Below are 52,682 nucleotides of genomic sequence, written 5' to 3' on the forward strand. Positions count from 1 at the left end.
GTTGTTTCAACCTTATATCAAAAGTCATTTTCTTTACATCGACGACTTTTATTCTTTTTGCATCAATATGCATAGGGTTAATTAAATAATTATATTCAAACGGAACGATACTACTTGGTACCTTTAATACTGCTGAATCCCCATAGAAAACAAAGTCATCCCCTATTACTTGCGTCGTTATAATAGGAGGTTTAGCATCCCAATCTTCAGGAAGATCAGTCACTGCTACCTCTTGTATAACTATATCGTTAGGTATATCAATTTCTACATAGTAGCGATCGGAAGGCAAATCTTCACTTAAATCTAAATGTACAGAAATCTCTAATGTTGCTAAAGCTCTTGTTTCCGCAGTATAGACCAATCTAGTGTTATAACTATTCCATCGAAAGCCTTTTGATAATGCAGCACCTATCCCTTGTAGTGTACTCTCTAAATAACGCTCCCTCTCAATTCTAAATACCCTCATTATGCTAAGTTTCCGTATTCTAATCTATTGAGAGCAAACTTCACTTCATTAATCCCAGTAAGCGTATCTAGCATACTCTCTGGAGTATTTCCACCTAGTGATAAATTAGGTTTCTTTAACCATCTTTGAAACTTATCTTCTTCTAGATTAAAGACTTCCAATCCAAAATCTACTAATTCAATGATTAATAACACTAATTCACTATCTCTTCTATCTAACAAGGATTTTTCATTCTTCTTCTTATTATAAGTTGTCTGTGGCATCCCTACTAAAGATAAAACAGTTTTAATTGGACGATTAAGTTTTTTGCTAATTATTTCCAATGAACTATAAGGAATTCCTTCACGTATAATAGCTACACGCTCCATCTTACTTGTCCATATGTATTGCTTACCTTCTGATTCAATCATCCATTCTCTTCTCAATAATTCTTTTTGAGAAGCTCTTTGCACACTTTTCTTAGTATTAAAAGGTTTTGTCTTATTTACTATCGTCTTCATAATTACAACATATATATTACAAATATACAACAAATATACTGTTATTTAAAAAACCATGGTCTTATTTGATAAGGATATATTTCATAACTAGCATTATCCTCATTAATAGTAAATCCCTCATTATAATACTCTTGAGCATTATCAAAAAGTAACGCGATATCCTCAGTATATGTATTTTCTAATTTATAAGTGCAAAATGCTTTATAAAACAACGCATCAGAAAATTTAGGATATACTGCAAGGGCTTGATCGTAAGCACTAATCGCCTTATCATACGCACGTAGTTCTTGATACACAATACCTTTATAAAACCAAAGTAAGTGATGTACTTCTCCAAAATCTACTAAATACTTCTTCTCTGCTATTTCAAAGTATTCTTTTGCCTTATCAAATTGATTTAATTGTAAGTATGATAATCCAATATAGAATGAATAAGTATGATCCATTTCATAGCTATCACCAAACTCCTCTATACAAGCCTTAAAATCCTCTATTGCCTCTTTATACTGTTTAGAAAAGATACATTCCATAAAGGCTTTATAAGGCAAATATCTTTTTCTATTGTACTCTACAGCTTTTTCTAGAAAAGGCATTCCTACCTCATATTTACGCATTTTAAAGTAAGGCATTGCCTTTTGTTGCCATAAATAAGCTATTGTACTATCTTTCTTTAATCCTTTATCCAGACAAGATTGATAGTCATTCATGTTTACGTAATAATTAATGTTTTTAGCACATTGATATACGTACTGGTTTATAATGTCCTCTTGTTGGCTTGTATATACAATATCTTTAGAATCATTTTCTAAAACTTTTTTATTATTACAACTACCCAAAAAAGAAATACTTAAGACTATTAAAATCAAACTTCTTGTCATATTGCATTTTTTTATATATAAAAATAACAAAAAAGACCAATATTATTATGAATCCAATTATTGAAGCTTTTTAGCAAGTTGCCCTATGCGTTTTAATTTTTGCTCTACTCGATCGGACCATTTTAACCCTAGACACAAACGCATACAGTTAGTAAACTGATTCTGTAAGGAAAACATACGACCAGGGGCAATACTAATATTTTCTTGTATTGCTAGATCATATAGTTTTATTGTATCTATATGACTTTCAAACTCTACCCATAAGGCTAAACCTCCTTGCGGGCGACTAGTCTTTGTCCCCTTAGGAAAACTATTTACTATTGTACGAACATAGTTTAAATGGTTCTCTTGCAATACCTTTCGCAATTTCTGTAAATGTAAGTCATAGCGACCTTCTCTTAGAAAATTAGCTACTGCTTCTTCCACAATTGATGCCGTAGATATACAATGGATATATTTAAGTTTTATTATCTTATCTTTATATTTACCAGGTGCCACCCAGCCTACTCTATATCCTGGTGCTAAAGTTTTCGATACAGAACTACACCATAATACATTACCTGTTTTGTCAAAAGATTTACAACATTTAGGTCGATGTTCATCAATATACAGGTCACCATATACATCATCTTCAATAAGTGGAATATTGTGTTTAGCCAATAATTCTACTACTTCCTCTTTATGCTCATCAGGCATACAGCTACCGGTAGGAGTATTAAAGTTTGAAACTAATAAACAAATATCAATTTTAGGCAACGCTTCAATAAGTGATTCTACAATAATTCCTGTAGTAGGATGCGTCGGTAATTCTAATACTTTTAAACCCAAACTTATCGCTAATTGTAAAATACCTGGATAACATGGACTCTCTATAGCTAGCGTATCACCAGGCTTACTGACTGCCATAAGGCTTAGCGATAAAGCATTAATCCCTCCAGTAGTAGTAATCAAATCTTCTTCTTGCAAATTACCAGCCCAACTTAATGACCGAACAGCAATCATTCTTCTTAAATTTAGATTTCCTTGAATCGATTCATATTCTAAGCCACCCTCTTTTAAATTCCTTGTTGCTTGTACAATTTGCTTGTTCATTTTAGCTAGTGGTAGTAAATCAGCAGAGGGAATATTAACAGAAAACAAAGTAAGTTTCTCATTACCTAAATTAGCATAAACCTTTTCTGCTAAATGATCAGGTTCTACCTCATTTGCGATTAAAATAGGATTACTTGTATTTGCCAATGGAAGTTCTACTATTTTTTTACTTACAAAATATCCCGATTGAGGTTTTGATTCTATTAAAAATTGACCTTCTAATTCTAAATAAACTCGCTTAGCAGTATTCATACTTATCCCATATTCTTGACAAAGCATTCTTACTGAGGGCAAACGCTCTCCTTCTTGTAGAATGTTATTCTTTATTTGTAGTGCTAAATCTTCTGCGATCTCTTGGTATAAATATTTTTTTTGCATATCTCAATTCTCAACTGTGTCTATGCAAATTTACAAAAGTGAGACTGTACTTATTGCTATGAGACCCTAATTTTGCTACAAATTTTAAATATAACAATGAAACAAGTAGAAACAGTTGACTTAGCTCGTCAAAAATCTGGTGGATGGATTAATGGAGCCATCGGGGTATTATTATTTAGCGGTTCATTACCTGCTACAAGAATTGCTGTACTAGAAATGGATCCCTTCTTCTTAACGGCTGCAAGAGCTGCAATAGCGGGGATATTATCAATATGTATTTTAATAGCTTATAAAGAAAGGAGGCCAACTAAAACCGAAATGCAATCATTGTTAATTGTGGCAATGGGTGTAGTTGTAGGTTTTCCATTACTTACAGGATTAGCCTTACAATATATTACTTCTGCCCATTCTCTGGTTTTTATGGGGTTATTGCCAATGTCTACTGCAATCTTTGGGGTTATTAGAGGAAAAGAAAAGCCAGCTCTTATATTCTGGTTATTTTCCTTTTTGGGTAGTGCTTTAGTAGTTGGTTATGCCATCTCACAAGGCATTGGAGGTTCGCCTATTGGTGATATTTTAATGTTAGCTGCTATTATTCTTTGTGGATTAGGATATGCTGAAGGCGCCAAATTATCAAAAACTTTAGGTGGTGTACAAGTGATTTCATGGGCATTAGTAATTTCACTTCCATTAAGCATCCCTACGCTACTTTTACTATTTCCTCCATCATTGAGTACAATTAGTGTAGATGCTTGGATTAGTTTAATGTATGTGGCTTTTATATGCATGTATATTGCCTTTATCTTCTGGTATAGAGGACTGGCAATGGGAGGAATAGCTACAGTGGGGCAATTACAACTTTTACAACCTTTCTTAGGTTTAGGATTAGCAGCTTTTTTATTACATGAACATGTTAGTATTGGAATGCTTGGTATCACTTGTGGTGTGATATTATGTGTTGCTGCGACAAAAAGATTTGCAAAATAACAGTGCTTATAAAAGCAACGCCAAAAAAATTGAGATACTCCATCTCTAAATATTTTAATATCATCCTAGTTAAATAGGCGATGTAAGCATATTAATTAAATAATAAATCCATAGTGACTCTATTAAAACCTATTGTTTTAATAGAGTCACTATGGACTCACCATGGACTCACTATGGAGTCATCCCGTCTAATACTTGTCTCGTCCTACTATAACTGTACAGCTATAGTTAATAATCCTACCATTTACTGTACAGTTTTTCACTAGTTGTCTCGTCCTAGTATAAATGTACGATTAATCAGGACTATTTATTCTTCTTAGTAATCTTATTTACTTATTTTATCCTTTGAAAATCACTAACAATTAAAGTAATTTTTGAAAAACTGATTAAAGCTTTTAGCTTCTTGAGTCTTATTGGTATTATTATAGAAACAAAAGATACATTTTTTACCCCAGCCTAAAACCATACTAGAAGTCAACTTACATTATTTTATTTATAAAATATTACAAATAAAAAAACCTGTTTGGTAGCCCAAACAGGTTTTTAACACAAGTACAGCTATTCAGTACAAGATTTAATTATAGCTTTATTTTAGACACAACATCTCCATTTGTATCTACTTGATCAGGTTGTCCTTCTACTTTAGGCATTCTCTTTGTCTTATTAGTTACATAAGCAACACCTGTTTTGTTATTTACAACTACAGTATTTGGGTGACTTCCTGTTTCTAATTCTTTTACTACTTCAAAAGTTTTTCCATCAACTACAACAGTTTTTCCACTTTCTCTGTTAGCTAAGATTACTTTGTTCGTTTTATCATCATAGGTTACACCTAAAGATCCACCTTTAAACTTAACAACATTTAATAATTCTCCAGAATCTGCATTTAATACAGTTAATCCAGTTGATGAATTCGCTACAAATAATCTACGACCAGCTTCATCAATTGCAATATTAATTGGGCTTTCACCTCCTGATGCAAATTTCTTTACAATTTTCTTGCTTGAAGGATCAATAATTGCAACTTCATTTGTACCCATATTTGCAGTGTACAATTTTTTAGTTTTATTATCGAAAGCTAGACCTGCTGTAAATATTCCTGTATTATCGATGTAACCTTTTAATTCATCTTTACTACCGTCAATTACCCAAATTTTACCATTTTCTTGAGTATCTGAAACATAAATAGTATTAGTTTTCTCATCAATAGCTACTTCTCTATTATGTCCATTTTCATTTGTTCCGTTAATTACTTTAACATCCCCTGTTTTTAAATCAACAACAGTTACAGCGTTAGTAATGGTATTAGAACCATATAATTTTTGTGTTTTTTCGTTTACAGCAACTCCAAATACTGGATTTCCTTGTACACTTATTTCTTTTTCAATGCTTAAGTCATTTCCATTAAGCTTGTAAATAATTCCCTCTTTATTTTTAAAGTCAACAACTGATGCTACGTACACCCCATTGTCTTGACTATTATAAGCTAATTGATAAAGTCCTTTACCAACTTGTGCATTTTTATCGATTGACTGTGCGTTTACAGTTGATAGAGCTGCTAAACATGCTCCTGCTAGTGATAATTGTTTTAGGTATTTCATGGTTTTTTATTATTTAAGTTAACAATTTCATTTTCGATCATCCAAGAAAAAGCTTGTTGCCAGTACCACGCACCGTGCTTTCCTCTTGGGTTTATTTTTAATGTATAGTTCAAGTCTAAATCTTTGCTAATCACTTTTAAAAGATTAATAATATCCTTATCCATCTGAACTACTTCTCCATTTCCTTTATTTCTATTTTCGCGACCACCCCCGTAGAAATAATACTGTTGATGATGTATTAAAGACTTTTGCTTTGTAGTAAACGTATTGATATAGTTTACAATATTATCCTCGTCTTGCCATATAGATGGTGAGAAAACACCTACCACACCGAATACTTCAGGATAGGTTAAACCTGCGTATAATGATATAAGTCCTCCTAGCGATCCTCCAGCAATACCAGTACTTTTTGTATCACTCTTAGTACGATAGTGACTATCGATATAGGGCTTTAAAGTTTCTACTATAAACTCTAAGTAGTAATTACCTTCTGGCTGATTATTCTTTACTGTAGGGAAGAAAAAATACTCTTTCTCTCTTAAGTTTTTCTCATATTCATGATCTATACCTACTACTATATATTGATCATTCCACTTTCTGATGGTTTCATCTACTTCCCATTCCACTGGTCCTATCCTACCTTCCGAAATTGCTTCATCAAACAAATCTTGTCCATCCTGCATATACCAAACGGGATAATTCTTATCTGAAGTTTGATAATCTTCTGGCAAATAGATTCGAATAGTACGTGAACGTCCTAACTGTGGCATATAGAAATCAGGAATGATAACTAAATCTTCTGGAGCTGTAGAGGCAGGAAAAGCATCTCTCCACCCTTCTATCTCATTTGTCAATTTAGTATTCTCAACAATGGTTATATCGTGAAGATTTTTCAGTCTTCCCTTAGGCGAGCACTCCAATGTCTGCCAACTACCACGACTAAATTTATATTCTAATACTCCTTTTGGTATATTAGTTAGACGAATATGATACTTCCCTTTAGTAGTCGTATCAGGAGTCATCAAATACTTTTCTTCTTTAGGATTCCACTTATTAAAATTCCCTGTAATATATATATTATCGTTAGGATTAATAGTTGTATTTACCTGTAGTTCAATATCTACATGAAAAAGCTCTTGTGCATGTATTACCATTGTCATCATTCCAATTAAGATACTTAATACATATTTACTCATATGTTGCTACTATTATTTTTTAGTCACTTTGAATAGACCTTGAGGTTTTCCACCTTTTGTAATCTCAATAGAAGGTTTTGCTTTCGTAAAATCTTGTGATAATTCATAAAAACCGTTCTTGTCTTGTGTTACAACTCTTATGAATTTCTTATCATCAACTTTGCTAACTCCTAATGCAGCAGCAGGCGTCTCTACTAGTGTTACTCCTTCTATTTCAATAGCCTGTATAGCTTTTGTATTAATATCTATAGTTATATATTTCCATATAGGAGTTAGATTAATTGTACTAGGGTCTAGTAAAGGAACGTCATTGACTAAAGTAACAATCTTCCCTTTTTCTACATAAATAGTAGAGAATTTCCCAGAGGTAGTACTAAACAAAGTATTAAAGTCTAATTCCCATGATGTATCTATTGTTGTTGCATTATTCTTTATCCTTGCAATCTTAGATTTATCTCCAAGACCACCCGTTTTTACACCTTGGCAAACAAAATACAAGTCTTTGTTCTCGTCAAAGTAATAAAGTGGATTCTCATCTATAAAAGCAATATTACCAGTGTTTTTTACAGCAGTACTTCCTAGCCATTTACCACTTGACAAATCAATTACAGCGATATGAACATCTGGTGCTACACCATCAAACATTCCAGCTTGACCACCTTCGTTTTTACCAAAAGTAATATCTGCATAAAGTTTGTTACCATTAATAGCAATCATATGTTGTCCAATCGCTCTAAACTTTACACCTTCCAATTTCAGACTTGCTTCTAATGCTTTAACTTCATTTTCATAGTTTGCAAACTTACCTTTGCTCGCCATAGTTTCTGGATCAAACATTTGAATCTCTAAAGGATTTGTACCATCAAAGTAATATCCTGTAGTATTGTTATTATCAATAGTGAAGTTTCCAGAACCTGCAATTTTAGGTTCTACACTTATAGATTTTGTAATATAAGAACCGTTTTCTGCAAAAATAAATTGCCCTAATATTCTACTATTTTCATCATTAAACATTCGATAAACGCGATTACCATATTGACGGTATCCTCCCATTCCACCAGAGGCTGTTGAATTACCACTAGTATTATCTATTTGACCAGAAGGTAAAGCATCATAGCTCTTTAGAAAACCATTTTTAATAGGACCTTTACCCTCAGATAAAGACATTACATAATACATTGCTGTTCCTTCTTCTGGCTTAGGATCTACTGGATCTGGAGTAACTGAATTATCATCAGACGAACAAGAAGCTAAAGCTAATGTCAAACACATCGATATAGATGCCAAAGGTTTTATTATTCTCATAGTTTAATTTAGTTTATAATTTAGTTTTATATAAAAGCTTCTGCCAGCCTTTTGTATCTTAAAATAATCGTATAGTTCTTGATTAAATAAATTTCTTACTTCCATTCCTAAAGACAACCCTTTGCTTTTCAGCTCATATAATGCGCCTAGGTTAACAGTTGTTTGATCTGGTACAATGTTCTTTATATCACCTTTTGAACGTCCAAATAGACCAAGAAATCCACTTGGTTCCATCGATTTATCAATCGCTTGGATATAAAATTCTCTTACGAAGTTTAGGTTAGAGTAAGCGGTAATAGCATCATCCTTTAGAAACAACTGCTCAAACTTCGCCTCAACACCAATATTTGCAAAAAAGAAAGGAAGGTTTGGTACTCTACTGCCTTTCATCCATTTGTCAGAGGCTTGGCTAAATTTTCCATAACGGATACTCTGCCAAGTAAAGTTGGTAAATGCGCTAAAGTTCTTATTCATTTGTACTTTAAAATCTCCTTCAAAACCGTATCCATTTGCTCTTTCTTTATTTACATAAACTGAAAGAGGCGGGTTACCTGATACAAGGACGATAATATCTTTAGTTTGTCTATAAAAACCGCTTAGGCTATACTTAAATATCCCTTCTTCTTTATCGATTCCTAAATTAAGGTTGATACTTTTTTCAGGTTTCAAATCAAAATTAGAAGCTATGAAAATATAATCTCCAAACAATTCTGTATAACCAGGTAAACGTCTAGCGTCCTCTATCGAAAATCTAAGATTATACTTATCAGACAATCTATATTTAGCCCCAACTGCCCAACCAAAAGCATCGCCATTTGTCTTATAAATATCCGTAGATTTTAAATCAACATTATGTGCAGTATTAAGACCTTCGCTACTGTAATTATAAAGTTTAGCAAGAACATTTGTTTCCAATTTGTTATTTAGCCATTGAGTAGTTAAGCCTAAAGCAATTGTATTCTTTTTATATTTAGTAGGTAATTCAACTATCGTTTGTTGTGTATCCTCTATTTTCTTACCATAGGGATCTGTACCTTTTCTTTTTGTATAGTTATAGGTATTATTTAACCATAGTTGGTTATTCGCATTAATAGTGTATCCTAATAATGTTCTAGAGGTGAAAAATGTCATATCTATATCAGCATCCATAGGGTGATCTCCTTCACCGCGATAACCTCTTGGTGTAAACTCCCCTAGCCAATTATATCTACCTCTTAGCGTATCTATTGCTTGCATTTTTACAACATTATACGATACAAATTGGTCAATATTAACTCGCTCGTCAAATAATGATTTCTTATAACGAAGACTAGGAATAAAACTATGTTGCTTATCTTCAATAGCCCCATAAGGTGTTAACATAGTAGTAGGGCTATTTTGTAATTCTTTTTCAAGATTGTAATAACTTAAATCAAGTTGTATTAAATCAGCCCATTTCAGATTATTAAAACCTGCATATACATTCGTGTAAAGATGTTTGTAACGATTGTGGAACAACTTAACCTTTGATTTGGTTTTTGCTATTTCTGCATCTGGTGTTTTGATTTTATAATCATTATCAGAATAGTTATAGAAGGCTTCTACACCAACAAAGGCGTGATCATTTAAATTGTGATGAAGTCGCAATGCTCCCCTAAATGTATTAAATGAACCGTACTCCACAGAGGCTCTTAACGTATTAGCCTTATTGGCAGGAGATATTAAGTTAACTGCTCCCCCTAAAGCATCTGTCGCTAGATTAACAGGTACAATACCTTTATAAACTTCTACGCGCTCTAATAAATCAAGTGGTACATTTGAAATACTATAACCTTCTCCTAAATAATTAATTGGAATACCATCTTTGAATATGCGTATTGCATTTCCTGAAAAGCCATTAAGATTAATATTAGCTTGGGACCCCAAACCTCCTGATTGTCTAACACGGATACCAGTGGTTTTATTCATTAAATCTACTAATGAAACTGGTTTTGCGATTTCGCTTTTAGTATCAACTACAATAGAACGTATGATAGCTCTATTTGTTTGTTGTGACTCACTTTTACTTTCTATTAAAATATCAGATAATAAGACATTGTCATCCTCTAAAATAAGTTCGAAAGTACTACCATTCTTCACCTCTATTTGTTTAGAAACTGGTTTAAATGAATTTGCAAAAACTTGAAGCTGATAGGTACCTTCTTTGTTTAAGTCAAATACGGCTGCTCCATTGTGATCTGTGTCTTTTTGTATAGAATCAATTATAACTACTCCATTAACCACAGATTGGTTGCCTTGATTTTTTAAGGTAACTGTTGTTATAACTTGTGCAATGGAATCAAAACTACAAAGTGATCCAACAAAAATTGCTATAAGGTATTTGGCCTTCACAAATAAAACTATTTAGATTTATTTTAAATAAAGACAAATGTAGAGTAAAAAATAAAAATTACAAGTATATCATCATTGATAAAATTAAAAAGGGAATATCTTCAATTAATAAATACACGCATATTAACCTTTAAATAAAACAAATAATCAACTTTACTAGATTAATTATAATTAAATAATCAAAAAAATAAAGTTACTTTATAAAAGTTAAAGTTTACAATCATTCTAAATTAGAAACAAGAACAGAATTAATAGAGCATAATTCTTCACATTATTGAAAGATTACACCATTAAAGGATATTATTATAATTCCTTATCTAGTTATTATATTTTCATACTACTCTTGGTAGTAATTAATCCTATCAATGATCAAATACAGGTATTTTTTTCTATTCTTTACGTAGAAGGATAAATTAAAGTCACTCTTATATTAATCTAGATCTGCTAAATACCTCAGCTAGTTGCTTAATCCCTATTTCTAATTGTTCATCAGATAGAAAACCATAGCTTAGTCTAAACCCTACTGATGAAGTATTTTCAGTATAGTGGCTTGGAGGAAAAAGAGAAATACTAGATTGATTTAATCGCTCTTCCAATAACTTCCAGTTAAATAACACTTTAGGTTCTAACCAAAATGCCATTCCCCCATCTGGTAATGAATAATTCACGTACTCTTTTAGATACTTATCTATTAAGAGATTAGCAACATTTCTTCTTTCTTTATAAAAATTAGTAGCCTTTTTTATATGGCGTTTTAAAGTTCCATCTTGAATTAATTGCAATACTGCTTGTTCCATTATTGAGTCACCTTGTACATCAATAATTTTCCTTAAGTCCCCCACTTTCTTAAGAAACTCTGAATTATTACTTACTAAATAACCTATTCTCAATGCTGGAGCCACAACCTTGCTTAAGGTTCCAATATAAATATAATGTTCTAACTCAACAAAACTAGATAATGGTAAAACAGGTCGGTATCCAAAGTGAAACTCATTATCGTAATCATCTTCAATAATTGTTATATTATACTTATTTGCCAATTGTATCAGTTCCAACCTTCTTGATAAGGCAAGTGTCACAGTGGTAGGGTATTGATGATGAGGCGTTATATATATAGCTTTTATTCTTTTATTTTTTTTCAATAGTTCTGCTACCATACCCACATCAATACCATCCTTATCAACAGGAACATATATCAGTTCTGCTCCTGCATGTTCAAATGCTTGCCAAGCAGGTTTATAGCCGGGATCCTCCACTATTACACAATCTCCTTTTTCAAATAAGCATTGACCTGTAAGAAACATAGCCATCTGGCTTCCTCTAGTGATACACAATGAATTAACATCTATATGCATCCCCCTTTGATTATTAAGCATACTTACAATTGCTTCTCTAAAATTTAAATCGCCATAAGCACTAGAATATCCCATCAATTGCCACTTGGCTTTTTGATTAAATATTTGTCGATAAGCTCTAGCTAATTCTTTAATTGGTGCAATTTTAGTATTGGGATGTCCATCATCAAAACGAATTATTGCTTGCTGGGAAGAAACCTCATCAATTTCTATAGCTGTTTTATTTGCAATATTTCTAGGTGAAATTGGCAGAACATCTGCTACAAAAGTTCCTTTTCTTTCTTTTGAAATTAAATACCCCTCTTGTATTAAGACATTAATTGCTTCTACAACGGTATTTCTATTTACCTCTAAATCTAGAGCCAACTTCCGAGTACCAGGAAGAACCATGCCTTTTTTTAATCTTCCTTCTTTAATATTTGTAATTATGGCGTCAGCAATCTGAAGATACATAGCCTTATCGCTATTGTACTCTATTTTAATTTCAAACTCCCAAGGTCTTAACATCTGGACTAGCTATTTTTTATAATTCTGTATCATATACTCAGACCAAATATACTATAGTTTCGCAGCATTATAAAATATAAATTTATGAATTTCACAATTAAAAAAGCAAGCTTAGAAGACTTAGAACAAGCTTCTGAATTATTTAATCTTTATCGTATTTTTTATCGTCAGCCTTCAAATCTAGAAGCTGGAAAGGCATTCCTAAAAGAGCGCCTTTTAAACGGAGAATCAGATATATTTCTAGCTTGGATGGATGGTAAAGCTGTGGGCTTTGTACAACTTTACAAATTATTCCATTACATTAAACTAGAAAAACAATGGTTATTATCAGATTTATTCGTTTGCCCAGAATATAGAGGAAAAGGAATATCTATTGGACTAATTGACCGAAGTAAAAAATGGTGTGAAGAAACTAATGCTTGTGGATTAATGCTTGAAACTGAAAAGACCAATGATATAGGAAACCAGTTATATCCTAAATGTGGTTTTGAATACGATGCATTGCACAACTACTATTTTTGGTGGAAATAAAAATAAAGAAAGAGTTAAGAAGGGATCTTCCTAACTCTTTTTTATATCTATAAAATAGCATATTCAATATTGCTATTATATTATTATCACTTATAAAGTATCAATACAAATAACACATCATAACAATATGTAATACAATATATTAAACAATTAATATAATTACTAAAATAACGTTTAATCTTAATGTAAACCAACTATTCTTCTAAATTGAAAGAGCCTTCTCTTTCGCTACATTTACCTCTAATAACGATTGTGCTTGTAGTATAGAAATAGCATCCATTTCTGGTAAATGTGCTTCCTTAGCATATTCTAATACGCTACATAAGAAATGCATCCCTACCTCAATAGCTTTTGCTATACTTCTACCTAATGCAAGTTGTGATGTTAATATAGAGGCAAATAAATCACCAGTCCCTACTAATTCTATATTAATTTTTTGAGAAACAAATCTGTGTACTTTGCCATCAGCAATTAATATCACTTCAATTAGATTAGCTGGCGTATCTTCTAAAATAGCACTTGTCAATACTACTTTCTTTGTAGATAGTTGTGGGTGATTATTTACTAAATTTAATAATTGTTCTTCCCCTTTTATTTCTTCTTTAAGAATATACTCTAATTCAAATTGATTAGGTGTAATAACATCAGCTAAAGGAAGTAATTGTTCTAGCGAATAGTCAGCTACTTCTTTAGGAATATACAATCCTCCTGCTCTACTATCACCAAAAACTGGATCATAGACATAGTTATTCTTTTTATCTAATTCTTTCCAATTACTTATAAAACTTCTAGATAAAGTAATTAAATCATTATCTCTAATATAGCCAGTAAGTAAATATTTTGTATTTTGATATATCTCTATTTCTGATATACCTCTTGTGAGCTTCTCAAATAGTTCAGGTTTTATAACCTCTCCATAATATACCTTTTGATCAGTATGACTTGATAACATTACTGTTGGCAAAACCACTATGTTTAACCCATGTAATTGTATAGCAAAACCAGCAACATTATTACCAACATACCCGGTAGATACTAAACTTTGAATAGAAATAATACTTCTTTCGCTTTCTTTCATCTTATATTTTTTCAATGACTATTATTATTAGAACAGTCAATTGTACTTCAGTTAATTTTAAACTTATATAAAAGCTTGACAAAGGTACTCGATAATAAGAAAAAATGGTCTAGTCCAGTATATAAATATAACTCTATACCAATACTATTACTCTTTTAATTTACTTGGTACAACGCCATATTTTCTTTTAAAAGCAATAGAAAAATTTTAAACTATTCCACTATCTGACAATGAAGTTGGCTAACAAAATCAAGAGTATCCTCACCACAAACATTAATTATTTACCTGATTTACAAATATTTGATCACTTTACTTGTTTTTGACTTTCTACTCTAAATTGTTTTAAAGTCATATTATTATGTTTCCTAAAAAATTTATTGATGTGGCTTTCATCAGTAAATCCAAATTCATCTGCAATCTCAACAATACGTTTATCACTAAACTGCAGGCGATGCTCAATTAATCTAATTTTATATCTAGAAATATAATCTTGAATACTTTCGCCACATTGTTTCCTAAAATAGGCACCTAGATACGTTTCTGATAATCCAAAAGCTTCAGATATTGATTTAATACGCAATAAATCTGGCTGTAAGATATTACTGTGAATATAATTAATAATCTCTAAGATTCGTTGATCTGTGTTAGTGTCAATAAGAGAAGGTCTTATCATCGCAATATTACGTGCTGCAACAACAATAGTCACATTAATCAAATTCGTTAATATATCTTCCACATATAATGAATCTTGATTTAGCAACATAAGGACATTAGTCATAACGCTATCAACCAACTTAATGTCCTCTTTATTTTGTAATAAAGAATTAGACAATAAAGGTGCATTATATAACAAGCACTCAATATGGTCCATTGTGTTCCATTGATAATTTCTAATATATTCTTGATTGAAACGCGCTACAATAAATTCACAATTACCCTCGAGATTAAATTCATGACAGTCATTTGGTGTGGTTATAAATAAATTCCCTTTTCTAAATCGAAGTGTATTGCCGTTAATAATGTACTCCCCTTCTCCATTAAGTACATAAACTAATTCAAAGAAATTAAACGTCCTATTACTCAAAGGACAACAGTCTAAATTCTCATAAAACACCTCAAAAGACTTATATATATTTTCTCTAGCCATACAGCAAATATACCTATCTATACTTTATTTATACCTAAAAACACCTATAAAACAGGTCTATTTTTGCTTTACTAAATATTGAAAAGAATGACAACAAGTGAAATATTAAATAAAATAGACAGAGAACTTGCTACTGCCATTACACAAAGTAATTGGGATGATATAGATTACGATTATTCATTACAGAACAATCCCACATTAATTAGAACTAAAGAACAACAGCTTGCACAAGATCATCAAGAGTCTTCTCTGCCAAGCGAAATGGAGATAAAGAATATTTTCATTCCCTCAAGAGATTCTGACAGAAAAATTAGATTGAGGTCATATAGACCAAATAATCAAGAAGATTTACCCATTTTCCTCTACTTTCATGGGGGTGCATTTATATTCGGTACTCCAGAACAATATGATACTATACTTGCGAATTTGGCATTAGATGCTAATATATTAATTGTTTCTGTAGATTATAGATTGGCTCCAGAACATCCTTTTCCTGCCGCTGTTTATGATGGTTACGACTCATTAGAATGGCTTTCTTTATATGCTAATAAAATAGGTGGTCAAAATAATAAAATCATTATAGGAGGCAGTAGTGCTGGGGGAACAATAGCTGCCTCAATAACGCAATACAACAAAAAAATAAATATAGTACACCAATTTTTACTCTATCCTGCTATGAATAGTTTACTTACAAGTGACTCTATGCAACTATTTGCTAATGCTCCAATGCAAACTAAGACATCAGCTTATTGGATGTGGCATCATTATTTACAAGGTAATCTAACCACACCTCCTCCTTTTGCAGTACCCTCAACTACAAAGGACTTAACTAACCTACCTTCAGCCACAATAATAACCGCAGAATATGATCCACTAAGAGATGAAGCTCATGAATATAGTATTTTACTTAAGAATAGTCATGTAGATGTAAACTATCTATGTATAAAAGGAGCTGTTCACGCATTTGATTTTTTCACCTCATCTCTTTCTACCCAATTTCATTACCTACAAGTCAATCTATTAAAAAACATTATTCAAGAATAAAATGACAAACATTACGCTTATCAATGGTCATCCAAATAGCAATAGCTTAAACACTACAATTGCAGAGAAGTATATCCAACATGCCAAACAATTAAATGTAGAAGTGCGTTATATTGCTATTGGACAATTAGATTTCAATCCCAATCTAATGTATGGGTATCAACAAAGAATGGAATTAGAACCTGATTTACTAAGAGCTCTAGAGGATATAAAATGGGCTGATCATCTTGTATGGATTCACCCACTTTGGTGGACAGGAATGCCTGCTATTATGAAAGGATTCTTTGATAGAGCTTTTCTACCTAATATAACATTTACGCACAAAAATGGCATTCTTTCAAAAGGTTTATTAGAACATAAAACTGCTCGCATCATTACAACCGCTGGGGACTTATCATTAGATGTTTATAAAAATGAGTATGCTGATGCTGGATTAGTACAATTAGAGAAAAGCATATTAAATTATTGCGGGGTAAGCCCCATTCTTAATACTTTTTTAGGTCCTCTAAATCATATGACTGAGCAAGAAATAAGAGCATTTATTAATACTATACCCTCTATTGTTGAAAAAGATTTAACTCTATTAGTCAATTAGATCAAACCTCTTACTAATGCTTGTATAAGTACTTCTTCTTATACAAGCATTATAAATTATATAGAAAAATTATACTAATCAACCCTCCTAGCTATACAAGACTTATTAAACCTAGTTATTACTATTCTCATTCCAATAATAACTGTCTGGATAAATTCGTTGTCCAAAAATAGCAGTTCCTACCCTAATAATAGTTGCTCCCTCATCAATTGCTATTTCTAAGTCTTGACTCATCCCCATAGACAACTCTTGCATTACTACATTTGGCAATCCCAATTCTTCTATTTGTGATTGTGCTGTTCGAAGCCTTTTAAAACAAGGACGTACTAAAGATTCGTCAGCACTAAAGAGTCCTATTGTCATTAATCCTTTTATATTTAAACGATCAAATTGTGCAATTTCCCTAGCAAAATTTCTAGCCTCTGATGGTGCTATTCCAAACTTACTATTCTCATCTGATGTATTAACTTGTAAGAAAACATCTATAGTACGATCATTTCGCTCTAAATATTGTTGTAGCTTTTCTGCTAATGAAACGCGATCTAATGACTGAATGCAACTGATACCATACTTCATTATATCTTTTACCTTATTAGTCTGCAGATGTCCAATAAAATGCTGTTCAATTGGTAATTCGCTCAGAACTTGATGTTTTTCTTTTACTTCTTGAACTTTGTTCTCTGCTATTAAATGATAGCCTTGTTCTACAGCTATTTTAATTCTATCTGCAGATACTGTCTTAGTAGCTAATAACAATTTTACTTCTTCCCTATCACGATTAGCTTTATTACAAGCATCTTGAATACGCTTTTCTATAATCGCTAAATTATGTATAATATCTTCTTGCATAAGATTCATATTTGTAGTTAAACAACTTGACTATTAATAACAAACTAATCCCCTACGAATAGGGGATTGGACTAAAACTAAACAACTAATAGTAAGTATCTCGCACTCTACTTAAAATAGTTATGCTGGCAAATGTATAAGATATATATAGGCAAGATATAGTACAGTTTATAATTTTTATGCTAGTCCACCAATTGTAAAGTTAATAAATAACATATTGCTAAAGATTGATTAACTTGCAGTCCAATCTTTTAAAACTTAGTAGCCTCTTGAAGTTGACGGAATATACTTTAAATACTAGTTCAAATTATCCCGCTGTTTATGATGAACGAAAATTTTTAGAATTAGCACCATTAGGGCATCCACATCGTCCTATGCGCTCTTCTATGCTATTTTTAAAAAGAGGAAGAATACTGCTAAAAGAACAAATTAATGATATAGAAGTAGTTGAAAACTCTATCTTTTTAATCGATACTAAATATGTTTATCAAACCTTAGAGATTAGTGATGATCTTGAGATTTACTTATTAGCCTATGATTATGCATATATTGAGAGAGTATCTATAAAACTAAATAAATTAAAGGTCTATGCAAACCTTAGAAAACAATTAGTTAGAAAATTTCAAGTTACAGAATCTGAGATAAACATTTTCTTAGAGAATCTAAAGTTAATGAGTTACTACTTAGCTAATACTGAAAAGATTGAATTTGCAGATAAAATAATAGAGAACATTTTTAATGTTATTCTTTATCATTTAATCAGTATTGCCTCTCCTATTCACAATAAGAACCAGAGTAACATGACTAGTCAGCAGAAAATATCTTATAATTTTATATTATTAGTTTCTGAAAACTACTTAAAAACTAAGTCTGTTAAGTTTTATGCTGACCGGTTAAATATCTCAACACGACATTTAAGTACAGTAGTTAAAAGTATTACTGGAAAAACACCTAATGATATCATTAGTGAGTTTATTATCAATGAAGCTAAAGCACAACTTTCAAGTTCTTCTAATTCTATAGGTGAAATCGCAAATAGTCTTAAGTTTAGTGATCAATATGCTTTTACTCACTTCTTTAAAAGACATACAAATAGTAGCCCAACTAATTATAGAAAGCAATTCGAACAATAAAATATTACTTTCAAACATCTATATACGATTTTCAATCATTTCAAGAGTAATATACCCACAGTAATTTTACACCCTTAAAATATTTGTGTAAATGAAAAATAAAATCGGTAAGTGTCTTATTGGGATTAGCATATTATTACTATTCTCAAATAATGCAGTTGCTCAAAAAAAAAGAGAAACAACTCACAATCGATGAAGCTATTCAATTAGCTATTGAAAATCACCAGCAGTTGAAGGTCACTGCAAAAGATAAAGATATCGCTCTAAAACAAACTGAAGTTACCAAACAGCAGCAATTACCCAATATAGTAGCCTCTGCTACTGCTGGATATCTTGGAAACACCTTAATATTAGACAAAGATTTTAGTAAAGTGATGACCAAAGATATGCCTCACTTTTCAAATACTTACAGTGTTCAAGCTAGTGAACTTTTGTTTAAAGGAGGTTTAATTAGCAAGTCCATAAAAATGTCAAGTATCAGAGAACAATTAGTTGCTCTTGATTTTGAAAAAGATTTACAAGCTGTAAAATTATTAGTAGTTTCAAATTACCTGGATATTTATAAACTACATCATCAAGAAAAAGTATATCAAAACAATAAACAACTAGCGGAAATTCGTCTTGAGAACGTAAAGAAATTTTACAATCAAGGGATGATGACACGAAATGAAGTTATACGTGGTGAGTTAGTCTTACAGAATATAGAACAAGGATTACTTGTTATTAAAAACAATTTAAGTATCCTAAATTATAATTTAGACTTATCCCTGGGGCTTGATGAAGATACAGAGATTATTCCCATCGAGAATACAGAGATAAAATTATTGGAAGGAGATCTAAGCTATTATATTGATTTAGCAGATAAATTCCACCCTATGTTAGCAATGGCAGATAAAAGTATAGACATTGCTGAACAAAAAATAGGAATTGCTAATTCTGATAAGTATCCTACACTTGCTGCAGTAGCAGGCTACAATATGCAACGTCCTATAACTACGACTAATCCTGTTACTGATATGTACGCTAATACATGGAATGTAGGAGCTTCTTTAAGCTATAGTCTTGATAATTTATTTAAAACAAAAAATAAAGTTAGTCTTGAAAAATTAAATAAAAACAAGGCAGAAGAATCTAAAACTTTAGTATCCCAAAATATCCAGATGGGTGTAAATGCTGCATTTACTAAATATAATGAGGCGATACAAAATGCTGGTTTACTGAAGAAATCACAAAGCCTTGCACAAGAAAACTATCGAATTATAGAAGCAAAATATTTAAATCAATTAGCCATTCAAGCTGAAATGATAGATGCAACAAATGCAAAACTTGAAGCAGAATTACAATATGCTAATGCTGAAATTAATGTTCTATTTCAATACTATAATTTATTAAAATCAACGGGAACTCTATAAGTTAAGCGACAATAATGGAAAATAAAGATATAAACGAAGAGCAAGTAAGTATCAGCGATACTACTCAGACAGAAAATACAACTCAAAATACAGAAAGAGAGAAGAAAAGTAAAAAGTTAAGCAATAAAAGTAAAATTATCCTTATCAATGTTATCACATTCATTATTATTGCTTGTGCTTTTTATTGGTTATTAACTCAGTATTTTCACATTGGCGATAAAGATTACACTGAATCTGCTCAGGTAGAAGAATTTATCAATCCAATAAATACTAGAGTTTCAGGTTATATAAAACAAATTAACTTTATCGAACATCAACAAGTACACAAAGGAGATACTCTGGTTATAATTGATGATAGAGAAATTAAAACGCAAGTAGAACAGGCAGAAGCAGCTTATTTAAGTGCATTAGCTGCAAAAGAGGTCACTTCTTCTGCTATTCTTACGGCAACTAATAACATTTCTGTTTTTGACTCAAATATAGAAGGGGCTAAAGCTCGTTTTTGGAATGCTGAACAAAATCTTAATAGATATAAAAACTTACTAGAGTCAGAAGCTGTAACAAGACAACAATATGATCAAGTAAAAACAGAGTTTGACGCAGCAAAAGCAGCTTATGAAAGTCTGTCAAAACAAAAGAATACTACTAAACTTTCGGTATCAGAAATACAAACTAGAATTGCCCTAAATGAAGCAGATATAAAAAGATCTAAGGCGGCATTAGACATGGCAAAACTAAACCTTTCCTATACTGTAATTACAGCACCTTATGACGGTGTGATGGGAAGACGTTTATTAAACGAGGGGCAACTATTACAACCTAGTCAGCAAATCACAACTATAGTTAGAAATCAAGAAAAATGGGTAACTGCAAATTTCTTAGAATACCAAATGCCTAAGGTTGCTATAGGAACAAAAATGACTATGGAAGCGGATGCATTAGGAGGACAAGAGTTTGAAGGAATAGTAACAGCTATATCGGCAGCTACTGGATCTAGATACTCTAGTGTACCTACAGATAATTCAACTGGAAACTTTGTGAAAGTTCAACAAAGAATACCAGTTAGAATTGAGTTTACAGAAAACAATAAAATTGAAGATATTAATCGTTTAAAAGCTGGAATGAACATGAACGTTTATATTAAAAACTAAATGTTTATTCTATAATTTATGGAAAATCAAAAACCAAAATATAATCAAGGTTTATTTCACGATTGGGTACCAAAACCCGTTATGCTCTTATTGCTAATTCTAATAGGATTAGTATTTTTCTGCATCTCGGGGATATATACCACAGATATAACTTATTTAGTAGGTAGTACTGGTGCAATGACTGAATATTTTATGTGGGCGAATTATGCCACAGTAGTTGGTATGGGGGTAGTGATGCCTCTAGTAATTCGATTGAAAGCAAGATTTAGAGTAAAAGAAATTTTAATATTTGCCTTATTAGGGATAGCAATTTCTTTTATGATAATGGGAACTACTAAACAACCACAAGTAATAGTGGCTATGTCTTTCTTAATTGGCTTTTTCAAGATGCTAGGAATGATGGAAATTATTTTACCACTAATGTTTTTACTAAGTAAAGATGGAAACAGAGGGAGATTCTACAGTTTCTTCTACACAGCCATTTTAATAACTACACAGATTGCCACATATTATATGACACAAATGTCATATTATTATAATTGGCAATACGGATACTTCTTTTTTGCTGCTTTATCTTTAATTACAGCAGGTGTTTGTGTTATCTTTCAACACAATCTGCGCTTTATGAAGAAAGTGCCTTTATATTACGTAGATTGGTTTAGTATACTTCTTTATGTAAGTTCTTTCTTAGTATTGGGATATATACTTTCTTTTGGAAAACAGCAAGATTGGTATAGATCTCCATCTATTACTAATGCTACTATCCTATTTGTACTATTATCATTTATGTTCTTTTTAAGACAGCAATTATTAAAAAGACCTTTTATCTCATTAAAAGCTTTTAAAAAGAATAATGTAAGACATGCTATTGTGATGTTATTTTTCTTGGGAATGTATCTTGGAACTACAAGTATGCAAAACTCTTTTGCCATTGGTATATTACATTATACTCCATTGCGAAATGCATCACTAAATTTAATGATTATCCCTGGTCTATTACTTGCAGCTGTGGTCTCGTATAAGTGGTTTAACAACGAAATACCAATTAGAATGTTAGCCTTTACAGGTTTTTCTGCCTATTTAATGTACACAATATTCATGTATTTTTATATGGTTCCTGAACTAAATTATACGTCATGGTTATTGCCTATGTTATTTAAAGGATATGGCATGGGAGTATTATTTAATGTTATTTGGTACTATATGTTAGACAAACTTGATATACCGAGTTTACTATCGTTAATAGGGTTTGCAATCGCTTGGCGTACTTTTATATCAGTGGGAATATTTACCTCTTTCTTCTCTTGGTTACAATATAAATTACAGTTTCAAAGTATAGCTAATCTAGCAGTTAATTTAGACGACTTAATACTGTATCAGCCTGGTAATCAAATAAGTTTACAGTCTGTCCAGATTAATGCCATTTTAGCGTCCTATAAGACAGTATATGGCTATATTAATTTAGCAGGAATTGGAATTTTAGCTTATGTATTAACTCACCATTTTGGAAGAAGTAGAGATAGAATGCTGATGGGATTAAATAAAATGGGGCAACTACTAATGAGCAGTAAAACCAAAAAGAGTATTGAAAATCAACTTCCAATAAAGTAAAACTTTATTGGCAATTTCAAAATTATAGATAAATATAACAACTGGACTAGCTCTATCTACTTCTAAAATGGTATTTTTACCTATATAAAATTTCGATAAATGAATGTACATTTTGTAATACATGAAGAATATGAAGGTCCTGGTGCTTATTTAAATTGGGTAGAAAAAGGAGGTCACACGCATTCTATGACTCGATTATATTTAGGTGAATCTTTGCCCAATTCTATCGAAAACATAGATATGCTTGTTATTTTAGGTGGACCACAAAATCCAGCTACTACTATACAAGAGTGTTCCTATTTTGACGCCCAAGCTGAAAAAGCACTTCTCTTTGACGCTATCTATAAGAACAAAATTGTCATTGGTGTTTGTTTAGGAGCTCAGTTAATTGGTGAAGCTTTAGGAGCTAACTATAAGATAAGCCCAGAAAAAGAAATAGGAGTATTTCCTATCACTCTTACTAATGATGGGATAATGAACAGTAAATTTAGTCACTTTGGTTTTTCTTTAGATGTAGGGCATTGGCATCAAGATATGCCTGGTCTTACAGAAGAAAGTAAAGTACTCGCTACAAGTGCAGGTTGTCCAAGACAAATAGTCAAATACAAAAATTACGTCTATGGTTTTCAATGTCATATGGAATTTACACCTGAGGCAGTTGAACAATTACTTTCAAATTGCAAAGATCAGTTAAATGATGCTACAAGCAGTCCATTTGTACAATCACCTGCAGAAATACGAGAATATGATTTTACAAAAATGAATAATGCATTATATGAGTTTTTAGATAAACTAGTTGAAATCTATAAGAAAAATAATTAAGCAAAAGGCTTGTCAATAAAGACAAGCCTTTTGTTTTTTACCAAGGTCGTTTATCAGTTTGAACTTCTTTTGTTAAATCAAACACAACACTAAAAAAACTTCCTGTATCTACTCTTCTTAAATTATAAGTATACTCTGTATCTGTAATAGTTACCCACCAGACATTCCCAGCTGCTGCAGGTAGCATTGCTACAGTTTCTTGATCTGCAGGAAAGAACTGTATATCATTTCTACCCACATTCGTAGAAGTTCCACCATACATAGTTATCTCATCTGGAGTCCCATTTCTATGTCTATGATCATGCTTTAATTGAATAAAGTCTTCCTTTAAATTAAAAACCCATGTACGTGATAAGTCATCTCCTACAAAAAAAGGAATCTTAACTTCATTTTCATTGCATGACATTACATACATAATTAACTCTTTGTCTTTAAAATCATCAGGCACCGGACTACTAACTATTTTTCCTACATAAGCCTTATGACAATGATTTGACAACTTACTTAGGAACTGTTTAGCATTATTAGTTACTTGAGCATTTACCGACAACGAACAAATACAAAATAGCATTAAAAATAGAGTTTTCTTCATATTAAAAAGAATTAAGAGTTAACTTATCATTACTAATCTTAGTTGTGATAAATAAAATTATTTTTTGGAAGATACTCATTTTTTAATTATCGAAAGTCATCCTGACTTTTTAGTTTTCTGAGACTTCTTTTAAACGATAAAAACCGTGAAATTCCATACCCCCCAACTATATAATGCAGTGTCGAATCTATTACGTAAAGAAGAAACACTATCTCATCAAGCCTTTGTTCTTCCAATAGCATATCTTTCTTTGTATAGTTTCTTATCAGAATAGATTTATATATCAATAGGCTATGAAGTTTTCTATAATCACTTTAATTATCTATGCAAAAAAAACACCTTACTTTTTTTTAACCCTAAAAAACATATCTAGCTTATTAACAGCACATTATCCCAAAAAATAATTTATTGGGGTAAATTTAGAGTACTTGCTAAAGCCAGTATTCATAAGCATTAGAGCGCAATCCTTCAACAGTTCTTCAACAATTCCCCATGATTGCTCTATACAGAAGGCTGGTTGTTGAAGGAATCTTGAAGAACTGTTGAAGCGTTGTTGAAAAAATCTTACCCTCTATAGTAATAAAGGCAAATCTTGACGATCAGTAAAATCTAAAGAATGTTGTCATACTCTTTTTTCTATCTTGATAAGCAACTTGCTCTTCTCCTTTTAAAACTATAGGATGACTTCCATCTAAATCTCCACTTAATAAATCAATAAGAAACTTATTCTTTTTATGAATTCAGCCCAACAAGATGTACAAAAGAGATATATTCCCAATCTAAATTATTACTAGCTCATTAAACATTGTTGTGCATACTGTTTGAGTACAGCTTTGCGCTCTTGTTTACATTTTAACTCTCTTAGTCTAACGATGCTATCTAGTAATAATCCCCCTTTTTCAAATGCTCTTTGAAAAGAGAGTGTAGTTGAAAAATTAGTTAATCTAGCTATTTCTTCAATGGATAAAGTAGTAAATAACAATAGATTTAATGCTCCTAATAATCGCTGACATCTATGAAATTCGCCAAAAGTAGTTTTAAAATAAGCTTTATACCGCTTTTGTAAGTGATAGACTGAAACATCTAGCTCATTGGCTAAATCTTTAATTGAATATTTAGGAAAGAGCACTAAATAACGTTGGTATAAATCATAAGCGCTTAGGCAAAACTGTCGATCATGAACGAGATCTAATTTATGCTTATAATTAAATGCGATACGATCATCACAATTACAGTCTGTAACAAAAAACACAATTCGATCATACTCATCTATATAAGAAACTCCAAGTATATAAGTTGTAAATCCTCGATGATGTAAAGAGAAACAAATATTAGTAAAACTTTCTTTATTGTAAGCAACCTTGCTCTCTTTTATCCATCCCGCTAACTTCTCTTTAATCTGATAAGTAACTTGTGTACTACTTAGCAACTCATCAGAGAAAGATCTTACATCCCAGTATCCAGCATCATAGACTAATGTGTAAGCAAATGTATTAATAACATTATGTTCTCCTATGACAGTTCCTAAAAGTTCTTGGTTAGCAATAAATCGAAGTAAACTAGCATAAGGACGATAAATGAAACTCTCTATCTTATCGTCTAATTCTTCATCTCTAAAATCTAATGGACTAAAGGTCTTTCCTAATTGTCCCATAAATGATATAGATGCGTGAACAATATCAAAATATAACTGTGACTTCATTTCTTTTTTTTAATAGATATACCCAAATTAGCCTATACATTAATCTTATTTAAAAAGATATATCACTGTGCTCATTAACATGATTTACATGTTTACAATCGAAATAATAATTAAAACAATTACTATTGTAATTTAGGTCAAAGTACTATTGATAAATAGTTCTTTTAATTAATCTTATAGAAAGATTATAAACTTTTTTTCTACATACAAAATAAAGAAAAACTATTAACAAAACATCACTATTTGCGATAAAAATGCCAACATAGGATGTTAAATAAAATACAAATATCTGATTTACAACAATTTGTTATTTATAATAAATATAAATAACAGACTATTACTTCTACTATTAGCCTACTATTGTTACTATTTGTAACTAAAAAACAACTCGTTTTCTTCTCCCTTAATTACTTTACAGTTAACGCCAAAAATCTCTTTAATATTGTGCTCTGTTAATACCTCAGCAGGACTTCCTTGCCTGTAAACGCTTTTATCCTTAAGTGCATAGATATAATTGCAGTAGTTAGCAATAAGTGATAAATCGTGCATGGTACTTAATACCCCTATTTTTAATTGTTTAACAATGGATAATATTTCTAATTGAAAACGAATATCAAGGTGGTTAGTGGGTTCGTCTAAAATAATAAACTCTGGTTGCTGTGTTAAAGCTCTAGCTAGTATAATACGTTGTTTTTCCCCTCCAGATAGACTAGAGAAAAAACGGTCTTGATAATTTACCATATCTACCTGTTCTAAAGCTTCTAAAGCTATAGCATGGTCTTTTTCATTAAAAGATTGCCAGGGAGATTTAAATGGAATACGCCCTGTAAGAACAACATCTAAAACAGAAGAATCAAATGTATGCTCGTTAAATTGACTTACAACGGCTATTTTTCTAGCCATTTCTTTAATAGTATAATTCTTAATGTTCTCTCCTTTATAAATAATCTCACCTTGTTTAGTATGTAAAATACGATAGACATTCTTTAGCAATGTTGATTTTCCGCATCCATTACTTCCTACAACACCAACAAATTGACCTTTTTCTACTCTTATCGAAACATTATCTAATATCTGTGCATCAGGATAACTAAAACTTAAATTCTTAACTTCTAACAACAATTCACTCATTATAACTTTCGCTTATTCGTTAATAAAATTCCTGCAAACAATGGACATCCAATAATAGCTGTCACTATACCTATTGCCATTTCACTTTGTGGAATTATCACTCTTGATATCCAGTCTGCTCCTACTAGAAATAAGGCTCCCACAACTGCACTAAACAATAATGTCCAATGGTGTTTACTTCCTACAAAACTTCTAACAATATGCGGCACTGTCAATCCTACAAAACCTATCACCCCACAAAAGGACACCACTACACTTGTTAAAAAAGCAACTAACGAAATCATTATAACTCGCTTTATCACAGGGTTAACACCTAATGTAACTGCTGTTTCATTTCCCATCATCATAACATCTAATTCTTTTGAATGCAGTAGGAAATAACCTAAAACTATTATCAATACACCATATACTATGGCTACTTGTTGCCATGATACATCTGATAAACTTCCCATTGTCCAGAATGCAACTGAGCGAATTTTCTCACTGTCGTCCGCTACATATATCAATCCATTGGATAAAGCCGCACAAAATGCATTAATTACTGTCCCTGCTAATATTAAACGCAAGGTAGAAACACCATTTTGCTTCATACTTAAAAAGAAAATAAATAATGTAGCTAAACATGCTCCAATAAATGCCATCAAAGAAAGAGACATCTCACCGATAAATCCACTTATTTGTATTCCTAATACTATTGCTAAGGTCGCACCTAAAGAAGCTCCTGATGATATTCCTAAAATAAAAGGATCTGCCAATGGATTTTGAACACTTGATTGCATAACAACACCACATATTGCCAAGGCTATTCCTATCCCTATAGCCATAATTACGCGAGGAACACGCATTGTCCAAAATACTTCTTTAAGAATTTCTAATGGTAATTCAGAGGATGTAATATAAGAGGCATCTTCTGAATTAGAAAAGATAGCTTGCACATCTTGCAAAGAGATTGATATAGTTCCTGATAATATGGCTATTACTGCAATCAGCAATACTAATACTACTAACAGTAGTAAATAAAAATATTTTATTTTATTGTTTTTCATTACTTGAATCTGGATATAAAAATTCTTGAACTTTTTGATATAATGAGACAAACTCTAGACCTCCACTAACTGCATTGGAATAATCAACCGTCAGTATTTGTTTTTCCTTTACAGCTTTCATCTTACTTAGCACAGGATGATTGTAAAAATATTCTAATAAGCCATCAGCTGTGTTTATTTGAAAATTTGAAATAATAATATAATCGGGATTAAATAATACAATATGTTCTATTGAAATTGGTACGCTCATACTTCCACTAGTAAGAAACTCCATACCTAATTCCTCTACTATCTCTCCCATTAAACACTTATTAGGTGTATAGTTATAAAAAATACTTTGCGATCTTACATTTGCCAAAAAAAGCACACGTCCTCTTTTACTACGATTATCTATATTGATGTTATCTTTAATTACTTTTAGTTTTGCTAGTTCCTCTTGAATAAAATCTTCCACTGCTGCTTCTTTGTCAAAGACTTTTCCAAATGCTCTTAAATCTTCCAAAAACACATCTAAAGTGCGAGCTTTATTAAAGTCAAAAACTGGAACCACTTCTGTATTATTCTTTTTCCAAAAATCAGGTGAACCACTTCTTTTAGCTTTAAATGCGGACTCCATACCAAACAGATAAGTTGGTCTTAATTTTAAAACCGCCTCTTTACTTGGCCAAGAGTGTGTTAGAATAGGCCAATCGGGATAATCTCCCTCCTTTACTTTTTGGTCTAAGTAACCTACTCCTACTACCTTTTCTTTACCTCCAAATTTTTGAACCATTTCTAAAGCTTGTTGACCAAACAATACAATGCGTTCTTCTGTTTGCGCAAATAGGGTATTGTGTACAAAGCACAATACCCCTATTATAAAAAATTTACGATATTCTAATAACGTCATTCTTAGAAATTATAAGTTAGGCTAAGTTTAAAATTAGAGGCATCTTCTGGTCTCCAGTAGTAAAAACCCCCTCTCGAGTTATAATAAGCCCCATTGTATAAATAACGGTCAAAAACGTTATTAACTAATAATGAGACTTTAAACTCATCATATTTCCAACTTGCTCCTAAATCCACTCTTGTATAATCAGGTAATGGATGACTAGTATCTCCTCCAAAAGCCCATGTTGCTCTATCTCCCATAAAAGTGATTCCTCCCATAAAAGATAAATTTTCTAATGGACCACTTTGAAATGTATAATTTAACCACGCATTTGCCACATGTTTAGCAAAACCACTAAGTCGAGTACCTTTAGCTGCTTGCTTTGTCTCTTTAGTAACTTCTGATTCTGTGTAAGCATAATTAGCATTAATTGATAATCCTGGAAGGATTGAACCATTAATATCTAACTCCAAGCCTTGAGTACGCGTCTCTCCTAATTGCAACACATAATTTTCACCAGGCGCATTTAATGGATCTCCCGATAAGTGGTTTTCTTTAATAATGCGATATAGTGAAACTGTAGAATTCCATTTTCTATTAAACCACTGATTTTTAAAACCAACTTCCATATTATTACCTGTTAGTGGTTTAATCTCACCTCCATCTCTACGCATTCCCGTCTGAGGAACAAAAGTTTGATCATATAATGCATAAACATTCATTTCAGAGAACAATTTATAATTTACTCCAAAACGCGGTGTAAACTTTCTATCCTCTTTACTATCGCGATTAGCGTTCTCGCGAACTGTAGTATATCTTCCCGCAATTGTCACTAATAGCTTATCATCAAATAATCCAATCTCATCTTGTAGATAAAGTCCAGTATAACTTTGTCCCACATCTGCTTGTCCAATACCGTATTGAGCTACTCTTTGTGCTAAAGGTTGTGATCTATCAAAATCAGGATAACCATTAACAGGCACTTGGTACTGATCATTATAAATATTAAAAGAACCTATTGTATCATAGTCAAACTTTTGACTCCAATCCACTAAATATCGTTTATGTCCTATATCTAGTCCTCCTAAAATATTGTGGGTGATATTACCAGTCTTAAAATCACCATTTACAAATATTTGTCCCATAACAGATTCATTTTCTGCATCCCATAGATTACTTGTTCTTACAAAATCACCTTTTTCATCGATATGAGTTACCCACATATACTGCCCTTCTTGTTCAAACTTCATATAAGCGGCTTGGGCAGTTAGCTTCCAATGATCATTAAATACATGCTGAAGATTTGCTAAAAAACTTTGATCATTAATTACTGTTGGCTCAAACCCCGGATCACCAAAAGTTCTTTTTCTAGGTAAAGAAGCAAAGCCATCTTTAGAGAAGAGGTAATTAGCACCAAAGTCAGACATCTTTAAATATTGATAGGTGTACTCTGTGGTCAAAGTTGTTCTATCACTTAACAAAAAAGTCATAGAAGGAGCAAAACTAAAACGCTTATTAAATTCAAATTCTCTCATCCCATTTTTGTACTGACCTGCCATATTAAGGCGATACCATACTTTATTGCTCTTGGGAGTTAGTATTCCATCTACATCAGCAGTAGCACGTACAAAATCATAACTACCAAATTCTAAACCTGCTTTTTGTCTATTCTATCCTGTTGGTTTTTTAGTCACAACATTATATATTCCAGAAGGTTCACCATTAGACATCATAAAACCAGCTGGACCTTTTACAAACTCTATACTCTCTACAAAACTCATATCCTCTGATAAGGGACCATAAACAGAAGAAATATTCATACCATTTCGAAAAGCAGAAGCTCTAGAGCCTCGCATATTTATCCTAGCATAAACATCTCCCCATTCTTCTAGCCTTACAGCTCCACTTACATTTCGTACTACACCTTGGTCGATAGTAGTAATATGTCTACCTTCAATTAAGTCAGCTGTTAAAACTTGAATATTTTGAGGAAGGTTATTAACTGTTTGGCTCAATCTCAGCGAATTAGAACTCTTCTTTTTTGTAAATGAATTTCCGACAGCTTTAATAGTTACCTCTTGTAATTCTTGTGTTTTTATAGCCAGACTATCATTAGTTTGAGCCTTGACAAAGCAGACTCCTTGAAAGAAAAGAATGCTGAGTAATAAAGTATTTTTATTCATAATTGCGTAGATTTATTTTTATTTAAATTTGTTTTAAATAAGATTACGCAAAAGTCTAGTATTCACTTTACCTAAAAATAACGCTAGAGGTAGGATATACAACGCTAGAGGAAATAGTTCACTAAACTAACTGATTATAACATATTTACTATTTAAAAACACTATAAATAATTATCTTTGCAAAGTGAATGATAAAGAAAAAACAATGATACAGACTTTTCTCCCAGCGTCAGACTCTCCCGATATAGAGTTTTACAAGTACGATGAAGAAGATATTACAATGGACGTAATGAAAATAACCATAGGAGATGTTAGTATTAAATATGGTGAGTACACTTCTGAAAGAGAGTTTAAATATACTGTGTTACCACAAAAAAACACTCTTCTTACCTATAATTGTCTTGCAGGAAACAGTTTGACGATAAACCATGAAAATCTTGATGTATATGAAGGGGATTCTGTATTATTTCGCGAACATGCAGTTCCTTATGAACATATTATGCAAACAAATAAAGAAAACAAAGGTATCTACGTTGAGACAGCTGTTCCTATAAATTATTTTGGTAATTTATTAGATGATGACGACCAATTTTTAAGTGAAATCACTGACAATAAAGATCCCCGTTTATTTATCAATATTAACGTGACTATTCAACAAGTGTTGCAACAAATTCTACAAAACCCTTTTGATGGAAAGTTAGCGCAACATTATTTAAATAGTAAATTAACAGAACTACATATTTTACAATACCAGAATTGGAAGGATAATAAGCTTAGCGCTAACTGTTCTTTAATTCCAAGAGATAAAGAAGCTTTACATTTTATTAAAGAATATATAGAGAAGAATTACAATAAAGAATTTACTCTTCAAGACCTTGCGTTAGAAGCTGGAATTAATCAAACTAAACTTAAGGTTGGTTTTAAAACACTTTTTGGCACAACAACTTTTGCCTATCTGCACGACCTAAAGATGAAAAAGGCATTAGAGATGTTAGAAAGCAAAAACTACGCTATCTATGAAGTTGCAGAGGCTGTAGGATATAAGCATAGTCACCATTTCACTAAAGCATTTAAAAAATACTTTGGGCATTTACCTTCTCAGATATAAATCAAAAATAGGGAGTTTAATTACTCCCTATTAAATATTTTAATCAAACAATATGACTTGTCGGATGGCTTCTCCTGAAGCTAGCCTATCAAATCCTTCATTAATATCTTCAAGTTTTAAGCGATGTGTGATAAGTTGCTCTACAGGTAATTTACCCTCTTTATAAAGTTCTAAATATGCAGGAATATCTCTTAAAGGCACACAACTACCAAGGTAGCACCCTTTTAGTGTTTTCTCGTCCCCAACTAATAACAAGGGATCTAGAACAAACTTTTTATCTGGTGCAGGTAAAGCTCCAGTAATAGTTCTTCCTCCTCTTTTAGTAACGTGAAAAGCAAAGTCTAAAGCTGGCATAGCACCCGCAAATTCTACAGAAGCATCTACTCCATTTTCTTTTGTATAATCTTTTACTTCTTTGACTATTCCCTCTTTTGAAGAATCAAAAACTTCTGTTGCGCCAAGCTCTTTAGCTACATCTAACTTATATTTACTAATATCTGCTGCTAGTACTTTTTTAGCCCCTGCAGCTTTAGCCCCAAGTATAGCTGCTAGTCCTACACCCCCAAGTCCGACAACCATTACAGATTCACCTAATTTTAATTGTGCTGTATTCATTACAGCTCCTACTCCTGTCATAACTGCACAGCCAAATAAGGCTGCTATTTCAAAAGGATAGGCCTTATCAATTTTTACAAGTGAATCTATAGATGCAACAACGTGATCCGCAAAACCAGAAACTCCTAAATGGTGGTAAATCTTATCATTCTCCTGATGCAATCGTATTGCTCCTCCTAAAAGCGTACCCGCACCATTAGCTTTTGCTCCTTTTTCACATAATGCTACCCTCCCAGTTTGACAATATATACAATGCCCACATGAAGGTAAAAATGAAAAAACAACATGATCTCCAACTTCAAAATCATTAACCTCTTCACCTTTTTCTATAATTATACCAGCCGCTTCATGGCCTAAAGCCATAGGTAGTGGTCTTGGACGATCACCATTAATTACTGATAAATCAGAATGACATAGCCCTGCAGCTTTAATCTTTACTAATACTTCTCTTCGCTGAGGTTTATCTAACTCTACTTCTTCTATTGTCAATGGCATAGATTTACTATATGGGCGTTCTCTTCCCATTTCTCTTAATATAGCTGCTTTAATTTTCATTGTCTTAAACTTTAATTAATAATAAAACTCAGGAGCTTTTTTAAATGTACTCCATTTTATAGGGTCATGTCCTGTAACTACTATAGCATTAGCTTGTTGAGCAATAAATCTTAATTTAGCTACTGAACGCACTGAATCAACAGCAGATGCTAAAAAACCAGGTAATGCTTTGTCTTCCCAATGATCAACAGTATAGGCAGCGTCAACAGTAAGTAGTATAGAACCTTCATTAGGTAGTGTAATTAAAAAGCTACAATGACCAGGTGAATGACCAGGTGTCGGTATCATTTTAATTACTCCATCTCCATATAGATCAAAAACCTCATCTCTTTCTATTTCTAAAAAATGCCACTTTAAGCCAGGTTTGTTAAAGTCCTCTTTTATATATCCACCAGCGGCAAACCAATCTGCGCTAAATGCATACTCATACTCTTTTCTTTGAACCACATGTATTGCATTGGGAAAACGACCTATAGCTCCTGTATGATCTAAATGTAAATGACTTTGTAAGACGAACTTTATACTTTGTGGATCAACACCTACTGACTGGATTGCATTATAACAACCTTCCTCTTCTGTCATAACGGGCCAATATACTTGGGTAATACCTTTCCAATGTTTTACTGGGTCAATAGCACATTCTACAGCATTCCCACCATCTATTATCACATTTCCCTTTGGATGGACAATCAAATACCAAGGGACTGGAATTTCATATGGATCTAAAGAAGCATTCATTTTAATGTTGTTTTCCTTACATTTCAAAACACCTGTTTGAAACATATACAAACGAATTTCATCTGCTTTCATAATTAGTATTATTTTTTGGTTAGTATCTAAATATAAGTATTTTACCCTAAAAGCTAATTAGAAAAGTAAATTTTAACGCACTCAATATTATTGACTTAAACAATTATTAGTCAAGATTCAATAGAATTTACAAGTACAATATAATGGTCTTTTTACCATAAATTTTATTTATTGAATTCCTCTTAAATTAAATACTTACTTTTGCTCTTGTTTTTTTAAGCGATATGATACCCCAAAAAAAGGTAATTAAAGTACAACAGTATGATAAGAATACCCCAATTGAGTTTTATACAATTGAGGACAATAACGATCTATTTATCTTTGACTATCACTACCAATATAATTTCTATCAAATTTTCTGGTTTACAAAAGTTACCTCACAACATTCTCAAGAAATAGATTTTAAAACTTACCCTATAATAGAAAACCATCTGTGGATCATCTATCCAGGTCAAGTGCAATTTTTTAATCCTAATGGTATTTGTGGTTATTATATGGCCATAGATAAAGATTACTTTAATCGTATCATATTTCAGCAATTAAAAACTAATTTATTTAAGGCTATTCCTCCTTTACATTTTGCTATCACTACAGAGAACACTATTATCTTTAAGCACTTAATAGAGTTAATTAAGAAAGAATGGTTAAGTAAAAAAAGAGTAGATCTATTAGACAAATATCTTACACTTTGGCTAATACATCTACAAGATTCAGAAATATTAAATGATACTATCTCGTCAACAGACGGGCGGTTGTTTGTACTATTAGAACTTATCGAGGCAAATTTTGTTACTCACAGGTCAAATGTATTTTATGCAGATAAGATAGCTTTGTCTGTCAAAAGAATGAATGAAATATTATACCTAAATACTGGCTATACTTTAACTCAACATATTCAACAAAGATTAGTTCTTGAATCAAAGCGTTTAATAAGTTATTCAAATGAAAATATTCAAACGATATCGAATCGACTAGGATTTACAGAAGTCAATTATTTTAATCGCTTTTTTAAAAAACACACAGGACAAACACCTTTAGATTTCAGAAATAACTTCTTAAAAGTCCAATGAGTCCGCCTTATTGGATAAGTTTGCCTAATAAACTAGTTGGTATATTTGCATCCTCAAATAAACGATATGAACAAATTAACAAAAATGCAATTTGTAGTAGTGATAATACTGTCACTTCTTTCTGCATTAGAGCCCTTTAGTATAGACTTATATCTGCCTGGTTTTTTAAAAATAGCAGAAACTTACAAAACAGATATAAAAGCAGTACAATTATCTATTTCATTTTTCTTAGGAGGATTTGCGATTGGGCAATTATTCTGGGGAATTATCTCTGACCGATATGGAAGAAAAATCCCTATTATCATTTCATTGTTGATATTCATTTTAGCAACTATTGCATGTATCTATGCTCAGACTATAGAGCAATTCTGGACAGCTCGTTTCTTCCAAGCATTTGCTGGATGTGCGGGCGTAGTTATTGCTAGAGCAATAGTCAATGAGTATTTTGAATCGGATAAGAGCATGCATGTCTTTTCATTACTAGCAATTATTGCAGGTATAGCTCCTATTATTGGTCCTGTATTTGGTAATTTTTTGATTAGTCATTTTGTATGGCAATCTGCTTTTGTAACCCTATTGATATTAGGAATTATCTGCTTATTAACTGTTATTTTCTTTTTGCCAGAAACTCGAATAGCCAGTGACAGCAAAGCAGTTAATCTTATGAATGATTTTAAAATTATTGTTCAAAACAACATCTTTGTAAAATACACTTTAATAGGTAGTTTGACTTATAGTATATTAATGATATATCTTGCTAATGCTCCATACTTAATTATGGAATATGGTGGGCTATCATCAAATACTTTTAGTGAAATTTTTGCTTTTAATGCAATAGGTCTAATTCTTGGCGCATGGCTTGCAAATTCTGTATTATCTCGTTGGTGGACAGTAGAACAAACAGTAAAATATACTATCTATTTTGGTATTATAAGCAGCAGTGCACTTCTTATACTTTCTGTTTTAAAAGCTCCTATAATTGATATATTAATACCAATCTTTTTTATTGTATTAACCTTAGGTGTATTATTTCCAACTACCACTAAACTAGCTTTAGCTCCTTTCACTACAAATAGTGGATCTGCTTCAGCATTATTAGGATCGTTGCAATTATTACTTACATTTATTATATCTGCAGTTACAAACCTAATCCCTCTAGATATCATTGTATTGACAGCATATTCATTATTAGCCTGTCACTTATTATATCTACTTTGTTATTTCATTAAAGAGAAAAAAATATAAACCAAATAAAAAAGGACGATAAAAAATCGTCCTTTTTTACTATTTATTATGTTCAATCCATAATAATTTATCTGTTTTATACCCTGCATCTTCCGCAATCTTCAAATATTCTGTTTTAATATCTTCTGGTATCGTTTTTTCTCTTGATAAAATCCATAAATATTTTAAATTCTTACCCGCTACTAATGCATATTTATAATCAGCATCTAAAGCTAAAATATTATATCCGGAATAAAACGGTCCAAAAAAAGACACTTTTAACTGACCAATCTTAGGAGAGCCAATAAACTTTGCTTTACCTTCAGCGGTCTTCCACTCTTTTTCAAAAGGATTATACCCTTTATTAATTACCTTAATTGTCCCATCATCATTCAGACTATAAGTAGCTGTTGTATTATTTAAATCTTTCTCAAATTTAAAGTCAAAACGAGCGATCTCATACCAACTTCCTAAATAACGATTAACATCAAAATTATCTATAGGTTTAGCTTTATATGTGATCTGTTGACAAGAACTTAGTATTAATACTACAAAAAAAGTTAATGCAACTTTTATAGAAAAACGCATATTCATATCCTTATATTTAAATTATAATAAAGATAAAAATACAAAAAGTAAGTTAACAAAAACTTTTAATTCTTTAAAAATAAAGAACAATACTCTTTTATTTTTCAGCAAACATTCCTTGAATATAAAGTAAACGCATGAAAAAATCAAAACTGCTATACTTTTCGTTCTTTAGTAATGCTAATATTTTATTTTTCACCATAGAACCACAATGATAATCTTTAAATAGCTGTATACCTTGCTTTGGAATACCCAACAAAAAACTTTGTCTTTCTTTCTTACAAGTATTTAGTTTATAAAAAGTAGCTAATGAAGTTCTTAGTAGTCCATTAGTATGGTTTTTAAAAGATTTCAAATTCTCAAAATCTTCTTTTGTTTTCGCCTTACTTTTACAAAAAAGAAAATAATCTAGATGAATTAAGTAAACTGCATAAACAGATTTAAAACAATGTTTTTGCCTAGAAAGTGAATCAGGATAATAATTATAGAAATATTCTTTAATATTATTAAAGAATATAGTATCACAATGTTTTAAATATTGACAGAGAAAAGCAGAATCCTCATAAAGAATAATAGATTCATTAAATTTAATATTATAATCCTTTACAATAGAAGCCTTAAATAATTTACCAAATAAAAAACCTGTTTTATATAGTTCACAATTTTTAAAAAGAACATCAAAACTTGTTGATGAACAAAGAACATTAGGTAGTTTAGGTGCCCAATCCTCTTTAAAATTTACTACATGAAATGTATGAATAACTAAATCTGCCTTTGAGGTTTTATAATCTTCTAAGAGCGAAAATAGATAATTCGGAGAAACATAATCATCACTATCTACAAATACGAAATATTGTCCTTTTGCTATATTAATTCCTCTATTACGAGCAGAAGACACTCCTTTATTAACTTGACAAATAAAAGTAATTCTATTATCTAGTTTTGATAACCTATCACATTCTTCTTTTGTTTCATCTGCAGAACCATCATTAATAATGATAAGTTCAAAATCTGTAAAACTTTGGTTTAATATACTATTTACACATTTACTTATAGTACTAGCTGCATTATAAGCAGGTAAAATAATAGAAATTAACGGCATGAATTTATCGCTTATTTTCTTGCGAAATTAAGCATTTATTTCCATTCTATTAAGCCATACTAACACTGTTTCCTATTAATAGGATACAAATCCATATAATTATTACATACTATATATGATTTATATACTACATTAAATACTTATCTAATTAAATATCAGCAATAATTCAAAAAACAAACAACTTAACAAGTCTAAATTAAAAATCAACAAAAGTTATATTTACAATAAATTAATATTTTAACAATTTAAAAACAATGGCAAAAGCAAGCATTTCTCTACTTTCACCATTGTAATATATAGTTATCTAAGGAACTAGCACTGCTCTTCCTTTTAATTGCCCTTTACGCATTTTATCATATACTTCTAATGCTTGTGTCAATGGGTATTTTTCTATCTTTATTTTGATTTTGCCTTGCCTAGCAAGAGCAATGACTTCAATAAGTTCCGTCTCTGACCCCCAATAAGGAATAGAGACATTAGCTCCTAGAGGTACGCTACCAAAAGCAATAGGATAATGACCTCCAGATAAACCGATAATCGTTAAATCTCCATTTAAGGAAACTACTTTTGCTGCTAATTCCATTGTAGAGGTAGCCCCAACAAAATCTAAAACTACTTTAGCTTTTTTTACACCCGTTATTTCTTTAATCTTATCAGCCGCATCAGTATCAGAGGAATTAATAATAAACTCTGCTCCCATTTTTTTAGCAAATTCTAATTTGTCATCTGTAATATCACAAGCAATAATTCGAGATCCACAAACTGCTTTAAGTATTTGTATGGCTGTATGTCCCAAACCACCAATTCCAATAACTACAACAAATTCCTCTGGCGTCAATTTATGCAGAGAACGCTTGATTGCAGAATATGGAGTTAATGCTGCATCAGTTATTGGTGCAGCAATAACTGGATCTAAATCTCCTATTGGAACTAGTAAACGCGATGAAGGAACTAACATATAGTCAGCCATTCCCCCATCTAGTCCTAGACCACCACCAGCTGCTTGACTAGCTTGATTATCACAATAATTTTCTGAGGATTCCTTACATGGTTTACAATGACCACATCCCCATGGACCATACACAAGTACTGCATCTCCTTTTTTAAATTCTTTTACTGATTCACCGACCTCTTCCACATATCCTGCATTTTCATGACCTAAAGTAAAAGGTGCGTTAGGAACTATTCCATCATCAATTACATGCAAATCTGAATGACATACTCCTGCTCCTGCTATTTTTATTAATACCTGATCTCCTGAAGGGATAGGTTTTTTCATATCTTCAACGATGCGGACATCATTTAATCCAAAATATCGAACTGCTCTCATAATTAGTAATAATTTATGTTAGTAAATTAAAACTTTCTTATGAGTATAAGCGTTTAAAACAATAAATCAATAGTTAAACAATATCAATAAGTATTTTATAAAAAATATTCATTTAAAAGAATTACCTCTTGATCTAATGTTAAAAATACAAATATCAAATAATCACTAAAGTTCTGTTATTAAGCATTAATAGTGACAATAGTGATAATAAGAGTAATGAAATTGCATTAAAATTTAAAAAAACACCTATCTAACCTTAGAATGATTATAAATAATAATATATTTGCGAATTAATCTATGTTACATAGAATAATTCTAAATAATAATTATTATAAGCTATTCCTTATGAATAAAAATTATATATGGCTTTTATCTTTGTGCAGCTTAACTGCATTTGCACAAACTGAAGCGCAATTAGACAGTATATCTGCTTCTTTTGAAACTCAATTGGGTGAGATATTTATTAAAGCGGAAAAACCTATTTTTAAGCAAAGTTCTGATAAAATGGTCTTTAATGTTGAAAGCAGTATTATGTCTACTGGTAGTAATGTTTTAGAAATACTTGGCAGAACTCCGGGCGTAGTAGTATCACAAGAAGGAGAACTATCTCTAAGAGGAAAAAATGGGGTAAGTGTTATGATAAATGGAAAACTTAGTCAATTATCATCGAAAGAGCTTGCAAACTTATTAAGATCTACCAATTCATCTGTTGTCAAAAATATAGAAATTATAGCTAATCCATCAGCTAAATACGATGCTGCTGGTAATGCTGGTATTATTAATATTGTAATGAAGAAGAGTTCTTTAGAAGGGCTCAACGGTAATTATTATCTTAATGGTGGACGAGGAAGAAAGAATAGACTTAATACAGGTTTAAGTTTAAACTACACACATGATAAGTTTAATATCTATGGTGACTATAATTATACTTTCAGAGGTGAAGAAGAGAGAAAAGATTTTTACCAAGATTTTTATAATGAAACAAACAAGAATCTGATAGATAAACAAACTATACAAAATTATATAACTAGTGAACCATTGACATCTAACAATTTTAAAATTGGTGCAGACTATAATATTTCTTCTAGAACATCGGTAGGAATATTATTTGATGCAAAAATAGGTAGATATGAAAACTATTCCACGGGTAATAGTTCAGTTTATACACCAGTTGGAAGTTTACTTACACAAGTACAATCTGACAACGCAAATAAAGAGCATTGGTATGACTATACTTCTAGCCTATCATTGACGCACTTTTTCAATGATAAAAATTATAAAGTTGATGTTGATCTTGACTATGAGACATCTAGATTTAAATCAAAACAACAACAATTATCCGACGTTATTTTAAATTTAGGTACAGAAGACTATTTAAATAGACGTGGAAATATTCCTTCTCACTTAAAAAGCTTTAATGGGAAAATAGACTTTAGCCTTCCTTTTAATGATGATAATACTTTAGAAACAGGTTGGAAATCAACTGTAAAGTCTAATGACAACCCTTCAACCTACGAAATAGAGAAATCTATTGAATGGATTAATGATCCTAATGCTACAAATCATTATAAATATAAAGAACAAATACATGCCGTTTATGCTAACTATAAATTAGTAGTTGATAAATGGTCCTTCCAGGCTGGGTTAAGATCAGAATACACAGAAACAGATATTAATCAAAAAACTATACAAGAGAGAACTAAAAAAGATTATACAAAATTCTTTCCTAGTGCTTCAATCAAGTATGAAACAGAAAGTGCACATGGATTCTATGCATCATATAGTAAACGTATTAATCGTCCAAGTCATTTTGATTTAAATCCTTTTAGATTTTATAATGATCCTTTTAACTATTGGCAAGGTAATCCAAATCTAAAACCTGAAATAACACATGCTACTGAACTTGGTTATACTTGGGATAAATACCTAATCGCAAATATATATTTTAGTGTAACGCATGATGTGATGACGCAGGTTTATGATTATCAGAAAGACACTGGTATCTTAGTAAAGAGTACAGATAACTTGAGTAAATCATATCATTACGGTGTTAACCTGACAAATACGGTTTCACCAACAGACTGGTGGAGTCTAACCAGTATGTTTAATTTATTCAACAATAAATATGAAGGAAATTATCGCAATACTTCAATAAATAGCTCTCAAGTAGCCTATACGATTAATGCCCAAAATAATTTTAAACTCCCATGGGGATTAAAATCAGAATTAAACGCACAATACTTTTCAAAATCTAATATAGGTTTATATAAAAGAGATGGTTATTTTGATATGACTTTAGGATTATCTAAATCATTGTTTGAAGATAAAGGAAGTATAAAATTAGCCTTAACTGATGCTTTAAATACTAAACATTACCGCATTACAGGTAATAACTTTGACTCACATATTAGACAGAAATATGACTTAGATAGTAGAATCATCACGTTATCCTTTAATTATAAAATTTAGTGTGTAAAAAGAAGAGGTTTTATCAAATGATAAAACCTCTTCTTTTTTATATAATTATCTTAAAACTAATTAACCCGTTTAAACATCAATTTTGCATACATGGGTTCCATGTCTTCTATTATATCCTCTAAATAATAGAGAAGATGTAATTCTTTATTATTCAACTTAGAAATCTCTAGTGCTTTCTCCATGTCTTCACCAGTATATAACCTGTTATTTAATATTGTATAAGTATCTTTTTTTACAGCTTCAATACAGTCACCCAAAGAGTTTCGACCTGAATATTCGTTAGCGATAATATAGCCATCAGTAAAACTTAAAATTAACACTCCACACCATTTATCTTCTGCCTTAACTTTACCAATACTCTTTTTCTTTTTGGTAAAGATTTTTGTTGTTGTATGTTCCCATTTTCCAATCAAACTATCTTTATCAATTGCTGAGGTTGAACTATTATTATCATCACTTGAACAGCTTATTGAAATGAATAATGACAAAATCATAGAACAGAGTATTGCTGATTTTTTCATTTATATCTTTTTATACATGACATACAAAAATAACCTATTAGACTAGTAATAAATTTATTAAATAAAAGAATTAAGCTATCTATTTATATAAATTACAAACCATTACTTATAGTATCAATAATATTAAATGAGGCATAAATATATACGACAAAGAACACTAAAATAATTCCAAAAAGAACAAGTAAATTAATATACAAATTTGTATTGAGTTCTAAGTGATCTTTAAAAATAAAGCGGTTAGGCTTATATTTGTCATATAATAGTTGATAAGTCTTACCTACAGGGTTAAATTTTTCTTCATCATCACCAGAATCTTCATTTAGTACTTCTGCAATTTCATATTCAATTGGCTGACCTTTTACATACGTGCCTTCTTCTGTTTTGAATTCTATGATTAACACTTCCTTTTTTATAGAATGTCTTCTACTACTTGCAATATTCGCATCTAGTTCTAAAGCTGATCGGAATTCAAGAACTTTACCTTCTGCTTCTACTCCAAATTGTTCTAATCTTCTATTCAAAATATATACACGTAACAATCCCAAAAAGGCAACAACAGGAATAAATAACAAAATATATAGCAGAGAATGTATCACAGCAAATAATACTGTTACTACTAAAAAAACGGCTAATGGATAATATATTTTTTCTAAAGACCTGACCATATTATTAAACATACTTTAATACTTACCAATATAAGTAACTTTTACTAAATACAAAAACATATTTACTATACTAAATTAGCATTATACCAAAAACTCTTTCTAAAATAGCAACAAAACTACTGTTATAGCTAGAACTCATAGTTGAATAGTATAAATCTAAAATCATAAAAGAAAGTATTACTTTTTAATACATAAATAGATGGTAAAATAATGAGGGACAATACAATGTACTGTCCCTCATAGTAAAATAAATATTAAATTGGTTATATCAAAACTCAGTATTTTGACTATTCACTAAACAATGCTTCAATCTGTTTTTCCGCTTGCCATAGATTATAGTATTTACCTTGTTTTTCTATCAAAGTTTGATGGTTACCCTGTTCTACAATTCTACCTTGTTCTAATACGCAAATTTTATCTGCTCCTCTCACTGTAGAAAGCCTATGAGCAATTATGATAACTATTTTTTCCTTTACTAACTCATCAATAGCTTTTTGTACGGCTAACTCACTTAATGAATCTAATGATGAGGTAGGTTCATCCAAAATGACTATTGGAGTATTTTTCAATAAGGCTCTAGCGATCGAAATTCGTTGACGTTCTCCACCCGATAGTGTATTTCCCATATCTCCTATAGGTGTATCATATCCCTTAGGTAGTTTAGATATAAAATCATGACACTGCGCTCTTTTAGCAGCATCTATAATCTCTTGTGAAGTGGCGTTTGGTTTAGCCATTCTAATATTATTTCCTATTGTATCATCAAATAGATAAACCTCCTGAAAAACTACAGAAATCATACTTAATAAATCATTCTGCTTTAAGTCTTTAATATCAATACCGCCTATTTTAATTGCCCCTCTTTGGCAATCTGCATATCGCATTATCATTCTTGCAAGGGTTGTTTTACCTGAGCCAGAAGGCCCCACTAAAGCAACTATTGATTTTTCTGCTATATTAAGATTAATATCCGATAGTGTTTTTTCTTTAGCATCTTCATAATAAAAATCTACATTATTAAATTCTATGTTATAATTAGATGGTTTAGATTTCGGCACTTCTACTTTTAATATTGGGGCAGTTAGCATTGTAGTAATTTGTTTATACCCTGCCTCCATTAAACTAAAAATCATCGTCATAGGTACAAAACTTGAGATCAATTCAGAAAAGCGAATAACGATAATCATTAATGCTGTCATTACCATCATATTACTATCAGCTTTTAATACAAAAAGCATACCTAATCCTAATGAGACTAACAAACCAATTTCTAATGATGAAGTAATAATCAGATTGGGCGTGCTTCCTTTACCATGACCATAAATCTGTACTTCTCTAACTTTATCAATGCTTTTGTTCAAGCGAGAAACAATACGATCAATACTATTACTAGCTTTTAATACTGGTAATCCTTGAATATATTCAATAGATTCTGCATTAAGTTCAGAATGAACTGCATTCAAATAATGCATACCTTTATCAAAGGAAGGTTTTCTCCATCGATATAACGGAATAATTAAAGGAAATATAAGAAGGATAACGATTGCTATTTTCCAATCAAAAAAGAAAGTCATTAATCCAACAGATATAGGAGTTATAATTCCATAAATCATTAAACTAGACACCGTTATAGTATAAGATATTACTTCATCTACATTATTACTTATTATTGCACTCCATTGACCTGAACGTTTATTTGATAGATATTCTAATGGCATTTCTCTTAATTTTTCTCCTTGACGTTTACGCAAATCATATTGCGCCTTAGAAGAATAACCTGCATAGTCATAATCCTGACCTATCCATCTACAAACAGCACTAATAACAACGAATCCTAATGCTATTAAAATATAAAACCAGGTTTCATCTCTATTCCCTTTACTCAAAGTCATAAAAATTGGATAAAAGCAAGTGTACGCTGCTCCCTGAAACACTGACGATAACAAAATCAAAATTAAACTTATCTTCAATTTTCTTCCCATCGGTCCTGCTGCCTTAATCAAGTTCATCAAAATACCGATAAAAGAACTACTCTTATTTATTTGCTCTTTACTCATAGTTATTCTTTCTCTGATTTTATATGCCAATTTCTAGCTGCAAGGTATGATTGCCACATCGAGCTATAAATACCTTTTTGTTCTATTAATTGTTCATGATTACCTAATTCACTCACTCTACCTCTATCCATAACCAAAATTTGATCTGCATTTTTTATTGTTTCCAATCGATGTGCAATCATAATAACAGTTTTATCTTTCATTAAGTTTCTAAAAGCACGCATTAGAAGCAATTCATTTTCAGTATCTGAGAATGAAGTTACCTCGTCTAATACTAGAATAGGTTTATTTCGCAATATTGCTCTAGCAATGGATAAACGCTGTTTTTGACCTCCTGAGAAATTACCACCTCTTTCTTTTACAAGTGTTTCATAGCCTTCTGGCAATTGCATTATAAAATCGTGTATTTGAGCGGCCTTTGCAGCTTCCATTACTTGTTCTATACTTGCATTTTCAGCTCCCATACGAATATTATTTGCTATAGTATCTGAAAAGATAAAATTGTCCTGAAAAACAAAAGCTACAGTATCTAATAATACCTCTGGTTCTAAATCTCTAATATCGGTATCTCCTATTTTAATATATCCTTTACTAACATCCCAAAAGCGTGGTAACAAACGAGCAATAGTTGATTTTCCAGCCCCTGAGGCTCCTGTAATAGCAGTAAACGTACCAGGTTTTACAGTGAAATTTATATCTTCTAATGCTTTATCTTCTCGTCCAGGATAAGTAAACGATACATTATCAAAAACAACAGAAATATCTTTAATATTTTTGTTTTCTCCCGATGCTTGTAGAGGTTCAACTTTCATTAATTCTTCTATTCGCTTAGAACATATTGCTGCACGAGAAATTACATTAGATAAACTGCGATAAGGTAATATTGATTCAATCATTCCCGTTCCTAAAAGTAAAGAGGCAATAAATGCTAAAAAACTTAATGAACCATTTTGATACCAATAAGTGCCTAATACTAATAAAATAATAAATGTTGGTAACGGATTAAGTATAAACATTGAAAGTTTAGCATTTAGTCCATTTTGCTTATACCAAAGTGTTATTATATCTAAATAGCGCTGCAATGCATTCTCATAGCGGACAAACGATTTCTCGCCTCCATCAAATACGCGTACGACTGGCATGGCTTGGACATATTCTACAACAGCAACATTTATATCTTCTTTGGCTTTATTAAATTGATGTGTTACTTCAGTCTTATTTTTCATGGCTAGTGATAAAAAACCTAGACCCACTATTAGAATAGCAAGACATACTAATGCTATTCTATAATCAAACCAAAATAAACTCAATAAAGTTAATAGTGGAAAAGCATAAGTACGAACAAATAAAGGAGTACTATCTGCTACGAAACCATGTAGTAATCGTACATCCTCATTTAAAATTTTCGTCAGAGCTCCTGAACCGGTTTCATTTAAAAAACCTAATGGTAATTTTGCCAAATGATTAGTAATGTTCTTACGCAAGATTGCTTCAAGATCAAAGGCAGCATAATGAGAAACATCAAAAGATTTTAAACGTAATAAGTAACTTACTACCACAAACAATACCATACCACTAAAGAGATAGAACATTTGTTGTGTATTCCCTTGATACATTGCATTGATTAAATAACTTAATAAAATAAGATTACCTATGGTCAGTACGGTAGACCCAACTGAGAGTGCCATTGCAAAATTCAGTTTCTTTTTTACTGGTTTCACAATGCGCCAAAGTACGCTATCTGTAGCCATATATATTATTTTGTTCTTTTTATATCACTGTTTAGTTTTATATTATAAACTATCAAACAGTCTTATTAATAAATAATGTTTAAAAAAATAACCAATAGTAGAGGTCAAAGTATTCGCCCTACTATTGGCTTTATATAAAGCAATTTGACAATGTCAAATTGCTTTTTTAGCATCGCTTTTAATTTTAGATTCTTCTTAACCTTAAAATTTTAAAAAACCTAGATTGTACACTACTACTACCTAATTAAAAACGAGAGCTAACTAATTATTTTTTAAGTTTAACTAATCCCCAAACTTTTAAAGCTGGGCTACCTTTAGCACTCTTTGGTAAATTGAACGCAGGTTTAGCTACTTTATCTGCACCAAGTACATAATATCCATTGTAATTTTCATTATTTACAACTCTAAAGTATACTTCTCCATCAATTACTGTAATTGCTTGCGCATCTTGAAAAGCATACGTAGTAGCAGGGATATTAGCTACTTCTTTTGGTCCAGCAGCAATATTTTCTTTATCAAACTCATAATATTTAAAGTTTGGTGTATTTAAAATATCAGCATATGTAAATGCAGTGCTTCCCCATGCGGTATAAAGTTTTCCATCTTTTACAGCTACTGATCCAACTGTAGTATCTTTTACATAATCATCGATTTTGATAATCCAATCTTTGTCAATTTCAGTAGCTCCTTTTTTAATTCTTATAATAGCAGATTCATTAGTTGCTCCAGTTTTTCCGAATCCATGAGAACACATATATAAAGCACCATCATCTCCTAATGCCCACATTTGATTAGCATTACCGCCATAACCCACATAACTTACGCGAGTATCTTTTATTGTTTTTTCATACTTACTTGTTGCAATATCAATTACTGCAATTTCAATATATCCTGGAGCTGGATCTTCCATTTGGCTTCCTTTTCCATCTTTTGATCCAGTGATAATATCTGCATAAAGTTTACCGTCTTTAGAAGCTAAAAAGCGTGTACCTACTGCTTGATATTCTTTAGTTTTATCCTCTACCATCGACAAGTCAATTTCGCCTGTACGCTGCATTGTAGTAGGATTAAATATCTGTATTTTAAATAATCCTTTACCAGCATCTGCATAAAAACCAGTTGTTGCGTTATGCACATAAAAGTTAGAAGACAATCCTTTTATTTCACCAGATGGAGAGATTGAATTGTTGTCAGATGTTGAATAACGCAAAATACCATCATCCGGAGAACTTACTCTTCCTAATTGTAATCTTTGGAAAATCCATTCACCATAGCTTTTCATTCCATTCCCCTTTACCGACAACGCCCCTTTTTGAATATTATCGATATCTCCAGAAGGCATTTTATCAAAGGCTGTCATATATCCTACATAAGGAGCAACACCCATTGTTCCAGTCAAAAGAACATATTTACCTTCTGTTGTAGTAGGATCTACAGGATTAGGTTCTGATGAACTATTATCATCTGATGAACATGAAGTGAAGGCAAAAAGACCTGCCATTAATAACATTCCAATACTTTTTGGAGTAAAAATGTGTTTTTTCATAAGTTTTAATATTAATTGAATGATATGTTTACTTTAAAATGAAGACTAAAACCTTCGTTTTGAATCTTGTAATTGTCAAAAATTTCAGAGTTAAATATGTTTTTCGCTTCTAAACCAAAAGATAGCTTAGGTGAATATGCCCATACTACACCTGTAGAATGTAGATTTTGATCTGGTATAACATAGTCCTCTGCATTGATACTAGCTTTTCCCCATAAGCCTAAAAAGCCACTAGGTTCAAACTCTTTAGGAATAAAATCTAAATAATATGCTCTGACGAAACTATAATTCCAGAAGAAAGAAAAGCTATCTCCTTTTTTAAATACATCTTTGTGAAAGGTGCGCAATCCAAGATTAGCAAAGAAATATGGAGTATTTCTTAAGCGCGAATTTTCGTAGGTTTTATCTTGTCTATCGTATAATCTAAAATCTTGATAAGTAGCATTACCAGAAAGTCGTAACCATGGTAAAGGTGAATAATTAACATCTAATTCTACACCTAATCCTTTTACTTTTTCTACATTCTCATAAGCGCCAAAAACACCAGAATTAAGAAGCATTATTAAATCATGAGTACGTCTATAGAATATATTAACTTCTGAAGTAAAGTTCTTTTTATTATTATAGTTAACTCCAAGGTTGTAATTAAGACTTCGCTCTGGTTTTAAACCAAAATTCGTTTTTGTAAAAGTACCATCTCCAAAAAACTCCTCTTGCTCAGGAAGTCGAATTGCTAGCTCAGCAGAAGCACGAGCATATATGCGATCAGAGATCTGATACTTAATTGATTCTGAAAAGCCCCAATTCCCTTTTGTTTTAGATTTCTTTTGTTCTACTTGAGTATCACCATGAAGACTTTCAAAACCTTCTGTTTTTAAATAGTAATATTTAACAGCAAGATCATTAGATAAATTGTCGTCTAATAAATACAATCTCCAATTTAACCCAGTAATCCACTTTTGAAAAACAACTGATCTTTTGAGCATATCAATTCTAGAAAATGGAAAAACTTCACCAAACGGGTCTGATCCTCTACGGTTCGAACTATTATAAACAGAATTAAGTTCTATAAATCCATTATCTAGTTTATAAGAAAGATTAGTTCTGGAAATAAAATTGTAATAGCGCAATTTTCTATCACTCCCTTTTGAAGTGGTTTCACCCCTTTTACTCGCTACCGGAGTAAAATTACCTTTCCAATCATAGAATCCTTCTTTTGTATCGGTAAAACTAGAGTGAAGTGTGTTATAGACAAAAAACTGATCAAATTTTAAATTATAATCAAAGAATGATTTGCGATAACGCAAAGTTGGCACCACTGAATTTAGATTACTAGTAACCCCTCCAAAAGGATAGTTCATAGTCATACCATAATTGTGGTCTTTGTTTAAATAAAAACTTGTTACAGACAATTTTAATTCGTCTGCCCAAGATTTATTTTTCACGCCAACAAAAAACTCGCCAAATCCATTAGAGAATCTATTGTGAAACAAGCGATGTTTTTCTTTTCGCATTTGAGCAGTCTCTGGGTCTGTAAAAGGAACAATTACTTTATAGTCATTATCTGAATAATTAATAAAACTATTTATTCCTCCGAATAACCCTGTTTTTTCATCTTGAAAATACGCATTCAAAGTTCCTCTATGGGTATTGTAAGAACCAATCTGATAAGATACATCGACTGACTTATTTGACTCAGGTTCTTTTGTAACAATATTGACTGCTCCACCTAATGCATCTGAACCTAATGAAACGGGGACTACTCCTTTGTATATTTCTATACGATCAATCATAGTGGGAGGTACAATAGCAAAACTAAAAGCATTTCCTAGATAATCCATTGGAATTCCATCTCTGAAATACTTAATAGCATTTCCTTCAAAGCCATTTAACATCAGATTTGCCTTTGATCCTAAACCGCCTGTCTGGCGTACTCGAACCCCTACTGTTCTATTCATTAGCTCAATAACACTAGATGGTTGTTGCTTTAAGGCTTTGACATCTAAAACTGTTGCGCGAACTGGTTGACGACTTTCTTTTTGGGCTTTGCTTTCTTTTGTAATTAAAAGTTCATTAAGACCCGTATTTGTAATAGTGTCATTTACTACTTGTGCATTTGCCGAGCAATAACATAACATTACTGTTAAAAGTGATAAGGTGACCTTGTGTGTTTTCATTTTGATATCTCTTAATGATAGAGTCAATAACTACGCTATAAGTTTATTAACTGTGCAAAATTACTTATCACTATGCCCAAGCAATGACGCCAAAAGGAATAAGAATGACGTTAAAAGGAGTATTATTTAGATTTAGTAAACAGTAGTAGAATGCTCAAAAAAAACAGAACATAAAAGATGCTAACACCTGTCCCAAAAACTAAATAAGCAAGTAATGAAGACGGTTATATTGGTGAAAAACTATATAAATAAAGACATGTTATTGAAAAAACAAATACTTGGTAAGATAGCTTTCGTTCTTTACTCAGTAGATTCGATACAACATTATTTAGTTAGATGCCATTGAATTTCATGGCTTTTACCTTTATGGGACTAAAGAAATTTCAGAAAATTAAAAAGTCAAAATATCTTCATCATATTATCGCTCATCTAATGCATTATAGCCATTTTATTTTTAAAAAAGTCTTTTTGAATAGAGATCTCTAAAATGATTCATTGAATATTTAATTCCTTATGTGGCTTCATTACTATAGAGGATATGAATTTTTCAACAACGCTTCAACAGTTCTTCAAGATTCCTTCAATAACCAGCCCTCTATATGGAGCAATCATGAGGAAATGTTGAAGAAGTGTTGAAGGATTTCGCTCTAATGCTTATGAATAGTGGCTTTATCAAGCATTACGATTTTAACTTAAAATGATTATTTTTAAGGTAAGATATTGTAATTTAAGTAGATATGTTTTTTTAGAGGTAAAAAAAAGTGAGGTAGTTTTTTGTATTACTTAGATAATTAAAGTATTTATAGAAAACCTCATAACCTATTGATATATAAAGAATCTATTTGATATAGCAATCCTATTTTGAATACATAACTAATCAATTAACAAATAATGAAATCCCTCTATCAGAATTATTTTATTAATGCTGATGCTGGTTTTGATGCTCAGAAACATAAATAGTTAGAGATAAAGAAATAATAGCTAACATCTATCATAAACGAAATGGAAAAGATAATAAAGACGGTTATATAGAAAAAAACTATACAAAGTAAGTTATACTACTGAGAGCTCAAAGGCTTGGTCAAATAGCTTTCTTCCTTTATGTAATAAATTTTATATCCCATTATCTAGTTTAATGGCATGGAATTTCATGGCTTTTATCGTTATAGGACAAAAGAAGCTTATGAAAACTAAAAAGTCAAGTTGACTTCATTCTATAAGTTGTAAAATAAATGTGGTATTGTAAAATTTTAATATCTCACTTCTTTAGGCAACATTCCATATTTTCGTTTAAAGGCAGCTGTAAAATGTGTTGGATTCTTATATCCTACAACTTGAGCAATATCAGCAATATTACAGTCTTGTTCTAATAAAAGCTTTTGACCTAATTCCATACGCTCATCAAAAAGGTATTGAAATATTGTACTTGAAAAAATTTCTTTAAATCCTTTTTTTAGTTTAAATTCATTTATCCCTGCTAATCTTGATAACTCTCTTATCGAGTATGGATTTTGCAAATTTGTACTTACTAATTCTCTTACATAATATAATA

44 protein-coding genes are annotated in these 52,682 nt (G+C 31.3%); 13 read left to right on the top strand and 31 right to left on the bottom strand.

What is annotated here, in order from left to right; all coding sequences use genetic code 11:
- From RH98_RS02820 to RH98_RS02835, 4 genes are all read right to left on the bottom strand, one after another.
- A partial coding sequence (locus RH98_RS02820; protein ID WP_010250295.1) for an RES family NAD+ phosphorylase occupies nucleotides 1-466 on the bottom strand: 466 nt, incomplete at its 3' end.
- Nucleotides 466-966 (bottom strand): Xre family toxin-antitoxin system antitoxin, encoded by a 501-nt coding sequence (locus tag RH98_RS02825; protein WP_010250296.1) that lies wholly within the window; start codon nucleotides 964-966, stop codon nucleotides 466-468. The genes RH98_RS02820 and RH98_RS02825, both read right to left, overlap by 1 nt.
- Nucleotides 967-1,007: 41 nt before the next feature.
- Nucleotides 1,008-1,844, bottom strand: coding sequence for a tetratricopeptide repeat protein (locus RH98_RS02830; RefSeq protein ID WP_010250298.1), 837 nt, complete (start codon nucleotides 1,842-1,844; stop codon nucleotides 1,008-1,010).
- 57 nt (nucleotides 1,845-1,901) lie between these two features.
- The gene (locus RH98_RS02835; protein WP_010250300.1) at nucleotides 1,902-3,314 is read right to left on the bottom strand and encodes an aminotransferase-like domain-containing protein; all 1,413 of its coding nucleotides are present in this window, start codon (nucleotides 3,312-3,314) and stop codon (nucleotides 1,902-1,904) included.
- Between the two features lie 96 nt (nucleotides 3,315-3,410).
- On the opposite strand from RH98_RS02835, the gene RH98_RS02840 reads away from it, so the two are divergent.
- Nucleotides 3,411-4,301, top strand: a complete 891-nt coding sequence (locus RH98_RS02840) for a DMT family transporter (RefSeq protein WP_010250302.1) — start codon at nucleotides 3,411-3,413, stop codon at nucleotides 4,299-4,301.
- 578 nt (nucleotides 4,302-4,879) lie between these two features.
- Here RH98_RS02840 and RH98_RS02845 read toward each other — a convergent pair.
- The 5 genes from RH98_RS02845 to pdxR all read right to left on the bottom strand — a co-directional run bounded on the left by RH98_RS02845 (nucleotide 4,880) and on the right by pdxR (nucleotide 12,635).
- Complete coding sequence (locus RH98_RS02845; protein ID WP_010250304.1) at nucleotides 4,880-5,902, bottom strand: YncE family protein; 1,023 nt, start codon at nucleotides 5,900-5,902, stop codon at nucleotides 4,880-4,882.
- Nucleotides 5,899-7,098 carry an alpha/beta hydrolase gene (locus tag RH98_RS02850; protein WP_010250306.1) on the bottom strand — a complete coding sequence of 400 codons (1,200 nt, stop codon included), beginning with the start codon at nucleotides 7,096-7,098 and terminating at the stop codon, nucleotides 5,899-5,901. The genes RH98_RS02845 and RH98_RS02850 overlap by 4 nt, the downstream gene beginning before the upstream one ends.
- Before the next feature lie 12 nt (nucleotides 7,099-7,110).
- A complete protein-coding gene (locus RH98_RS02855; RefSeq protein WP_026038700.1) occupies nucleotides 7,111-8,403 on the bottom strand; it encodes a hypothetical protein in 1,293 nt (430 codons plus the stop codon).
- 3 nt (nucleotides 8,404-8,406) lie between these two features.
- Nucleotides 8,407-10,773 (bottom strand): TonB-dependent receptor, encoded by a 2,367-nt coding sequence (locus RH98_RS02860; protein WP_010250311.1) that lies wholly within the window; start codon nucleotides 10,771-10,773, stop codon nucleotides 8,407-8,409.
- 425 nt (nucleotides 10,774-11,198) lie between these two features.
- Nucleotides 11,199-12,635, bottom strand: a complete 1,437-nt coding sequence (gene pdxR / locus RH98_RS02865) for a MocR-like pyridoxine biosynthesis transcription factor PdxR (protein ID WP_010250313.1) — start codon at nucleotides 12,633-12,635, stop codon at nucleotides 11,199-11,201.
- Between the two features lie 84 nt (nucleotides 12,636-12,719).
- Between pdxR and RH98_RS02870 the strand changes: the two genes are divergently transcribed.
- Nucleotides 12,720-13,166, top strand: coding sequence for a GNAT family N-acetyltransferase (locus RH98_RS02870; RefSeq protein WP_010250315.1), 447 nt, complete (start codon nucleotides 12,720-12,722; stop codon nucleotides 13,164-13,166).
- A 202-nt stretch (nucleotides 13,167-13,368) separates the two neighbouring features.
- Here RH98_RS02870 and pdxY read toward each other — a convergent pair whose 3' ends face one another.
- Complete coding sequence (gene pdxY / locus RH98_RS02875) at nucleotides 13,369-14,244, bottom strand: pyridoxal kinase (RefSeq protein ID WP_010250317.1); 876 nt, start codon at nucleotides 14,242-14,244, stop codon at nucleotides 13,369-13,371.
- Between the two features lie 304 nt (nucleotides 14,245-14,548).
- Nucleotides 14,549-15,391, bottom strand: coding sequence for an AraC family transcriptional regulator (locus RH98_RS02880; protein WP_010250319.1), 843 nt, complete (start codon nucleotides 15,389-15,391; stop codon nucleotides 14,549-14,551).
- 87 nt (nucleotides 15,392-15,478) lie between these two features.
- Between RH98_RS02880 and RH98_RS02885 the strand changes: the two genes are divergently transcribed.
- Both RH98_RS02885 and RH98_RS02890 read left to right on the top strand, forming a co-directional pair.
- Nucleotides 15,479-16,435, top strand: coding sequence for an alpha/beta hydrolase (locus tag RH98_RS02885; protein WP_010250322.1), 957 nt, complete (start codon nucleotides 15,479-15,481; stop codon nucleotides 16,433-16,435).
- A 1-nt stretch (nucleotide 16,436) separates the two neighbouring features.
- Nucleotides 16,437-17,030, top strand: a complete 594-nt coding sequence (locus RH98_RS02890; protein ID WP_010250324.1) for an NAD(P)H-dependent oxidoreductase — start codon at nucleotides 16,437-16,439, stop codon at nucleotides 17,028-17,030.
- A 111-nt stretch (nucleotides 17,031-17,141) separates the two neighbouring features.
- On the opposite strand, the gene RH98_RS02895 is transcribed toward RH98_RS02890, so the two are convergent.
- Nucleotides 17,142-17,879: a YggS family pyridoxal phosphate-dependent enzyme gene (locus RH98_RS02895; RefSeq protein WP_026038702.1), complete on the bottom strand. Its 738-nt coding sequence runs from the start codon at nucleotides 17,877-17,879 to the stop codon at nucleotides 17,142-17,144.
- A 269-nt stretch (nucleotides 17,880-18,148) separates the two neighbouring features.
- On the opposite strand from RH98_RS02895, the gene RH98_RS02900 reads away from it, so the two are divergent.
- The 5 genes from RH98_RS02900 to RH98_RS02920 all read left to right on the top strand — a co-directional run bounded on the left by RH98_RS02900 (nucleotide 18,149) and on the right by RH98_RS02920 (nucleotide 24,008).
- A complete protein-coding gene (locus RH98_RS02900; protein WP_237717498.1) occupies nucleotides 18,149-19,012 on the top strand; it encodes a helix-turn-helix domain-containing protein in 864 nt (287 codons plus the stop codon).
- Between the two features lie 152 nt (nucleotides 19,013-19,164).
- A complete protein-coding gene (locus RH98_RS02905; RefSeq protein WP_050996081.1) occupies nucleotides 19,165-20,424 on the top strand; it encodes a TolC family protein in 1,260 nt (419 codons plus the stop codon).
- 14 nt (nucleotides 20,425-20,438) lie between these two features.
- Nucleotides 20,439-21,575 carry an HlyD family secretion protein gene (locus RH98_RS02910; protein ID WP_010250333.1) on the top strand — a complete coding sequence of 379 codons (1,137 nt, stop codon included), beginning with the start codon at nucleotides 20,439-20,441 and terminating at the stop codon, nucleotides 21,573-21,575.
- A gap of 18 nt (nucleotides 21,576-21,593) precedes the next feature.
- Nucleotides 21,594-23,186: an MFS transporter gene (locus RH98_RS02915; RefSeq protein WP_010250335.1), complete on the top strand. Its 1,593-nt coding sequence runs from the start codon at nucleotides 21,594-21,596 to the stop codon at nucleotides 23,184-23,186.
- Nucleotides 23,187-23,285: 99 nt separating this feature from the next.
- Nucleotides 23,286-24,008, top strand: coding sequence for a glutamine amidotransferase-related protein (locus RH98_RS02920; RefSeq protein ID WP_010250336.1), 723 nt, complete (start codon nucleotides 23,286-23,288; stop codon nucleotides 24,006-24,008).
- A 37-nt stretch (nucleotides 24,009-24,045) separates the two neighbouring features.
- Here the strand turns inward: RH98_RS02920 and RH98_RS02925 are convergent, their stop codons facing one another.
- From RH98_RS02925 to RH98_RS15995, 7 genes are all read right to left on the bottom strand, one after another.
- On the bottom strand, nucleotides 24,046-24,600 hold the full coding sequence (locus RH98_RS02925) for a hypothetical protein (RefSeq protein ID WP_026038703.1): 555 nt from the start codon (nucleotides 24,598-24,600) through the stop codon (nucleotides 24,046-24,048).
- Between the two features lie 790 nt (nucleotides 24,601-25,390).
- A complete protein-coding gene (locus RH98_RS02930; protein ID WP_010250339.1) occupies nucleotides 25,391-26,302 on the bottom strand; it encodes a helix-turn-helix domain-containing protein in 912 nt (303 codons plus the stop codon).
- Nucleotides 26,303-26,668: 366 nt separating this feature from the next.
- Nucleotides 26,669-27,433, bottom strand: coding sequence for an ABC transporter ATP-binding protein (locus RH98_RS02935; protein ID WP_010250341.1), 765 nt, complete (start codon nucleotides 27,431-27,433; stop codon nucleotides 26,669-26,671).
- Nucleotides 27,433-28,479 (bottom strand): FecCD family ABC transporter permease, encoded by a 1,047-nt coding sequence (locus RH98_RS02940; RefSeq protein ID WP_010250343.1) that lies wholly within the window; start codon nucleotides 28,477-28,479, stop codon nucleotides 27,433-27,435. Before RH98_RS02940 ends, RH98_RS02935 begins: the two co-directional genes overlap by 1 nt.
- Complete coding sequence (locus RH98_RS02945; protein WP_010250345.1) at nucleotides 28,466-29,368, bottom strand: ABC transporter substrate-binding protein; 903 nt, start codon at nucleotides 29,366-29,368, stop codon at nucleotides 28,466-28,468. Before RH98_RS02945 ends, RH98_RS02940 begins: the two co-directional genes overlap by 14 nt.
- Before the next feature lie 2 nt (nucleotides 29,369-29,370).
- Nucleotides 29,371-30,909 carry a TonB-dependent siderophore receptor gene (locus RH98_RS02950; protein ID WP_237717499.1) on the bottom strand — a complete coding sequence of 513 codons (1,539 nt, stop codon included), beginning with the start codon at nucleotides 30,907-30,909 and terminating at the stop codon, nucleotides 29,371-29,373.
- Nucleotides 30,910-31,020: 111 nt separating this feature from the next.
- Nucleotides 31,021-31,533 (bottom strand): TonB-dependent receptor plug domain-containing protein, encoded by a 513-nt coding sequence (locus RH98_RS15995; RefSeq protein WP_237717500.1) that lies wholly within the window; start codon nucleotides 31,531-31,533, stop codon nucleotides 31,021-31,023.
- 205 nt (nucleotides 31,534-31,738) lie between these two features.
- On the opposite strand from RH98_RS15995, the gene RH98_RS02955 reads away from it, so the two are divergent.
- Entirely contained in the window at nucleotides 31,739-32,641 is a 903-nt protein-coding gene (locus tag RH98_RS02955) for a helix-turn-helix transcriptional regulator (protein ID WP_010250347.1), read from the top strand.
- A gap of 39 nt (nucleotides 32,642-32,680) precedes the next feature.
- Here the strand turns inward: RH98_RS02955 and RH98_RS02960 are convergent, their stop codons facing one another.
- Both RH98_RS02960 and attM read right to left on the bottom strand, forming a co-directional pair.
- Entirely contained in the window at nucleotides 32,681-33,811 is a 1,131-nt protein-coding gene (locus tag RH98_RS02960) for a zinc-dependent alcohol dehydrogenase family protein (RefSeq protein WP_010250349.1), read from the bottom strand.
- Between the two features lie 15 nt (nucleotides 33,812-33,826).
- Entirely contained in the window at nucleotides 33,827-34,621 is a 795-nt protein-coding gene (gene attM, locus RH98_RS02965) for an AttM family quorum-quenching N-acyl homoserine lactonase (RefSeq protein ID WP_010250351.1), read from the bottom strand.
- Nucleotides 34,622-34,845: 224 nt separating this feature from the next.
- Here attM and RH98_RS02970 point away from each other — a divergent pair, with 224 nt between their 5' ends.
- Complete coding sequence (locus tag RH98_RS02970) at nucleotides 34,846-35,691, top strand: helix-turn-helix domain-containing protein (protein WP_010250354.1); 846 nt, start codon at nucleotides 34,846-34,848, stop codon at nucleotides 35,689-35,691.
- Nucleotides 35,692-35,757: 66 nt separating this feature from the next.
- Nucleotides 35,758-36,936: a Bcr/CflA family efflux MFS transporter gene (locus RH98_RS02975; RefSeq protein ID WP_026038708.1), complete on the top strand. Its 1,179-nt coding sequence runs from the start codon at nucleotides 35,758-35,760 to the stop codon at nucleotides 36,934-36,936.
- A 39-nt stretch (nucleotides 36,937-36,975) separates the two neighbouring features.
- Here RH98_RS02975 and RH98_RS02980 read toward each other — a convergent pair whose 3' ends face one another.
- From RH98_RS02980 to RH98_RS02990, 3 genes are all read right to left on the bottom strand, one after another.
- A complete protein-coding gene (locus tag RH98_RS02980; protein ID WP_026038709.1) occupies nucleotides 36,976-37,503 on the bottom strand; it encodes a lipocalin family protein in 528 nt (175 codons plus the stop codon).
- A gap of 97 nt (nucleotides 37,504-37,600) precedes the next feature.
- Entirely contained in the window at nucleotides 37,601-38,605 is a 1,005-nt protein-coding gene (locus RH98_RS02985) for a glycosyltransferase family 2 protein (RefSeq protein ID WP_010250361.1), read from the bottom strand.
- A 304-nt stretch (nucleotides 38,606-38,909) separates the two neighbouring features.
- Entirely contained in the window at nucleotides 38,910-39,935 is a 1,026-nt protein-coding gene (locus tag RH98_RS02990) for an NAD(P)-dependent alcohol dehydrogenase (RefSeq protein ID WP_010250363.1), read from the bottom strand.
- Nucleotides 39,936-40,280: 345 nt separating this feature from the next.
- Here RH98_RS02990 and RH98_RS02995 point away from each other — a divergent pair, with 345 nt between their 5' ends.
- Entirely contained in the window at nucleotides 40,281-42,404 is a 2,124-nt protein-coding gene (locus tag RH98_RS02995) for an outer membrane beta-barrel family protein (protein ID WP_010250365.1), read from the top strand.
- A 65-nt stretch (nucleotides 42,405-42,469) separates the two neighbouring features.
- Here the strand turns inward: RH98_RS02995 and RH98_RS03000 are convergent, their stop codons facing one another.
- The 7 genes from RH98_RS03000 to RH98_RS03030 all read right to left on the bottom strand — a co-directional run.
- Nucleotides 42,470-42,934 carry a hypothetical protein gene (locus RH98_RS03000; protein WP_026038710.1) on the bottom strand — a complete coding sequence of 155 codons (465 nt, stop codon included), beginning with the start codon at nucleotides 42,932-42,934 and terminating at the stop codon, nucleotides 42,470-42,472.
- Nucleotides 42,935-43,026: 92 nt separating this feature from the next.
- Nucleotides 43,027-43,599, bottom strand: coding sequence for a DUF3592 domain-containing protein (locus RH98_RS03005; protein ID WP_010250369.1), 573 nt, complete (start codon nucleotides 43,597-43,599; stop codon nucleotides 43,027-43,029).
- A gap of 287 nt (nucleotides 43,600-43,886) precedes the next feature.
- A complete protein-coding gene (locus RH98_RS03010; RefSeq protein ID WP_010250370.1) occupies nucleotides 43,887-45,656 on the bottom strand; it encodes an ABC transporter ATP-binding protein in 1,770 nt (589 codons plus the stop codon).
- A gap of 2 nt (nucleotides 45,657-45,658) precedes the next feature.
- On the bottom strand, nucleotides 45,659-47,407 hold the full coding sequence (locus tag RH98_RS03015; protein WP_010250373.1) for an ABC transporter ATP-binding protein: 1,749 nt from the start codon (nucleotides 47,405-47,407) through the stop codon (nucleotides 45,659-45,661).
- Nucleotides 47,408-47,672: 265 nt separating this feature from the next.
- Nucleotides 47,673-48,953: a DUF4374 domain-containing protein gene (locus RH98_RS03020; RefSeq protein WP_010250375.1), complete on the bottom strand. Its 1,281-nt coding sequence runs from the start codon at nucleotides 48,951-48,953 to the stop codon at nucleotides 47,673-47,675.
- An 11-nt stretch (nucleotides 48,954-48,964) separates the two neighbouring features.
- Entirely contained in the window at nucleotides 48,965-51,130 is a 2,166-nt protein-coding gene (locus RH98_RS03025) for a TonB-dependent receptor plug domain-containing protein (protein ID WP_026038712.1), read from the bottom strand.
- Nucleotides 51,131-52,380: 1,250 nt separating this feature from the next.
- A partial coding sequence (locus tag RH98_RS03030; RefSeq protein ID WP_010250379.1) for a helix-turn-helix transcriptional regulator occupies nucleotides 52,381-52,682 on the bottom strand: 302 nt, incomplete at its 5' end.

It is taken from the genome of Myroides injenensis M09-0166 (assembly GCF_000246945.1).
In the GTDB taxonomy this organism is placed as follows: domain Bacteria; phylum Bacteroidota; class Bacteroidia; order Flavobacteriales; family Flavobacteriaceae; genus Flavobacterium; species Flavobacterium injenense.

Bases quoted from the DNA above. Each gene is read 5' to 3' on its own strand.
- RH98_RS02870 (WP_010250315.1), top strand. From the start codon at position 12,720: ATGAATTTCACAATTAAAAAAGCAAGCTTAGAAGACTTAGAACAAGCT.
- RH98_RS02955 (WP_010250347.1), top strand. From the start codon at position 31,739: ATGATACAGACTTTTCTCCCAGCGTCAGACTCTCCCGATATAGAGTTT.
- RH98_RS02835 (WP_010250300.1), bottom strand. From the start codon at position 3,314: ATGCAAAAAAAATATTTATACCAAGAGATCGCAGAAGATTTAGCACTA.
- RH98_RS02895 (WP_026038702.1), bottom strand. From the start codon at position 17,879: ATGCAAGAAGATATTATACATAATTTAGCGATTATAGAAAAGCGTATT.
- RH98_RS03010 (WP_010250370.1), bottom strand. From the start codon at position 45,656: ATGAGTAAAGAGCAAATAAATAAGAGTAGTTCTTTTATCGGTATTTTG.
- RH98_RS02960 (WP_010250349.1), bottom strand. From the start codon at position 33,811: ATGAAAATTAAAGCAGCTATATTAAGAGAAATGGGAAGAGAACGCCCA.
- RH98_RS02850 (WP_010250306.1), bottom strand. From the start codon at position 7,098: ATGAGTAAATATGTATTAAGTATCTTAATTGGAATGATGACAATGGTA.
- RH98_RS02990 (WP_010250363.1), bottom strand. From the start codon at position 39,935: ATGAGAGCAGTTCGATATTTTGGATTAAATGATGTCCGCATCGTTGAA.
- RH98_RS02910 (WP_010250333.1), top strand. From the start codon at position 20,439: ATGGAAAATAAAGATATAAACGAAGAGCAAGTAAGTATCAGCGATACT.
- RH98_RS02975 (WP_026038708.1), top strand. From the start codon at position 35,758: ATGAACAAATTAACAAAAATGCAATTTGTAGTAGTGATAATACTGTCA.
- RH98_RS02945 (WP_010250345.1), bottom strand. From the start codon at position 29,368: ATGACGTTATTAGAATATCGTAAATTTTTTATAATAGGGGTATTGTGC.
- RH98_RS02950 (WP_237717499.1), bottom strand. From the start codon at position 30,909: ATGGCAGGTCAGTACAAAAATGGGATGAGAGAATTTGAATTTAATAAG.
- RH98_RS03000 (WP_026038710.1), bottom strand. From the start codon at position 42,934: ATGAAAAAATCAGCAATACTCTGTTCTATGATTTTGTCATTATTCATT.
- RH98_RS03025 (WP_026038712.1), bottom strand. From the start codon at position 51,130: ATGAAAACACACAAGGTCACCTTATCACTTTTAACAGTAATGTTATGT.
- RH98_RS02885 (WP_010250322.1), top strand. From the start codon at position 15,479: ATGACAACAAGTGAAATATTAAATAAAATAGACAGAGAACTTGCTACT.
- RH98_RS02890 (WP_010250324.1), top strand. From the start codon at position 16,437: ATGACAAACATTACGCTTATCAATGGTCATCCAAATAGCAATAGCTTA.
- RH98_RS02940 (WP_010250343.1), bottom strand. From the start codon at position 28,479: ATGAAAAACAATAAAATAAAATATTTTTATTTACTACTGTTAGTAGTA.
- RH98_RS02830 (WP_010250298.1), bottom strand. From the start codon at position 1,844: ATGACAAGAAGTTTGATTTTAATAGTCTTAAGTATTTCTTTTTTGGGT.
- RH98_RS03005 (WP_010250369.1), bottom strand. From the start codon at position 43,599: ATGGTCAGGTCTTTAGAAAAAATATATTATCCATTAGCCGTTTTTTTA.
- RH98_RS02855 (WP_026038700.1), bottom strand. From the start codon at position 8,403: ATGAGAATAATAAAACCTTTGGCATCTATATCGATGTGTTTGACATTA.
- RH98_RS03015 (WP_010250373.1), bottom strand. From the start codon at position 47,407: ATGGCTACAGATAGCGTACTTTGGCGCATTGTGAAACCAGTAAAAAAG.
- RH98_RS02930 (WP_010250339.1), bottom strand. From the start codon at position 26,302: ATGAAGTCACAGTTATATTTTGATATTGTTCACGCATCTATATCATTT.
- RH98_RS02915 (WP_010250335.1), top strand. From the start codon at position 21,594: ATGGAAAATCAAAAACCAAAATATAATCAAGGTTTATTTCACGATTGG.
- RH98_RS02825 (WP_010250296.1), bottom strand. From the start codon at position 966: ATGAAGACGATAGTAAATAAGACAAAACCTTTTAATACTAAGAAAAGT.
- attM (WP_010250351.1), bottom strand. From the start codon at position 34,621: ATGAAAGCAGATGAAATTCGTTTGTATATGTTTCAAACAGGTGTTTTG.
- RH98_RS02995 (WP_010250365.1), top strand. From the start codon at position 40,281: ATGAATAAAAATTATATATGGCTTTTATCTTTGTGCAGCTTAACTGCA.
- RH98_RS15995 (WP_237717500.1), bottom strand. From the start codon at position 31,533: ATGAATAAAAATACTTTATTACTCAGCATTCTTTTCTTTCAAGGAGTC.
- RH98_RS02905 (WP_050996081.1), top strand. From the start codon at position 19,165: ATGCAGTTGCTCAAAAAAAAAGAGAAACAACTCACAATCGATGAAGCT.
- RH98_RS02985 (WP_010250361.1), bottom strand. From the start codon at position 38,605: ATGCCGTTAATTTCTATTATTTTACCTGCTTATAATGCAGCTAGTACT.
- pdxR (WP_010250313.1), bottom strand. From the start codon at position 12,635: ATGTTAAGACCTTGGGAGTTTGAAATTAAAATAGAGTACAATAGCGAT.
- RH98_RS02970 (WP_010250354.1), top strand. From the start codon at position 34,846: ATGATACCCCAAAAAAAGGTAATTAAAGTACAACAGTATGATAAGAAT.
- RH98_RS02925 (WP_026038703.1), bottom strand. From the start codon at position 24,600: ATGAAGAAAACTCTATTTTTAATGCTATTTTGTATTTGTTCGTTGTCG.
- RH98_RS02935 (WP_010250341.1), bottom strand. From the start codon at position 27,433: ATGAGTGAATTGTTGTTAGAAGTTAAGAATTTAAGTTTTAGTTATCCT.
- RH98_RS02880 (WP_010250319.1), bottom strand. From the start codon at position 15,391: ATGGCTAGAGAAAATATATATAAGTCTTTTGAGGTGTTTTATGAGAAT.
- RH98_RS02980 (WP_026038709.1), bottom strand. From the start codon at position 37,503: ATGCGTTTTTCTATAAAAGTTGCATTAACTTTTTTTGTAGTATTAATA.
- pdxY (WP_010250317.1), bottom strand. From the start codon at position 14,244: ATGAAAGAAAGCGAAAGAAGTATTATTTCTATTCAAAGTTTAGTATCT.
- RH98_RS02845 (WP_010250304.1), bottom strand. From the start codon at position 5,902: ATGAAATACCTAAAACAATTATCACTAGCAGGAGCATGTTTAGCAGCT.
- RH98_RS02840 (WP_010250302.1), top strand. From the start codon at position 3,411: ATGAAACAAGTAGAAACAGTTGACTTAGCTCGTCAAAAATCTGGTGGA.
- RH98_RS03020 (WP_010250375.1), bottom strand. From the start codon at position 48,953: ATGAAAAAACACATTTTTACTCCAAAAAGTATTGGAATGTTATTAATG.
- RH98_RS02920 (WP_010250336.1), top strand. From the start codon at position 23,286: ATGAATGTACATTTTGTAATACATGAAGAATATGAAGGTCCTGGTGCT.